This is a genomic window from Thiomicrorhabdus sp. 6S3-12 (assembly GCF_017571475.1).
GTDB lineage: Bacteria > Pseudomonadota > Gammaproteobacteria > Thiomicrospirales > Thiomicrospiraceae > Thiomicrorhabdus.
In genome coordinates this window covers 1-57671 of sequence record NZ_JAGETW010000006.1, presented here as the reverse complement: position 1 = coordinate 57671, position 57671 = coordinate 1, and the positions used below count along the sequence as shown (strand labels likewise).

Annotated in this window: 47 protein-coding genes, 2 tRNA genes and 1 pseudogene (1 of these 50 running past the window's edge); 23 read left to right on the top strand and 27 right to left on the bottom strand. The window is 47.9% G+C overall.

Annotation, left to right across the window (positions count from 1 at the left end):
- The 4 genes from J3999_RS08120 to panD form a co-directional block, all read left to right on the top strand.
- Window positions 1-511 carry the 3' portion of a class 1 fructose-bisphosphatase gene (locus J3999_RS08120; protein ID WP_208127409.1) on the top strand. 461 nt of this gene lie to the left of the window's left edge, so 511 of the gene's 972 nt are visible here — the last part of the coding sequence; its start codon lies beyond the left edge, outside the window; it ends in the stop codon at window positions 509-511.
- A gap of 81 nt (window positions 512-592) precedes the next feature.
- Window positions 593-1126, top strand: a complete 534-nt coding sequence (gene ppa, locus J3999_RS08115) for an inorganic diphosphatase (protein ID WP_208127408.1) — start codon at window positions 593-595, stop codon at window positions 1124-1126.
- Window positions 1127-1357: 231 nt separating this feature from the next.
- Entirely contained in the window at window positions 1358-4144 is a 2787-nt protein-coding gene (ppc, locus tag J3999_RS08110; RefSeq protein ID WP_208127407.1) for a phosphoenolpyruvate carboxylase, read from the top strand.
- 218 nt (window positions 4145-4362) lie between these two features.
- Complete coding sequence (gene panD, locus J3999_RS08105; RefSeq protein ID WP_173285589.1) at window positions 4363-4755, top strand: aspartate 1-decarboxylase; 393 nt, start codon at window positions 4363-4365, stop codon at window positions 4753-4755.
- 31 nt (window positions 4756-4786) lie between these two features.
- On the opposite strand, the gene J3999_RS08100 is transcribed toward panD, so the two are convergent.
- The 6 genes from J3999_RS08100 to pcnB all read right to left on the bottom strand — a co-directional run bounded on the left by J3999_RS08100 (window position 4787) and on the right by pcnB (window position 10121).
- Entirely contained in the window at window positions 4787-5551 is a 765-nt protein-coding gene (locus J3999_RS08100) for a flagellar motor protein MotB (RefSeq protein ID WP_208127406.1), read from the bottom strand.
- Window positions 5544-6326: a motility protein A gene (locus J3999_RS08095; RefSeq protein ID WP_208127405.1), complete on the bottom strand. Its 783-nt coding sequence runs from the start codon at window positions 6324-6326 to the stop codon at window positions 5544-5546. Before J3999_RS08095 ends, J3999_RS08100 begins: the two co-directional genes overlap by 8 nt.
- Window positions 6327-6408: 82 nt before the next feature.
- Window positions 6409-7266 carry a pantoate--beta-alanine ligase gene (gene panC / locus J3999_RS08090; RefSeq protein ID WP_208127404.1) on the bottom strand — a complete coding sequence of 286 codons (858 nt, stop codon included), beginning with the start codon at window positions 7264-7266 and terminating at the stop codon, window positions 6409-6411.
- Window positions 7267-7283: 17 nt separating this feature from the next.
- Entirely contained in the window at window positions 7284-8078 is a 795-nt protein-coding gene (panB, locus tag J3999_RS08085) for a 3-methyl-2-oxobutanoate hydroxymethyltransferase (protein WP_208127403.1), read from the bottom strand.
- A 107-nt stretch (window positions 8079-8185) separates the two neighbouring features.
- A complete protein-coding gene (gene folK / locus J3999_RS08080; protein ID WP_208127402.1) occupies window positions 8186-8665 on the bottom strand; it encodes a 2-amino-4-hydroxy-6-hydroxymethyldihydropteridine diphosphokinase in 480 nt (159 codons plus the stop codon).
- Window positions 8666-8675: 10 nt separating this feature from the next.
- Window positions 8676-10121: a polynucleotide adenylyltransferase PcnB gene (gene pcnB / locus J3999_RS08075; RefSeq protein ID WP_208127401.1), complete on the bottom strand. Its 1446-nt coding sequence runs from the start codon at window positions 10119-10121 to the stop codon at window positions 8676-8678.
- A 241-nt stretch (window positions 10122-10362) separates the two neighbouring features.
- Between pcnB and J3999_RS08070 the strand changes: the two genes are divergently transcribed.
- The 4 genes from J3999_RS08070 to J3999_RS08055 all read left to right on the top strand — a co-directional run bounded on the left by J3999_RS08070 (window position 10363) and on the right by J3999_RS08055 (window position 15265).
- The gene (locus tag J3999_RS08070; protein WP_208127400.1) at window positions 10363-10830 is read left to right on the top strand and encodes an isoprenylcysteine carboxylmethyltransferase family protein; all 468 of its coding nucleotides are present in this window, start codon (window positions 10363-10365) and stop codon (window positions 10828-10830) included.
- Between the two features lie 111 nt (window positions 10831-10941).
- Window positions 10942-11949, top strand: coding sequence for a tryptophan--tRNA ligase (gene trpS, locus J3999_RS08065; protein WP_173285608.1), 1008 nt, complete (start codon window positions 10942-10944; stop codon window positions 11947-11949).
- 322 nt (window positions 11950-12271) lie between these two features.
- The gene (locus tag J3999_RS08060; protein WP_208127399.1) at window positions 12272-14713 is read left to right on the top strand and encodes a methyl-accepting chemotaxis protein; all 2442 of its coding nucleotides are present in this window, start codon (window positions 12272-12274) and stop codon (window positions 14711-14713) included.
- 183 nt (window positions 14714-14896) lie between these two features.
- Window positions 14897-15265, top strand: coding sequence for a hypothetical protein (locus tag J3999_RS08055; protein ID WP_208127398.1), 369 nt, complete (start codon window positions 14897-14899; stop codon window positions 15263-15265).
- Window positions 15266-15415: 150 nt separating this feature from the next.
- On the opposite strand, the gene J3999_RS08050 is transcribed toward J3999_RS08055, so the two are convergent.
- A tRNA-Arg gene (locus tag J3999_RS08050) sits at window positions 15416-15492 on the bottom strand.
- A 521-nt stretch (window positions 15493-16013) separates the two neighbouring features.
- On the opposite strand from J3999_RS08050, the gene J3999_RS08045 reads away from it, so the two are divergent.
- From J3999_RS08045 to J3999_RS08030, 4 genes are all read left to right on the top strand, one after another.
- Window positions 16014-16433, top strand: coding sequence for a hypothetical protein (locus J3999_RS08045; RefSeq protein WP_208127397.1), 420 nt, complete (start codon window positions 16014-16016; stop codon window positions 16431-16433).
- The gene (locus J3999_RS08040; protein ID WP_208127396.1) at window positions 16433-17641 is read left to right on the top strand and encodes a hypothetical protein; all 1209 of its coding nucleotides are present in this window, start codon (window positions 16433-16435) and stop codon (window positions 17639-17641) included. Before J3999_RS08045 ends, J3999_RS08040 begins: the two co-directional genes overlap by 1 nt.
- Window positions 17642-17664: 23 nt before the next feature.
- Window positions 17665-21873 carry a response regulator gene (locus J3999_RS08035; RefSeq protein WP_208127395.1) on the top strand — a complete coding sequence of 1403 codons (4209 nt, stop codon included), beginning with the start codon at window positions 17665-17667 and terminating at the stop codon, window positions 21871-21873.
- Between the two features lie 226 nt (window positions 21874-22099).
- Window positions 22100-24460, top strand: coding sequence for an EAL domain-containing protein (locus J3999_RS08030; RefSeq protein ID WP_208127394.1), 2361 nt, complete (start codon window positions 22100-22102; stop codon window positions 24458-24460).
- A gap of 160 nt (window positions 24461-24620) precedes the next feature.
- Here J3999_RS08030 and J3999_RS08025 read toward each other — a convergent pair whose 3' ends face one another.
- From J3999_RS08025 to J3999_RS07995, 7 genes are all read right to left on the bottom strand, one after another.
- A complete protein-coding gene (locus J3999_RS08025; RefSeq protein WP_208127393.1) occupies window positions 24621-25850 on the bottom strand; it encodes a hypothetical protein in 1230 nt (409 codons plus the stop codon).
- A gap of 508 nt (window positions 25851-26358) precedes the next feature.
- Window positions 26359-26451 (bottom strand) — tRNA-Ser (locus tag J3999_RS08020).
- A 132-nt stretch (window positions 26452-26583) separates the two neighbouring features.
- Window positions 26584-26850 (bottom strand): carbon storage regulator CsrA, encoded by a 267-nt coding sequence (gene csrA, locus J3999_RS08015; protein ID WP_208127392.1) that lies wholly within the window; start codon window positions 26848-26850, stop codon window positions 26584-26586.
- A gap of 284 nt (window positions 26851-27134) precedes the next feature.
- On the bottom strand, window positions 27135-29726 hold the full coding sequence (gene alaS / locus J3999_RS08010; protein ID WP_208127391.1) for an alanine--tRNA ligase: 2592 nt from the start codon (window positions 29724-29726) through the stop codon (window positions 27135-27137).
- 112 nt (window positions 29727-29838) lie between these two features.
- Window positions 29839-30477 (bottom strand): regulatory protein RecX, encoded by a 639-nt coding sequence (locus tag J3999_RS08005; RefSeq protein ID WP_208127390.1) that lies wholly within the window; start codon window positions 30475-30477, stop codon window positions 29839-29841.
- A gap of 22 nt (window positions 30478-30499) precedes the next feature.
- The gene (gene recA, locus J3999_RS08000) at window positions 30500-31558 is read right to left on the bottom strand and encodes a recombinase RecA (RefSeq protein ID WP_208127389.1); all 1059 of its coding nucleotides are present in this window, start codon (window positions 31556-31558) and stop codon (window positions 30500-30502) included.
- A 371-nt stretch (window positions 31559-31929) separates the two neighbouring features.
- Entirely contained in the window at window positions 31930-32409 is a 480-nt protein-coding gene (locus J3999_RS07995; RefSeq protein ID WP_173285660.1) for a CinA family protein, read from the bottom strand.
- A gap of 191 nt (window positions 32410-32600) precedes the next feature.
- Between J3999_RS07995 and mutS the strand changes: the two genes are divergently transcribed.
- Genes mutS through J3999_RS07975 form a run of 4 tightly spaced genes read left to right on the top strand, consistent with a single transcriptional unit; the run spans window position 32601 to window position 37578 of the window.
- A complete protein-coding gene (mutS, locus tag J3999_RS07990; protein WP_208127388.1) occupies window positions 32601-35198 on the top strand; it encodes a DNA mismatch repair protein MutS in 2598 nt (865 codons plus the stop codon).
- A 31-nt stretch (window positions 35199-35229) separates the two neighbouring features.
- A complete protein-coding gene (locus tag J3999_RS07985; RefSeq protein ID WP_208127387.1) occupies window positions 35230-36099 on the top strand; it encodes a tetratricopeptide repeat protein in 870 nt (289 codons plus the stop codon).
- A gap of 57 nt (window positions 36100-36156) precedes the next feature.
- On the top strand, window positions 36157-36999 hold the full coding sequence (locus tag J3999_RS07980; RefSeq protein WP_208127386.1) for a DUF5718 family protein: 843 nt from the start codon (window positions 36157-36159) through the stop codon (window positions 36997-36999).
- Window positions 37000-37017: 18 nt separating this feature from the next.
- Window positions 37018-37578, top strand: coding sequence for a DUF1415 domain-containing protein (locus tag J3999_RS07975; RefSeq protein WP_208127385.1), 561 nt, complete (start codon window positions 37018-37020; stop codon window positions 37576-37578).
- A 34-nt stretch (window positions 37579-37612) separates the two neighbouring features.
- Here J3999_RS07975 and J3999_RS07970 read toward each other — a convergent pair whose 3' ends face one another.
- From J3999_RS07970 to J3999_RS07960, 3 genes are all read right to left on the bottom strand, one after another.
- Window positions 37613-38440 (bottom strand): nitrilase-related carbon-nitrogen hydrolase, encoded by an 828-nt coding sequence (locus J3999_RS07970; RefSeq protein WP_208127384.1) that lies wholly within the window; start codon window positions 38438-38440, stop codon window positions 37613-37615.
- Window positions 38441-38559: 119 nt separating this feature from the next.
- Complete coding sequence (locus tag J3999_RS07965; protein WP_173285672.1) at window positions 38560-40161, bottom strand: ABC-F family ATPase; 1602 nt, start codon at window positions 40159-40161, stop codon at window positions 38560-38562.
- 108 nt (window positions 40162-40269) lie between these two features.
- Window positions 40270-40734, bottom strand: coding sequence for a hypothetical protein (locus J3999_RS07960; RefSeq protein ID WP_208127383.1), 465 nt, complete (start codon window positions 40732-40734; stop codon window positions 40270-40272).
- Between the two features lie 203 nt (window positions 40735-40937).
- Here J3999_RS07960 and J3999_RS07955 point away from each other — a divergent pair, with 203 nt between their 5' ends.
- Window positions 40938-41483 (top strand): heme NO-binding domain-containing protein, encoded by a 546-nt coding sequence (locus tag J3999_RS07955; protein WP_208127382.1) that lies wholly within the window; start codon window positions 40938-40940, stop codon window positions 41481-41483.
- 120 nt (window positions 41484-41603) lie between these two features.
- Here the strand turns inward: J3999_RS07955 and htpG are convergent, their stop codons facing one another.
- The 8 genes from htpG to guaB form a co-directional block, all read right to left on the bottom strand.
- Window positions 41604-43496, bottom strand: a complete 1893-nt coding sequence (gene htpG / locus J3999_RS07950) for a molecular chaperone HtpG (RefSeq protein WP_208127381.1) — start codon at window positions 43494-43496, stop codon at window positions 41604-41606.
- Window positions 43497-43737: 241 nt separating this feature from the next.
- Window positions 43738-44676 carry a hypothetical protein gene (locus tag J3999_RS07945; RefSeq protein ID WP_243755390.1) on the bottom strand — a complete coding sequence of 313 codons (939 nt, stop codon included), beginning with the start codon at window positions 44674-44676 and terminating at the stop codon, window positions 43738-43740.
- Between the two features lie 271 nt (window positions 44677-44947).
- Complete coding sequence (locus J3999_RS07940; protein WP_208127380.1) at window positions 44948-45526, bottom strand: hypothetical protein; 579 nt, start codon at window positions 45524-45526, stop codon at window positions 44948-44950.
- 53 nt (window positions 45527-45579) lie between these two features.
- Complete coding sequence (locus J3999_RS07935) at window positions 45580-47664, bottom strand: chemotaxis protein CheA (RefSeq protein ID WP_208127379.1); 2085 nt, start codon at window positions 47662-47664, stop codon at window positions 45580-45582.
- Between the two features lie 10 nt (window positions 47665-47674).
- Complete coding sequence (cheD, locus tag J3999_RS07930; protein WP_208127378.1) at window positions 47675-48250, bottom strand: chemoreceptor glutamine deamidase CheD; 576 nt, start codon at window positions 48248-48250, stop codon at window positions 47675-47677.
- Between the two features lie 143 nt (window positions 48251-48393).
- Window positions 48394-48948: a tRNA adenosine(34) deaminase TadA gene (gene tadA / locus J3999_RS07925; protein WP_208127377.1), complete on the bottom strand. Its 555-nt coding sequence runs from the start codon at window positions 48946-48948 to the stop codon at window positions 48394-48396.
- A 278-nt stretch (window positions 48949-49226) separates the two neighbouring features.
- Window positions 49227-50807: a glutamine-hydrolyzing GMP synthase gene (gene guaA / locus J3999_RS07920; RefSeq protein ID WP_208127376.1), complete on the bottom strand. Its 1581-nt coding sequence runs from the start codon at window positions 50805-50807 to the stop codon at window positions 49227-49229.
- 94 nt (window positions 50808-50901) lie between these two features.
- Window positions 50902-52362: an IMP dehydrogenase gene (gene guaB / locus J3999_RS07915; RefSeq protein ID WP_208127375.1), complete on the bottom strand. Its 1461-nt coding sequence runs from the start codon at window positions 52360-52362 to the stop codon at window positions 50902-50904.
- Between the two features lie 382 nt (window positions 52363-52744).
- Between guaB and J3999_RS07910 the strand changes: the two genes are divergently transcribed.
- Window positions 52745-53062, top strand: coding sequence for a hypothetical protein (locus J3999_RS07910; RefSeq protein ID WP_243755389.1), 318 nt, complete (start codon window positions 52745-52747; stop codon window positions 53060-53062).
- A gap of 100 nt (window positions 53063-53162) precedes the next feature.
- On the opposite strand, the gene J3999_RS07905 is transcribed toward J3999_RS07910, so the two are convergent.
- The gene (locus J3999_RS07905) at window positions 53163-53831 is read right to left on the bottom strand and encodes an energy-coupling factor ABC transporter permease (RefSeq protein ID WP_208127374.1); all 669 of its coding nucleotides are present in this window, start codon (window positions 53829-53831) and stop codon (window positions 53163-53165) included.
- Window positions 53832-53954: 123 nt separating this feature from the next.
- Here J3999_RS07905 and J3999_RS07900 point away from each other — a divergent pair, with 123 nt between their 5' ends.
- The gene (locus J3999_RS07900) at window positions 53955-54359 is read left to right on the top strand and encodes an RDD family protein (protein ID WP_208127373.1); all 405 of its coding nucleotides are present in this window, start codon (window positions 53955-53957) and stop codon (window positions 54357-54359) included.
- A 17-nt stretch (window positions 54360-54376) separates the two neighbouring features.
- On the top strand, window positions 54377-55201 hold the full coding sequence (serB, locus tag J3999_RS07895) for a phosphoserine phosphatase SerB (protein WP_208127372.1): 825 nt from the start codon (window positions 54377-54379) through the stop codon (window positions 55199-55201).
- A 109-nt stretch (window positions 55202-55310) separates the two neighbouring features.
- On the opposite strand, the gene J3999_RS07890 is transcribed toward serB, so the two are convergent.
- Entirely contained in the window at window positions 55311-56312 is a 1002-nt protein-coding gene (locus tag J3999_RS07890) for an MBL fold metallo-hydrolase (protein WP_208127371.1), read from the bottom strand.
- Window positions 56313-56570: 258 nt separating this feature from the next.
- Between J3999_RS07890 and exbB the strand changes: the two genes are divergently transcribed.
- From exbB to J3999_RS07875, 3 genes and pseudogenes are all read left to right on the top strand, one after another.
- Entirely contained in the window at window positions 56571-57005 is a 435-nt protein-coding gene (gene exbB / locus J3999_RS07885) for a TonB-system energizer ExbB (RefSeq protein ID WP_208127370.1), read from the top strand.
- Window positions 57006-57023: 18 nt separating this feature from the next.
- Entirely contained in the window at window positions 57024-57407 is a 384-nt protein-coding gene (locus J3999_RS07880; protein ID WP_173285703.1) for a biopolymer transporter ExbD, read from the top strand.
- A gap of 9 nt (window positions 57408-57416) precedes the next feature.
- Window positions 57417-57671, top strand: a pseudogene (locus J3999_RS07875) (energy transducer TonB); the annotation flags it as partial.

Here is a 57671-nt window from a genome sequence, read left to right as displayed (position 1 = left end):
ACCTTCTGCACTACTTGTTATGACAACCGGTAACGGCGTTAACATCTTCACTCTAGACACGACTGTTGGTGAGTTCGTTCTTACCAAGTCAGGCATCCAGATCCCTGAAGATACTGCGGAATTCGCAATCAACATGTCTAACCAGCGTTTCTGGGAACCAGAAATGAAGCAGTACATCGATGACTGCCTTAAAGGTGAAGAAGGTCCTCTAGGCAAGCGCTACAACATGCGTTGGGTTGCATCTATGGTTGCCGAAGTACACCGTATCCTTATGCGTGGCGGTATCTTCATGTACCCTTGGGATAACCGTGATCCGTCTAAAGCAGGTAAACTTCGTCTAATGTACGAAGGAAACCCTATGTCTATGATCGTTGAACAGGCCGGTGGTGCATCTTCAACAGGTCGTATGGACATCATGGATGTTCAGCCTGAAGGTATTCACGACCGCGTTCCTGTTGTTCTTGGTTCTAAGAACGAAGTAGCTAAGGTTGTTGGTTACCACAAGAAATAATCGAATTTTCGTATGATTCGACTAACACCCGCTCAATGCGGGTGTTTTACGTTAAAACACTTAATTTAAGGAAGTTACACTATGGGTTATGCAGCAGTTCCTGCCGGTAAAGACGTCCCTAACGACGTTAACGTAATCATTGAAATCCCTGCTTTCGCTCCACCGATCAAATACGAAGTGGACAAAGATACCGATCTAGTCTGGGTTGACCGTCTTCAAGGCTCCACCCTTTCTTACCCGGCAAACTACGGTTACATCAACGACACCCTTTCCGATGACGGTGATCCGGTTGACGTTCTGGTTGTCACTCCGCACCCGCTTATGATCGGTTCGGTTATCCGCTGTCGTCCAATCGGCATTTTCAAAATGACCGATGACGGCGGTGAAGATGCCAAAGTTGTCGCCGTACCGGTCGACAAACTTTCTCCGATCTACTCTAATATCGAAAAAGTTGAAGACATTCCGCTACTGAAGGAACAGATCGAACACTTCTTCAGCCACTATAAAGCCCTGGAACCAGGAAAATGGGTCAAGGTTGAAGGCTGGGGCGACGTTGATGCTGCCCGCCAGGAAATCCTGAACGGAGTAGAAACTTACAACGCGAAAAAAGCGTAAGTTTCCCGTTTTAGGCTGCAAGAAATGCCGGAAATATTCCGGCATTTTTGATTGAAAACCAACCTCTCCCTCCCACAGACTTCGTCTATTTTTACCCCCGCCCGACAACGACTGCATCCCTTCTCAGTTAATAAACTGATTTTCAAGGCAATTAATTGTGCATCAAGGCAATCATAAAAAAATTCTGCTATAATATTCGCTAATTTTGTTTTGAATAAATTGAGAAGACATATGGCAGAAAATCGTGACAAACAGCTACGAGCGCGAGTGAAGCTTCTTGGGAATATTCTTGGTAAAGTCATTGAGAATCAAGTAGGCAAGGAAACTTACAACGCGGTAGAAAAATTACGCAAAGGCTACATCCAGCTTCAAAAAGAAGACGACCCAAATCTTCGTCAAGAACTCACGACATTCATCCAATCTCAAACCTCAGAACAGCTCAATCTTATTATTCGTGCATTCAATGTGTACTTCAGTTTGGTTAATCTGGCTGAAGAAGAGCATCAATACCATGAACGCCAAAGCCAGCTTAGATCTGACGGCCCTCTTTGGCCTGGTTCGGTACTGAACACCATTGAAGAATTCAAGGAACAGGGATTAAGCGGCAGCCAAGTACAAACACTGCTTAGCAAACTGAACTACATCCCGGTTTTCACTGCGCACCCAACAGAATCCAAGCGTCGCTCCGTTATGGATAATCTGCGCCGCATTTTCCTTGATATCAGCGCGCTTAACGAAGCTGAAAACTACAACAACGGCTACGTAATTGACACGCTACATCAACAGCTTGAATCGCAAATCCAGGTACTTTGGCAGACCGACGAAGTTCGTCGCCAGAAGCCGACTGTAGAAGACGAAATCCGTAACGGTATCTACTATTTCCGTCAATCGCTGTTTGATGCGGTTCCAAATGTTTATCGTTATATGGACCGCGCTCTGGCCAAGCATTACCCTGACGACAAAATCGAAACACCTAATTTCCTGACCTTCGGTTCTTGGATCGGTGGTGACCGCGACGGTAACCCGTTCGTTACGCACGATACGACAATTCACGCCCTGCTGCTACAGAGCCGCGCGGTGATGTACGAATACCAAAAACGCGTTTTTGACCTGAGCTCAAAACTGACGCATTCAAAACACCTGTGCCATATCTCGCAGGAGGTTGTTAACCGCGCCGCGATCGTCGACACCGACCTGATCAAATCGGTTTTCAACAGCCGTCCGGAACGTTTCAGAGACGAACCTTATCGTCGTTTCCTATACCTGATTCACGGAAAACTGAAACACAACCTGGAACACATCGAAGCGCAGCTTAACGGCGAACCTTTCGATAAGAGTCCGTTTGCCTATGACTCCGAAGACGACTTCCTGAACGACCTGCAAATCATCTTCGATTCATTGTGCGGTCACGGCGATAAAAACGTTGCCGAAGCCGAACTGCTTGACCTTATTCGCCTGGTTAAAACCTTCGGTTTCTACCTGATGCGTCTGGATATCCGTCAGGAATCCACGGTACATACCGAAGCGGTTTCTGATCTGCTGCAGCATCTGAACATCGACTACAACGCTCTTAACGAAGAAGAACGAATTGAAGTTCTGGCAAACCATGTCGCTTCGGCAACCGTTATCGATACTCAGCATCTTGACCTGCAAGAAATGACCAGAGAAGTACTTGAAGTCTTCAACGTCATGCGCCAAATGCGTCAGGAAATCAGTCCGAAAGCGTTCAACAACTATGTTATCTCCATGACACATGAAGCAAGTCACGTCATGGAAGTCTTGTTCCTGGCGCACCAGGCTGGCCTGGCAGGTTATAACGCAGGCCAAGCTTATTGCGACATCCGTATCAGCCCGCTATTTGAAACCATTGTCGACCTTGAGCACATTGTTCCGGTCACTAAAGCGCTGTTCGACAACAACACCTACAAAGAACTGCTGGCAGCATCCGGCAATCAGCAGGAAATCATGCTTGGTTACTCAGATTCGGCGAAAGACGGCGGAAACCTGTCTTCGGCCTGGAGCCTGTACCAGGCGCAGCAGCAGATTATGAAGCTGGCCGACGCCAATGGTATCGATTGCCGTCTATTCCACGGACGAGGCGGAACTCTGGCTCGTGGAGGCGGCCCGACGCACCACGCAATCCTGTCACAGCCGACAGGAACCGTACGCGGTTCGATTAAATTCACCGAACAAGGTGAAGTTCTATCGTACAAATACAGCAATGCTGAAACCGCTATGTACGAACTATCGCTGGGCGTAACGGGATTGATGAAAGCCAGTCAGAACCTGGTTAAACCGGTCACTGCGGACAACAGCAAGTATCTGGATATCATGCAGCAGCTAGCTAAAGATGGGGAAGCCTGCTACCGTGAACTGACCGATCATACCGACGGTTTCTTCACGTTCTTCTACGAGGCTACTCCGGTTACCGAAATCGGTCTTCTGAATATCGGTTCCCGCCCGTCACACCGTAAAAAAGGCAATCTGTCGAAATCTTCGATTCGCGCCATTCCTTGGATTTTCGGATGGGCTCAGGCCCGTCTGACCTTCCCGGCCTGGCAGGGAACCGGGTTTGCTATCGACCAATGGATCAACCAGCACGGCGAAGAAGAGCTCAAAGCCATGTATAAAGAGTGGCCTTTCTTCCGCGCTCAAATGAGCAATATCCAGATGGCTCTGTCAAAAACCAACCTGGTGATCGGTAAGGAATACAGCAAACTCGGCAGCGATCAGGAAATTGCGCAAAATATCTACAACCAGATCGCCACAGAGCATACACGTGCCTGTAAACGTATTCTGGAGATCAGCGAAAACGAATACCTGATGGCGGACAATCCGACCATCGCACTTTCGTTGAAACGCCGCAATCCATATCTGGTGCCTCTGAACAATATCCAGATCGAGATTTTGCGTCGCTATAAAGACGAATCGTTAAGCGATGAAGATCGCAATATCTGGCTGACACCGCTACTAAATAGCATCAATGCTATTGCGGCCGGTATGCGCAACACCGGTTAAAACCGAGCGCTATCGCAAATAAAAACGCCGGGATTAAAACATTAATCCCGGCGTTTTTTGCTTTTTGGGACAGGCTGACTGACAATCAGTCGAAGATTATGTCAGGATTGTCATCCCATACTTCGAAAAAACCCAGTATAATAATCGCCTTATATTTGCCATTTAACTCGGCCAAAAGCCATTAACATCTATTCAGTTCAAGTAACAACGAGAGAACTATGCAAATTACCTTACTTAAATCCAAACTGCATCGAGTTACCACAACACACTCCGAGTTGGACTACGAGGGATCATGCGCGATTGACGGCCATTTAATGAAGATGGCAAACATTCGTGAATACGAACAGATTCAGATATACAACGTCAACAATGGCGAGCGCTTTACTACCTACGCCATTCTTGCCGAAGAACACAGCGGTATCATTTCGGTCAACGGTGCAGCCGCACACAAAGCTTCACCGGGCGATCTACTGATTATCGCAACCTATGCGACCATGAGCGAAAAAGACGCCGATAAATTCAAACCGCAGATGGTTTATTTTGACGAGAACAATCAAGTCACACGGACATCGAACGCCATTCCGGTTCAATTGGCTGAAAAAGCAAGCTGATTTCTTCTGTAAACAGGTGAATCCTCCGGACTCACCTGTCCTCACCCAAAACCGGTAAAGTCGGGCGATTTCTTTTCGCAACCAAGACCTCTACGCGTCGGTTTTTAGCAAACGCCTCTTCCGTATTACGCACATCAATAGGCTGAGTATCCGCCACCCCGACCGCCATACCTTGAGACGGTTCAATACTGCCGTCACGGATCAATTGCGTAATGACCGATGATGCACGTGCGCTGGAAAGCTCCCAGTTAGAACAAAAACGACCGCCGACAACCGGACGACTGTCGGTATGCCCGACAACTTTCACGATCAGATCGGATTTATGCAGAGATTGCAGCTTGCGCAACAGAACCATAAAGCGCGGCTTAAGCTCGGCCTTCCCGGGGTCAAAAGCAATCTGCTCCGGAAAGACCAGCTTTACTTCCTTACTGACTTCATCATACTCAACGGAAATCGCTCCTTCGCCAGAACCGGCAAAACGGTTACTGAGCTCTTTATAGAGCTGCATCATTTCCCGATTGACCATCTCGTTTAAAGCCAGTTTATGCTTAAGTTCCTCTATGACCAGAGGATCGGCCTCAATCTCTTTCTGCACCGACTGGAAAAAAGTCTCCTGCTCCGGTGTCAACTCACTCCCCTGCCCGAGGGTCTCATTAAAGGATTTAACGATCGCTTCGTATTTCGAAATATCCACCGAAGACATGGCAAAGAGAAGGACAAACAACGCCATCAACAGTGACATCAGGTCGGCAAAAGTCGCCATCCATTGCGGACTGCCGCCTTTTTTATTACTCACCCGACTCATCCTTCGCTTTAGGATTAACCGTTCCCTGAAGGTACGGCTCCAGAAGATCGCGCATGACCGCAGGATTATGGCCGCGGGCGATACTACCGACCGCCTCGATAATCATGGCCTGACGGTAGGTTTCGTTTTTCGCCCAGGACTCGATCTTATCGGCAATCGGCAACGCCAGAAGATTGGCAATCATCGCACCATACAAGGTGGTCAGCATCGCCACCGCCATAGCCGGCCCAATCGAAGAAGGATCATCCAGATTAGAGAGCATCTGCACCAGTCCGACCAGTGTACCGATCATGCCGAAAGCCGGCGCCGCCTCACCGATTGATCGAAAAACACCGGCACTGGTTTCCGCTTTATCGGTCAATAACTTGGTCTGTTCGTGCAGACTCTGACCAACCAGCTCGGCTGAATAACCGTCAACCAGCATACGCACACCGTTTTGATAAAAACGATTACCTACCTCGTAATCTTCCATCGCCAAAGTCCCTTTGGCGCGAACCAAGCGTATCAACTCTTCGGTAATATCAACCAGCTCGTTGAGATCGGTTTTCTCTTTATTCACCTTAAGAACGTCAAAAGACATTCCGATCGCGCTGAAAGAATTGGCCAAAGAATAACGAATCATGGTCGCAGCGGCCGTACCTCCGACAACAATCATCATACCGGGAACATTAAAAAAGACGCCGAGCGAAACGCCTTCCCCCATGGACATGGCAACAAGAACAATGGTAATTCCGGCCAGTAGACCAATCAGAGTGGAGTAGCTCATAATAAGAAAGACTCTCGATAATGGTTGGAACCCGAGTCTCGACCCGGGCCCTTAAATTTAGGATGGAAAATTATTTTGGATACTAGCCACGAGAAAGCAATATATTATCCAATAAACGAGTGCTCCCCAATCTTGCAACGGCAAGAATAACAAACGCCTGATCCTGTTCGTTCGATTCAAGAAGCGTCTCAGGATGACGGATTTCAATATAGTCGACTGCATCAAAGCCGGCCGCCAGAATACTCTCCTCTGCTGCACTGCGCAGATCGGCAAAGTTACGATTACCGGATTCCAGCGCCAGAGCGACGTCCAGCAAAGCCACTTGAAGCTTCGGAGCGACCTTCAGCTGATGATCGGTCAGATATTGGTTACGCGAACTTAACGCCAGTCCGTCGTCATTACGCGCAATCGGCGCCGCAACAATTTTAATCGGCAAAGCCAAATCCTCGACCATCGCCTGAATCACTTTTAACTGCTGATAGTCTTTTTGACCGAAAACAGCCAGGTCCGGCTGAACCATATTAAACAACTTCAGCACCACTGTGGAAACGCCGTCAAAATGCCCGGGACGACTGGCTCCTTCCAATAAACCGGTTAAGGCTTGCGAAACAAGCACCTTCGTCTGGCGCTCCTGACCATGCGGATAAACCTCTTGCACACTCGGGAAAAACATCAGATCCGCCTGTGCTTCGGCCAGTTTCTGACGATCATCCTCAAAAGTTCGCGGATAGCATTCAAAGTCTTCATCCGGCCCGAACTGCAGAGGATTGACAAAAACGCTGCATACGACTTTATCCGCTTTCTGTTTAGCCAATTCGATCAAACTCAAATGACCGGCGTGCAGATTCCCCATTGTCGGTACAAATCCGACCGTCAAACCCTGGCGCTTCCACTCTTTAATCTGGGCACGCAGTTTACTTAAAGTTTCAACAACTCTCACGATGTTTCTCTCTTGAATCAAGGGGCTATTAAATGTTCTTGCGCAGGGAACGTCTGCGACTTAACCTCGGAAACATAACTCTCGATCGCTTCTTGAATCGAAGCGTTTTGCTGCAGATAATTCTTACTGAATTTCGGCGCCTTCCCCAGCGTCACTCCGAGAATGTCATGCCACACCAGCACTTGACCCGATGTATGCACACCGGAACCGATACCGATCACCGGAATCTTAAGCTGTAAGGTAATCTCTTGCGCCAAAGTCGCCGGCACGCATTCCAGCACCAGCAAATCCGCCCCGGCGTTCTGCAGATCAGCGGCGTCCTGCATCAGTTTCTGCGCTGATTTCGCATCCTTGCCGCTGACTTTGTAACCGTACTTTTCAACCGACTGAGGCAACAGGCCTAAATGACCGCAAACCGGAACCCCAATATCGGAAAGCGCTCTGACGGCAGGAAGCGCCCGCGCTCCACCTTCAAGCTTAACCATATTTGCACCACCCTCCTTCATCAGCTGAGCGGCCGAGGACAAGGCACTCTCTACCGTGGCATCACTCATAAACGGAAGATCGGCAATACAGTAAGCGGAATGATTGGCTCTTTGCACCATTTGCGTGTGGTAGACCATCTGCTCGATAGTGACCGGCAAAGTTGTTTTATGCCCTTGAACGACCATTCCAAGCGAATCGCCAACCAGAATGACATCAACCCCGGACTGCGCAGCCCAATGAGCCTGAGAAGCGTCGTATGCCGTCAGGCATGCAATCTTTTCTCCCTGAGAATACATTTTTTGCAGATCTGATAAGCTTTTGCACATGGTGTTAACCTACGGTGATTTGAAGCGAAAATAAAAGGGGATGGAGAGGGCATAATTTACCGCAAAAGCGACTTTAAGAAAACTGACCGAGGCAATAAAACAGGAATCTAAAGCGTTCTTAGAAAACTGTCCTGAAGGTCCGAAATCAACTCTTCTACCTTGCCGAGCCCAGGAATAACAACGCCCGGCGCAATTTCCGCCAACGGAACGAGAACGAAATCGCGCAGATGCATTTGCGAATGCGGAATCTGCAAATGCTCGCTTTGTAACTGCAAATCGTCATACAGCAGAATATCCAAATCGATCGTTCGCTCACCCCAGTGGCGTTTTTTGACCCGTCCCTGCTCGATCTCCAATCTTTGCAACTGATGCAGCAATTCGTCCGGCGCCAGCTGAGTTTCCAGCAAGCACACCGCATTGACATAATCCGGCTGGTCTTGCGGCCCCAAAGGACTCGAGGTATAAAGCGCCGAGCTTTTTACCAGCCGGCTTTGAGGCAGACCATCCAGCGAGCGTAGCGCCGCTCGAATCTGTTCGGCAGGTTGGTCCAGATTCGCCCCCAGACCGAGATAAACACGATGATCCATCAATCACGCCTTAGGAGCTTGTATCTTCATTTCCGCCTTGTACCTTGTCGGCATTCTGGCTGCGTTTGCGGTAAAAATTCCGGTTACGCCGACGCGGGCGACGCTTGCGCTGCGGCTTTAAATTGGAAACAAAGGCAACTCTCTCAACTGGTGTTTTTTCCTGATATTCCGTCCACCATTCGAATAGATGCTCCTGATCGGTTTCTCCGGCAGCGACGCGAATCCCCAGAAAATCGTATGCTGCCCGGAAACGCGGATGCTCAAGAAGCGCCTGAGCGCGCTCCCCGCTACGTTTCGGCAAACGGTACTGCAATCCCCAGATCTCACGGATCTGCGCAGTAAAACGCTTCGGAATAGCCGTATTGGTAATCTGCTTCTCAATAACTTCGTTCGCGGCGGCAAACAGTGCATTCTGATGCACCATTCCTTCGTCAAGCAACTCCTGCTTTCTCTGAATCATCGGCTCCCACAGCATCGCGGCAAACAGAAAGGACGGGTTGACCGATTTGCCACTACGGATTCGCGCATCCGTACTCTTTAAAGCCTCGATAACCAGCATACGCGGAAAACCTTCCACTTCCTGTTTCAAAATCGCATCCGTCTGTGGAAAGAGGTGCTCGAACAGGTGATAGTGGCGCAGTTTTTCGAATACCTGCAAAGCCACGCCGCTATGGAACAGCTTCAGCACTTCTTCGAACATACGGGCATTGGAAACATCCAAAAGAAGATGCGCCAGAGCGGGAATCGGCTTCTCGGTTTTCGGCTCAATCTGAAAACCGAGCTTGGCGGCAAAACGCACGGCGCGAATCAAACGAACCGGATCTTCACGGTAACGGGTTTCCGGATCTCCGATCAGACGTAAAACACCGTCGTCGATATCCTGCACCCCTTGACGGGTATAATCCAGAATAGAAAAATCATTAATGCTGTAGTACAGCGCATTAACGGTAAAATCGCGGCGCCATGCGTCTTCATCGATCGTGCCGTAGATATTGTCCTGCAACAATCTGCCGCTTTCATCGACTTCACGCTTCTGGGCAAACTTTTTACGCCCGAAAAATTTATTATCGCGTGGTTGACTGGCAGTCTGGCCACGGAAAGTTGCGACTTCAATCACAACCCGGCCGAAGCGAACATGCGCCAGACGGAAACGACGCCCGATCAAACGGCAGCGCTTATGAAAAACTTTTTTAATCTGTTCCGGTTCGGCGCTGGTAACCACATCGAAATCTTTCGGCTCCAGACCAAGTAGAAGGTCACGCACACAGCCACCGACCAAATAGGCATCGTAACCGGCGCGCTTAAGAGAATAGAGTACATCCAATGCGGCTTTGTCGATCTCTCTACGGGAAATATCATGTTCGTCTCTGGTTATTACGAGAGGAGAATGATCGTCTGAACTTGAGGCGTTAGAGCCGGTAAAAAAGGCACTGATTTTTCGAATAAGACTCTGCATAGATTGTGATTTAATATCTCTGAAACGCTGCCTGCTGACCGCTAAACTAATTGCACTGTAAACTAGGTTCAGTTTATAAGTGGTGAAACTTTAAGAAAGTCATAAAAAATTTTTCCCATTTTAACGCCTTTTGCCCAGACTGCAACGCAAGTACTCGATTTTCCGCCTGCTTTCCGGTCTTTGCAAGCACACTTTAAACAAAAACGGCAACGATCACCTCAACAGACCTGGAAAACCACAAATGACCCCAAACGGAAAAACTGCAAAAATCCCGCATCCAATCTGGTCTTACGGACTGGTTTTTTTCCAGTTCGCGCTGATCGCCCTGCTGACCTTTTCAAGCTTTCCATGGTCACTCGACTACTGGGTACTCATTATCCAAAGCGCGGCCATTCTGCTAGGTCTCTGGGCACTTAAGACCATGCATCTGGGACACTTCAATATTATCCCCGATCCCATGCCGGAGATTGATCTTGTGACGACGGGGCCGTACCGTTTTATCCGCCATCCCATGTACGCCAGTATTCTTTATTTCTTCGCGCCGGTTGCGATAAGCGAAAACCGTGCGGCGATCTGGCTACTGTTTCTGTTACTGGCTTTAACCTTGATTCTCAAACTCTCCTACGAAGAAGCCCTGCTGAAACGCAAACTACAAGATTATGCGCTTTATCAAGATAAAACCCGCAGACTGCTCCCCTATCTTTTTTGAGCCGTCCGGCCCTCTGGAGATTCTGCTCTAAACGTGCGAAAATACTTCGCTATTTAATTATTTTCTGCCGTCTGCGGCATCTATCAACCCAAACAAAAGTTTAGACGAATCATGACAGCAAAACCGACTCTTTTTAGCGGAATCCAGCCTTCCGGCGACCTGATGATTGGCAACTATATCGGCTCAATTAAAAACTGGGTCAAAATGCAGGACGACTATAACTGCCTGTTTTCCCTGGTCAATATGCACGCCATTACGGTAGAGCAAAGCCCTATCGACCTTAAAAACCGTAGCCTGGACTTTGTTGCATGGTATCTGGCCTCCGGGATTGATCCGGACAAGAGCACGGTATTTATTCAATCGCACGTCCCGGAACACGCTGAATTGTCCTGGATCCTGAACTGCTATACCTATATGGGTGAATTGAACCGCATGACGCAGTTCAAAGATAAATCCGCGAAACATTCTCAGAACATCAATGTCGGGCTTTTCGACTACCCTGTTCTGATGGCTGCTGATATCCTGCTCTATCAAACCGAAATGGTTCCAGTCGGAGCAGATCAGAAACAGCATCTGGAATTAACCCGAGATCTGGCCATTCGTCTGAACAATAAATTCGAGCGCGAAATATTTAAAGTACCGGAACCTTTCATTCCACCAGCTACTTCCGGAGGTCGAATTATGAGCCTGCAGGATCCGACCTCGAAAATGTCGAAATCGGACGAAAATAAGGACAACTTCATCGCCCTGGCCGATGACCCGAAAAAAATCCTTAAAAAATTCAAAAAAGCGGTTACCGATTCCGGCTCCGAAATTTACTACGATGTGGAAAACAAACCAGGCGTTTCCAACCTGCTGACCATCTACTCGGTGATCAGCGGCAAATCGATCGACGAAGTGGTCAAACACTTCGAAGGCAAAATGTACGGCCACCTGAAAGTCGAACTGGGTGAACTGGTAGCCGACTATCTGTCGCCGATACAGGAACGCTTCAAGCAGATTCGCGGAGACGAAGCAGAGCTTAAAGCAATTCTTGCCGACGGTGCTAAAAGCGCTCGCTCGCAAGCACAAAAAACGTTGCAAGACTTCCAGGAAACAATCGGTTTCGTTCTTCCATAAAACAATCCCGATATCAAAAGAGGGCAATTCGCCCTCTTTTTATCTATTCATAAAGCATTCAAATAATACTTTTTCTCAAACTTTCCAAGCATCAATAACCGCACTGAACTCAGATCCTCCGCTTTTGGGCGTATAATCATCGCCATTATTCCTGTTAATACACCATTTACCTACAGATAACAGTTCAGACCTGCAAAAAAGCACATCAACGAATTGATTCACCGCTTACAATAAGTACTTATTCGTATTTCTATTACACTTCAGGCTCCCCTATCATTTATGGGGTATATCACAAAACAAGCCTGCTGAGAGGATGTCAAGCATGGAAAAAGGCAACACCGGAAAGTCCATTAAACTTCTCCTGACGATCTACACGATCCTGTTTCTAGCGATCAATATCATCGGAGTCTCTATCTATATTGCAGTTGATAAGCAATACAACACCGAACTGGAAACTTTACACGCCAACATTCAGGAAAAGCGCAAAACTTTCCATGAAATCGATGCCCAACTCGGTTACGGACAATTTATTCACAACTTCAAGAATTTCATCCTGCGTGGCGATAGCGATTACCGCACCTCCAGCTATCTCGAAGCCTTTAACGACAACGTCAAAAACCTCAACCAGGCGCTGCAAAAATACCAAAATTTAGGCGACCTTTCGCCAATAGAAAGCGAATCAATCGAGACCATTCGCAACACCGTCAACGAATTCGCGCAAAAAGCGCAGATCGTCTTGGAACTCAAACAACAGGGCGCGCCGGCTGACTATATTGACAGCCAGGTCGTCGTTGATGACCGGCCAGCCATTAAAGCCAAAGAAGCCTGGTTTAAATACATCGAAACCACCAGCGATGCCAAAATCACACAGCTAAACCAGGAAAGCGCCACTTTTCGCGTAACCGAACTGCTCACCTTCGTCATCATCCTTATCCTGATTAACTTCTTGGCGATAGAACTGCTGGTTCGACAACGTCTGGTCAAGCCGATCGTGGCCTTGCGCGACAGCATTCTTACCGCCTTCCCGAACGAAGAAGGCATGAATCTGGATGCGGTCATGCCGGAAACCGGATCAGCGGAAACCCATAAACTCGGACAATATATCAACTGCATGATCCGCGCGATTCGCTGCAATATGAACAAAGCGGAAATCATCACTCACGTTGTCGACCAAAGCACGTCGAACATTATGATCGCGGACGAAGATCTCAATATCACCTATATGAACGAGTCGATCTTAAAAACCCTGAAAAACGTTGAAGCGGACATCCAGAAAATGCTCCCACATTTCAAGGCGGATGACTTGATCGGCAAAAACATCGACATCTTCCACGTAAATCCGGCCCATCAGCGCAAACTATTGAAAGAGCTGAAAGAGACCTATATCGCCGATCTCTCGCTCGGAGAACTCCACCTTAAAATTATTGTTAACCCAATTTGGAATATCGACGGTTCCCGCGAGGGCTTTGTCACCGAGTGGAAAGACGTTACTCAAGAAGCGAAGATGGCAGAAATGCAATCCAAAGTCGAAACCAATCTGAAAACCATGGTAGAGAAAGCCGCTAAAGGTCATATCGGCGAGCAGATCGATGTCAGCGTTCTCGACGGCTTTATCTATGACTTGGGCGAACAGATTAACCATATGTCCAGCGCCATCGCTACAGCCAACCACAATATTGCCGATGCAATCCATGCACTGGCTGAAAGTGATTTAACCCATCGCGTACAAGGCGAATACGAAGGCGGCTTGGGCGAGATCAAAGATGCCATTAACAGCTCACTGGACAACCTGTCGCATACACTGGCGGAGGTAAACCATGTTGTACACGGTATTGCCGAAGACATGAGAGCAACATCCATCCGCAATGAAAACCTCTCCGGACGAATCCAGCAACAAGCGGCGTCAATTGAACAGACCGCTGCAACAATGGAAGAGATGACCTCGACGATCCGCAACAACGCCTCAAACGCACAACAGGCGGATCAGTTAACCGAAAAAGCCTCGCAAAAAACCCAGCAAGGGGCTGCAATCATGGCGCAAACCATTGACGCCATGCAACAGATTAAAACTTCTTCGGAACAGATCGAGCAGATCATCGGCCTTATCGACTCCATCGCCTTCCAGACCAACCTACTGGCTCTCAACGCGGCTGTAGAAGCAGCACGTGCCGGTGAACACGGTCGAGGATTTGCCGTTGTAGCCGGTGAAGTACGCGCTTTGGCAGGAAAATCCGCCGATGCCGCCAAAGAGATTAAAGGCCTGATCGATCGCTCGGTTGAAAAAATTCAGCAAGGTACCCAACTGGCGCAAAACTCGGGCGATTCACTCAACGAAATCAATGATGCAATCCAACAGGTCACCAGTATTGTCGCTGAAATTGCCGCCTCATCGAACGAACAGGCTCAAGGCGTCGAGCAATTAAACCAGGCGATTGCTTCGCTGGACAGCAACACCCAGGAGAACGCCGTTCTCGTCGAAGATTCTGCCCGAAGTGTCGCCTCAATCGAACAGCAAACATCGGGACTTGTCGAACGCATGCAGCAATTCAAAATCGCTGTCGAATTCACCGAACAAGCCAGAAGAAATTCTCAAAAAGCGCACGGAACCCAACCTGCTGCAATCGCAACAAATCCAAGCAGCGCGACAAAGATCGAAAGATCCAAACCGCAAAACCAAGGGGCCAAAGAGCAGCCGGCGTCCAAACCGGAAATTATTAGCCCGCTCAAAAAGAATACAACCGACGAAAGTTGGGAAGAGTTCTAACCCAAAATCCGTTAAAACAAACTAAAAGCCCGCATTATGCGGGCTTTTTTATACATTAGCATTGCGTAATATAGAAGCAGACAATAGAGGAGAAATTATTTTTATTTTAATTTCGCGACAAAGATAAGTACTCTTAATACATGGTTATAAGCCATTTTCCGCAATAGAACCAGAGGTACCATTATGAAAACTACCACTTTAATTGCATCCGGCGCTTTAATCGCGTCCATCTTCTCCGCCCCAATTGCCAGCGCTCAAACAACGCCTTCAACCAAACAAATCAGCTGTGAACTCATGAAAGTCGTAGCACAGGACGTAATCAGCTCCCGACAAGAAGGTCAAGTCATGACGGCTGTCGGCAACCGCTTACTTGAGCAAGGCTGGGAATACAAACAAGCCAACAGCATCGCCTATCAATATTTACAAAAAGCCTATAAAGTGCCTGTTCAACTTGATGATGAAGCCAAACAGCACGTTATCCAGCAGTTCAGCAATCAGGCATATGAAGACTGCCTATGTAACTGGAGCGCTAAACCACAGCAGGGAATTTAAACCGCACAACAAACCCGTTATGGCATTACATAAAAAAACCCAGTAGCCAAAAACTACTGGGTTATTTTTTTGCCGAATTTTATCAAAAGCTTCTCAACAGCCTAAAAGCAAAAAACCCCGTCAGTTTACACTAACGAGGTTTAAGAATAATGGCGCGCCCGAAGGGAGTCGAACCCCTAACCGCTCGGTTCGTAGCCGAGTACTCTATCCAGTTGAGCTACGGGCGCTTTGTTTGTGGCGCGTATTATAGTTATCAACTTTATCTATGTCAAATAAAATTTAAACTTTTTTGCGCTAGGCTTGCTTGTTCCAAGAGGTTCATCGCTTGCCTGTTGAGCGCGTATTATAGGGACTAAAAATCGCCTGTCAACTCTTTTGCAGCGATTTTTAAAAACTTTCACCAACAGCAAATCAATGCGCGAAAATGCACGAATTCCCACCTCTGCCAAAATGCCGTAACCTGCTTGAATAAAAACTTAAAAGCGTCTCTTCTGCTCAGGCTTTTAAGAAAATTTGTTTTAGATTTCACCTAAATAGTTGATTTTAAGCAGGCAATACGAAATTGACAGTATCCAAGGCTTATGAAATCATAGTCGTAAGCAGCATTTACTCGGCATTACTCCTAAGCTGTCTTCATCATTTTAAGGATCATGCAGTGGCGATATTTTCTTCTTACCACCTAAAGACGGACCTTAATCGGCGGAAATTATTCTCTACTTTCGTTGGCATTCTTTCGTTGAGTCTACTCTTGAATGTCCAAATCCTAGCCGCGGCGGATGCCACCGTCTCCGTTATCGTCCACTACCCTAATGGCCATGTCGTCGAATATCAGAAGCAAAACGCCTACAGCCCGGAAATGATCGATAAAATATTCACCTCTAAGTTACGAAGCTGGCCAAACGGTCTGCCGATACAGGCCTTTATCCTTCCGGTAAACAACCCCGTTCACAGAGAGTTCGTTCATAAATACCTGAATACCAACGTTTACCAGATTCAACGAATCTGGAACAGACTGATTTTCAGCGGTCGCGGTATCGCTCCGATAGAACTCCTGAATGAAGAAGAGATGATCCAAAACGTTTATAAAACACCCGGTGCAGTTGGCTACATTTCAACACGAAACCTTTATAGACTCTCACAAACATCTATTCTAAAGGAGAGCAAATAATGTTCCCGGCCATGCATCTCCGAAACCGTTTCGGCAAATCCGCCTGCAGACTTTCCTGCGCCATGATTCTAGCCTCAGCAATGGCGGCATCTCCAGCAAGTGCAGAAGTCCAAGCCAACGCTTTTATCTCACAGGGATTCATTAAGTCGTATGACAGTCCGTTTTTAACCAAGGACTCGGAAGAAGGATCTTTCAAACTGAATGAAATTGGTTTGAACCTGAACTGGATTTACAACTCCGACTGGCGTTTCAGCGGCCAGCTTCTCTCACAGACTTTCGGTGACATCTATGAAGGTGAGCCCAAGATCGATTACCTTCTGGCGGATTATCTGCTTTTCGACAATGGACTCAACAGAGCGGGCATTCGTGCCGGGCGCGTCAAAACCCCTTACGGTCTATACAATGATTCGCGTGACTACCCTTCTTCGCGGCCTGGAATCTTTTTACCAAGCGCTATCTATTTCGAAGGGCTGCGCGACTTTATGGTTTCCACCGACGGCGTCAACCTCTATTCAACCCATTTCCTTTCCGGCGGAACCCTGGAAGTTGACGCCTATTACGGTGAAAAATCGAGTTCCGACGATTCGCTTGAACTCTATCTTCTGAAAGGGATCGATAACCGCGGTGACATCAACCGCATGAGAAAATACGGGCTCAACCTGTATTTTGAACCGAATGCACTCCCAAGTATGCGCTTCAATTACAGCTATATGAATGCCGAACCCTTGATCGATCTGGACCCTGCAATCACGGGCCTTATCAGCGATGCCCGATACGCTGTAGGCCTACATATGCTTTCAGCCCAGTATCAATACAAAAACCATATTTTCAGTTCGGAATATATGGATATCCAGACCCATACCGATATCGAATACACTTTCCAACCCTCTGACAATATCGACACCAAAGGCCATGCTTACTATTTCCAATGGCAATGGCTCCCTTTGCCGAGCCTGGAAACGTGGCTTCGTTATTCCTACTATCTGGGTAACAACGACAAAAGAGATGAAGACAATCTGCGTGGTTACAGCAAGGTCTCAACCCTGGCATTACGCTGGCACATTCTTCCGGAGCTGAACTTCACGGCGCAATACGATCATCGTCAGGGGCACGCGAATATACCGATATTCCCGGAATATGACGACAACGAAATGGATAAACACTGGTCAGTGCTGTCGGGTCAGTTAAACTATCATAAAAAGTTCTAACCCCATCAAGGACCTGACCCCCTATGAAGGCACAAAAGATCCATACCGCAACTCTGAGTTTACAAGCCGTTTCGGTATTGATTTTTGCCTTATTTGTCTGGATATTGGGAGAAAATCTCTCAACGCTGTCCGAAGAGATCAAATGGATCGAAAGCTCTAAAGACGCCATCAAGATCATAGAAACGACCAATCAGTTAAGCGAAGAGGACAACCTCGGTTACCGACTGATTAACGGCGAAAGCCATTACTTTACTTTCTGGCAGGCCTCGCAACAGAAAACCGATGCCTTAATGGCAAACTTTCTTGGAAGCACGCCGCTCTTCGAGATTCCCGGACTCGAAATAGCCTGGACAAACTTTAAAGATAAACGACAGGTAATCGAGAACTGCGCCAGCGGAAAAAGCTGCTATTACTCCCCCTACGAAGGCGAAGAGATCCCGCCTCTTGAGCTCCAGAACATTCTAATCAACGCCAAGAAAAAGCTTTTCAACAGCCATTACTTCAATAACAACATCAGTGCCTTAAGTGAGTTTGCCTGGCAGTTTAAGATCTGGAACAGCCGCTACCGCAGACTGTTGAGCATGCTGGAAATTTATGCTGAAAAGCCAAGCCCGCAGCTACGCAAGCACATACTGGATATCAGCCTGATTATGGAAAAAAACGGGCTGCAACTGGACGCTGATCAAAACCTCTTCCAAACCTATCCGCTGATTTTCGAAAAGCTTGGAACTATCGCTAAAGACTACCAGCAAATCACAATCGATTATCTTCGCCCCCTGCACCAGTCGGGGAATGAACTCGTCAAACTCGAACACCTTCCGGAAGGCAATCACAATACGATTGTCGAACACTCCAATGCCATGCAGAGTTTGGTATATGAAACCATTATGCAAGAGGTGAACAAGCTTTATCACACCCGCTTCAACAATATTCTGTTCAAGTCCCTGCTAATGCTGTTCGGCTTTATCGCACTGATCGTGCTGATTCGTCTGGTGAAAATTTCAGCGCTCGAACCGCTACGTCAGAATGAGGCCATTCTTGAAAATGCCGCCGCCGGGATTATCCAGATCAATGCCCAAGGCGTTGTTACCCGTGTCAACCGCTCAGCCGAGGAGATGTTTGGCTATTCCGGTCAAGAGATGATCGGCAATAATATCGAAATCATCATGCCCCCTTCGTATGCCAATCACCATCAGGAATACATTAACCGTTACCTTCAAAACGGTCACGGCCATATTATCAATCAGGGCGAGCGCGAGGTTGAAGGGCTGCGCAAAAACGGCACTACTTTTCCGCTTGCGCTGGCCGTATCGGAGATTAAACTGCAAAACGATTCGGAATTTATCGGCATTTTGACCGACCTCACCGAACGCAACGAAGCCCGAGACGCGGCCCAATTAAGAAACAAACTACTGGACGCCTTAAAAACCGCTACGGAAGCCTCTGTGGCGACACAAGACGGAGAGAATAAAGTCTGGGACAAGCTGCTTAAGGTCATTCTCGGCATTACCGGAAGCGAATCCGGATTTATTGCCGAAGTCGTCTACAAAGACGACAGCCACCAACGCTGCCTTAAAATGCATGCCATGAGCAATCTTGCCTGGGATAAAGAGTCCCAGTATATGTACGATCAGTTCAAACAATCTCAGGAATCGTTCTGCTCACCGGACACGCTGATCGGTCAAGTACTCTACAAAGAGCACATGATCATCAACAATCATATGGAAAGTGATCCGCGTTCGCAGAAGACCCCTAACGGCCACCCCAAACTCAAACGCTTTATCTGCATCCCGATCAAAAAAGGTAACCAGCTCATTGGCATTTACGCTTTGGCTAACTCCAGAACCCCGTACAACGAGAAAGTAGTCGAGCTGCTTGAACCATTCCACAGCACCTGCCTGGTCATGTTCACCGGCATGCACGAAGCTGAAATCCGCAAACAGCTGATGGAAGAGTTGCATACCGCAACACAGGAAGCCATTAGTGCCAAGGAAGAAGCCGAGGCCGCAGCCGAAACCAAAGCAATGTTTTTGGCCAATATGAGCCACGAAATCCGTACGCCAATGAATGCAATTATCGGTATGGCTTATCTTGCCTTGAGAACCAAGCTTGATCCGCGGCAAAAATATTATGTCGAACGAATCCATTCGGCCGGCGAATCGCTTTTGAAAATCATTAACGACATTTTGGATTTTTCGAAAGTCGAAGCCGGCAAGATGGAAATCGAATCCATCCCGATGAAACTGGAAGAAGTGCTCGGCAACTCGGCCAGCCTGCTGGCGGAAACCATTCAGCAGCGACCTCTGGAACTTTTAGTGGAGATCAAATCCAAAGACGTTCTCGGCAACGCCGGCTGGGTGTTGTGTGATCCGCTGCGTCTTGAACAAGTCATTAACAACCTGCTGTCCAATGCATTGAAGTTTACCGAAGAAGGCTATGTCAAACTCAGTATCGACGGTAAGTTCACCGGAAAAACCATCCAGGTACATATCGAGGTTGAAGATACCGGTATCGGAATGACTCAAGACCAGGTCGCCAACCTGTTCCAGCAATTCAGCCAGGCGGATGGTTCGACAACCCGCAAATACGGCGGGACAGGATTGGGACTGGCGATTTCACAGAAAATCATCAACCTTCTTGACGGCACCATCCGTGTCAAAAGCGAAAAAGACAAAGGGTCGACATTTTATTTTGATCTGGATCTGCCGGTCGCGCCTCAGCGTCGTGATCCAACTCAAATCAAAGAGAACCTCAAAGCGCTGATTGTCGACGATGTAAAAATTGCTCAGGAGATTCTCGGTAATCTGCTTAAAATCTACGGCCTGCAGATCACCAGTTGTTCAAATGTCGATGAAGCCCAGAAAGTTGTCTGTACCGAAGAGTTCGACCTGATTTTCATCGATATGGTCATGCCTGAAAAAGACGGTGAAGAGTTTATCAAATTCATCAAGCAGCACTGCCCTGCTCAACTGCCTAAATGTATCCTTGTCTCCGCCTACGATCAGGAGTCGATGGCCGAACTGGGTAACCGGTACGAGATTCCGGACGTTCTGAGCAAACCGGTATTGCCGAAACATATCGAACAACTACTAGCGCAGCACTTCCCTCACCTGCGAAGCACTTTAAAACTGGAGACAACGAACGGCGAAATCGATCAAAATATGGATCTGAACGTCTCTGGAATGAAAATACTCCTGGCGGAAGATAATCTTTTAAACCAGCAGATTGCCGTTGAGTTGATGGAATCCAAAGGCGCTCAGGTAACCGTGGTCAATAACGGACTGGAAGCCGTCAAGGAGTTGCAGGCCAAAGGCCCCGACTTCTACGAGATGGTATTCATGGATGTGCAAATGCCCGAAATGGACGGCCATACCGCGACCAAAACCATACGCAAGGATCCCCAGTTCAGCAAATTACCGATTATCGCCATGACGGCGCATGCGCTTGAAGAAGAGCGTCAGCAATCTTTTGCCAGCGGCATGAACGACCATCTAAACAAACCGGTTGACCCGCAAGAACTTTACCGCATTCTGGGCAAGTATTACCACGGAGACGCTTCTGCTTTTTCCGACTCAAACATGAGCTCTAACGACAAAGAGAGCATTTATTCGAAAAAAGGTCAGGCCTTCAAATGGGTCAATCTTGAAGAAGGACTGCGTATGGCTGGAGGTTCAGAAAAGCTGTACCACTCGATCCTTGAACAGTATGTAGATAAGTACCAAAATCTACCGGAGCATTTTCTTCAGTTTCAGGAAGATAACAACTACCCGGAAATGTTACGCCTGATTCACTCCTTTAAAGGCATCAGCGCAACGGTTGGCGCACAGAAACTTTCCGCACATAGCGCTGAGTTGGAAAATTTTCTGAAAGAGCATGAACAAGACTGGACAACAAATCAGAACGAGCTTGAAGAACGCCTAACCAAGCTGGAAAACACTCGCCAAGCCGCTTTCGAGGAACTGTCCGTTTATTTACAAACATTGAACGATGAAGAGACGAAATCTCACCCCGATACGTCTTCACCAGTTGACGCCACGGAACATCAAGATAAACTGAATCAACTCAAGGCAATGCTGGAAAGTTTCGACGGCGAAGCCACCGTTTACTTTGAAAACAATCAAACGCTCTTTGAGAAGCTGCTGGATAAAAAACGTTTCAACACGCTTTTACATGCAATCAACAACTTTGATTTCGACAAGGCGCTGGAAACGATTAATTCAACCGATGAATAAAGCAAAGCAGCCAATAAGGAAATTCCGCGCCCGGCTTCGATTGAGAGCCTGTTGTACACAACACCTGCCAGAAGAGGCTAACAAGACGTAAAAGCGTTATTAAGAAATATAAAATTGCGTTATCTATAAATCCATCAAATGATTGAATCATCATAAATTCCACTCTTATATATGATAGGAGCGGTTTAATGTTTATAGTCGACGATAGCGAAATGGGAATTGCTTCATGAATAAACAGTTTGTCGCTGTTATTACCGTTATTTTGTTTATTTCTCTGGTGTTTATTTATGATGTTTACAGTAATGTCACCAATACGTATCGAAATATTTCCAGCCAGGTTGAATCACAACAAACAAAGCGCAACCTTCTGACGACTATGCACAATGCCGCTCGAGAACGCTCTTTAATTCTCTTGCAGATGATGGCTGAAACCGACGAGTTTATTCTTGATGAATATTCTCTGCGCTTGAGCTTGCTGGCCAACCGCTTTATCAACGCCCGCCAAGAGCTCTACACCCTGAAGCTGAGCGATAGAGAAAAATCATTACTCTCCGAACAAACGGCTCTGACTAAAATCAACGCCCCTCTTCAAGATAAGATTTCGCAATTATTTCTTGACGGCGCCAAAGAAGAAGCGACGACGATCCTGCTCAATAAAGCAATCCCCGTCCAAACCGAAATTCTAAATAAATTAGCGGGCGTGATTGAGCTAGGAAGTATCGAGTCGACACTTTTGGTGGATAACGTCAACCAGAAGCTTATCGGCTCCAAACTGCGATTTGGCCTGATTTTCCTGATTTTTGTTGCACTGGTTTTATTTTTATTTTTCTACGCCTTTAGAAGCTCCCGTAAGGAACAACGTTTACTGGCTTCCAACTTGAAAATGCAGAAAGAGATTTCCGAACAACTGCAAACCTCGAAAAACAAATTAAGTCAGTATACCGATGCACTCTCGACCTTTACCGTGATGTTAACCACAGACGGGATGATTGAACTGGTTAACAACTCTGCCGCGACGTCCATGGGGAGCAATCAAGACAATTGGGTTGGGCGATATTTTTTCGAGTGTTCCTGGTGGGGAGATAATTCGCTGCGCTCGCAAATTAAGTCCGATATTCAAATGTGTGCTTCGGGGCATCAGATCAATAAAGAAGTAAGCATTCGAGCTGCGGATGGGCAAAAAATGATCATTCACTTTATTTTGACCCCGATCCGTAATTCCGAACAGGAAATTACCTACCTGGTTGCCGAAGGGCAAGATATTACCGAACGAAAAATGGTTGAAAAGAAAATTTCTTACCAGGCTTCGCACGATGCCTTGACCGATTTGATTAACCGATACGAGTTTGAGCACCGCTTGTCCCTGCTGCTGCAAAGAGCGGAAGATCACCAGTTACACTATGTTTTTTACCTGGATCTGGATCAGTTTAAAATTGTTAATGACACCTGCGGTCACAGTGCCGGGGACGCATTACTACGTCAAATCCCGCGTTTGATTCAGCCCTATATTCGTCAATCTGATGTCCTGGCCCGCCTCGGAGGCGACGAGTTCGGTATTATTCTCGAAAACTCGAATCAGGATAATGCCAAATCCATTGCCAACGAGATTATCAACGCGATTCGCGATTATCAATTCGCCTGGGAAGGAAAGGTATTCCGTATCGGTGTCAGTATTGGAATAGTTGAAATTGATGATTCCATGACAAAGCCGGATATGATTATGAAGTGGATCGATTCCGCCTGTTATGCCGCGAAAGACAAAGGCAGAAACACTTTCCATTTTTATGTATCCAACGATGAGAAGTTGCAGCTCAGAGCCGAAGAAATGGGCTGGATTTCGCGTATCGAGTCCGCCCTGCAGGAAGACTTGTTTGAGCTGTATGCCCAACCGATCATGACCATTAACAGTGACAAGGATTCCGATAAAGACAGAATGAACTATGAACTGCTGTTACGGATGAATTCCGAGAATGGTATTGCCCTTCCCGGCGCCTTCCTCCCCGCCGCAGAACGATATGACAAAGCGATCGATATCGATTACTGGGTATTTTCGAAAGCGTTTGCTTTATTCAGGGAACATCCCGGCTTTTTACCTTCAATCGGTTATTGCGCCATTAATATTTCCGCTCAATCCCTGACCTCACACGAATTTTTAGCATTTTTAACAGGCAAGTTTTCCGAAATGGGCAGCCTGGCGCAAAAATTCTGTATTGAAGTCACTGAAACTACGGCAATCGCAAACCTGGAGAATGCTCAGCACTTTATCTCTACTTTGAGAGAAAAAGGGGTGACCTTTGCACTGGATGATTTTGGCAGCGGATTATCCTCTTTCGGGTACTTAAAAACCTTGAAGGTAGACAAGTTAAAAATTGACGGAATGTTTGTGAAAGACATTGCTAAAGATCAGATTGATCATGCTATGGTTAAGTCGATTCATGAAGTCGGTACGGTAATGGGGCTCAAGACTGTCGCTGAATTCGTTGAAAATGACAGCGTACTTGAAAAGCTTAAGCAGATTGGCGTGAACTATGCACAAGGCTATGGAATTGGAAAAGCTCAGCCCTTAATTGAAATTTTACAGCGTTAGAATCTCTAACAATTTCTTGCATACAATCCCTGCTGCATGATCGGGTATAGATGCAATTAAATCTTAAGATTTGCCAAGCTTCGACAAGCTGTAGATTTCAGGCATAAAAAACCGCGCCAAGCGCGGTTATTTATCAATATGACACTAACTCTCGATAGCGCTAGAAACCACAACTCTGCAATCTAGGGCCCGTTTTAATTACAACTTGAGCGTTGTTATCTTCATAGTAAGAGATGCCATACACCCCCGAATTACGAGCCATAACTTCCGATTGGTTGTAACCCTCTCTTTGAGAATTAATATCAATTAACATATCTCCAGTTGGAAAGTGCATTTGCAAGAAACCCCTTGCCGAATAGTATGCGCCATCATAACGAGATGCCCCTCCCATATAGATATTGAAGCTGTCAGTTGCTCTGTATTGCCACTCCCCTATGTTATCAAGACGATAACTGTTCCTGACATACTTGGACTGATATAAAGGCCAATAATTAGAGTTAGAATAATGCAGAGCGTATTTAGCCGAATGAAGCATACCAAGGAAATCAACGGCATCTTCCAAACAGGCTCCTGAGACTAACTGCCCATTGTTGTATGCGCCAAGAAAAATATGATCGCCAGCATTTGCAGTTAATGATTCAATCTTTGTATAAAACTCTAAAGCCGTCACATCATCTATCGAGCGACCTGTTTCATTGAAGCTTATTTGATTAACCTTTGCCCCGACATTCTGAACAGCTTCGGCAATGCCCTCGGCAATCTTTTGATCAACTTTTGCTAGCAGGGCTTGATTAGATTCGACAGTAGCTCGCAGTGAATCAATTTGCGAAAAAAGATCGTTGATTGCAGTGTTGTTTACAGCCAACTCAGCAGTCGTGATGACTAATTCCGCCACCAACTCACCAATCGTTGCAGAACCATCACCTACCTCAATAGCGCTTTTCAACGAATCAATGGAGAGCTGAAATTCTTCATTGCTCGACTTTAAAGAAGCAGTAATGGTCGATAACTCACTCTCTAGAACTTGTATAGATCCGTTAATTGATTCAATCGCTTCTGAAAAATACAATTTGGTTGATTCCAGCTCCTGAATTGCAGACTCAGACATAGCCGTAGCTTGTTCAGCAGCGCTTAAAGCGCCTTCTACAAGAGCCATTTGATTCTGCAATTCTGCGTTGATAGCACTGATATTTGCATTTTGCGTTTTAATAAGCTCTCTTATTTCCAAAATACTTGTTGAATTCAATGACACTTGATCTTTCAAGGCACGGATTTCCGCATTGGCTGCATCAATCTGAGCTTGAAGCTCTTGAAAGGGTTTTCCATTTGCAGCAATAGACGTACTCGACACTGCTAAGCAAACTGCTCCAACTAGTAACTTTAATTTCATATCTAAATCTCCAACCATTTGATTTACAAGAAAAAATCAACATTAATGAAAAAAAGTTTACCAGAGTTAAACACAAAACCTTTTTAAAATTTTTCGGTCTACCCAAATAGATTTTATAAAATGCGTTAATAATTTTTAATTACGTATTTATTAGAAAAAATCAATATACATAGCACTATTAAAATTACGACCTTGATACGCGTAATAGTTTAGATAGCATCAATTCAAACGGATTTCTTCCTATTAATCACCTGAAATAGGTGTTCAAGTTATCAGCTAGCAACATCAAGGAGACTTTGTGGTTTTGCAGGGATTTTGAAACGATTTATTTTGCTTGGCGTGACGTGCGAACCCATTCCGGGATAGTTTATCTACTCAAATCCTTTATTCGATACAGCAGGATTTATCTGAACAGATTTAGAGTTATTCTTAATAACTCTTGCAAGCCAGTAAACACAGGGCCTGGAAACGAAAAAAGCCAGACATTTCTGTCTGGCTTTCGATGTAATGGCGGAGACGGAGGGATTCGAACCCTCGATAGAGCTACAAACCCTATACTCCCTTAGCAGGGGAGCGCCTTCAGCCTCTCGGCCACGTCTCCTAAAATTGTGGGCGTATGATACAAGTTATCAATGGTCTTGTAAACTATTTGAGAGAAATTTTTCAGAAACTTTCGAGGGAAAATAGAGAATCTTAAATTCACAACAGAGCAAGAGAAAATCGGCGGGAAATGTTATGAATTTGCGTCACCTTGCAGCGCTTTATCCGCAACGTCCGCGGACTGAACATCATCCTCATCAGCGTCCTGCTTCTTGTCTGCATGAGCGCTTTCAGCATTTACTTTCGCGTTGCTTTCCAACAGTTCTTCCCGATGAATGGGGATATTCTGTGGCGCTTCTATGCCGACTCTGACCTGGCTTCCTTTTACAGAAAGCACGGTGACTTTGATATTACCGTCAATAACCAGCGCCTCTCCTTCCCGTCTTGTTAAGACCAGCATATTGCCCCCTCCACTAGAACATAAACTCAAGTATAAGGTTTTGCCGTTGAGAAAAAAACGCGGCGGCTGGAAATGCCCGAAGAGAATTACCGATAATTGACTGAAGATAATTCTCGTATATTCAGTAAGTTAAATTACTTCAAACGAACTTTTGCCCAAGAAATGCCCTCCAAATCCGGGCTTATCAGGACGACTCGGCAGGTCGATAAGGAGTGGCCGAAAATAAAAAACCCGCTAAGGATTATCCTTAACGGGTTTATTTACTGACTGAATCGAGAACGCGGTTACTTGGCTTCGACCCATGCTTTAACAGAGGCCAGAGCATCTTCAAGCTTGCTTGGATCATTACCGCCGGCTTGCGCCATATCCGGACGACCGCCACCTTTTCCACCAACCTGCTGGGCAACATGGTTAACCAGTTCACCGGCTTTATAAGTACCGGTTACCGCCTTACTGACACCGGCAACCAGCGCGATATTATCACCGTCGACCGCAGCCAAAACCAGTACAGCAGGCTCAAGCTTGTCTTTCAGCTTATCAACGGTTTCACGCAGCATATTCCGATCGGCGCCTTCCATCTTGGCCGCCAGCACATTAACATCACCGACTTTAATCGCCGAATTCGCCAGATCGTCCCCTTGCGAAGAGGCAAGCTTGGCCTGTAGCGCCTTAAGCTCTTTCTCAAGAGACTTGTAGTCGGCCATCAGCTGATTAACTTTATTTTCTACCTGAGCCTTATCGCTCTTCACCACGTCAGCGATGTTTAGCAGAGCGTCTTCTTCTTCATAGATGACTTTCCAGGCAGCCTCACCGGTAATCGCTTCGATACGGCGGACACCGGAAGCGATACCGCTTTCGGAAAGGATACGGAAAGGACCGATATCCCCAACCGAATTAACATGTGTACCACCACACAGTTCGACTGAGAAATCGCCCATATCGACAACACGAACGACATCGCCGTATTTCTCACCGAACAGCGCCATAGCACCACGCGCCTTAGCATCTTCGATCGCCATTTCCGAAATGGTAACCGGTGTATTATTCATAATTTCCTGATTGACCAGACGCTCAACTTCGCGCAACTGTTCCGACGTAATCGGTTCAAAGTGGGCGAAGTCAAAACGCAGTCGATCATATCGAACCAGGGATCCCTTCTGATTAACATGCGAGCCCAACACTGTTCTCAATGCCGAATGCAACAGGTGCGTCGCAGAGTGGTTACGTTCGCAGTCGCGGCGTTTGGTAATATCAATCTTGGCATGAACTTTTTGTCCAACCGCAACCGTACCTGCAGTCGCCTTACCGTAATGCAGGAACAGAGAGCCCTGCTTTTGCGTATCATCGACATGGAAGCTGTGCATGCCTTCGGTCAAACTACCGCAGTCACCGGTCTGACCACCGGATTCAGCATAGAATGGCGTCTGATCCAAAAGAACGACCGCCTCTTGACCTTCATTGATCGACTGAACCGATTGACCATCGACAAAGATCGCAATAATGCTGGCATCCGCCTCATCCTGCTGATAACCGATGAATTGTGTGCTACCGTCAAATTCGATACGCGCATTACCTGCCGCACCAAAGTTCGATGCCGAACGCGCACGTTCACGCTGCGCTTCCATGGCTTCACCGAAACCGGCTTCGTCTACAGTCAGATTACGTTCACGCGCCACATCGGCAGTCAGGTCGATCGGGAAACCGTAAGTATCATAAAGTTTAAAGGCCATATCGCCGTCAATGACGGTACCGTTCATCTCTGCAATATAGTCTTCCAGCAATTTCATACCGTTTTCCAGAGTCTCGGCAAAACGCTCTTCTTCCATTTTCAGAACGCGTTCCACATTGCCCTGCTCTTTCGCCAGCTCAGGATAAGCTTCTCCCATCTGTTCGACCAGAGTCTGAACCAGTTTATGGAAAAACGGTTGGCTTTGGCCCAATTTGTAACCGTGACGAATCGCACGACGGATAATACGACGCAAGACATATCCGCGACCTTCATTCGACGGCAAAACTCCGTCGGTAATGGTAAAAGCGCAAGAACGGATATGGTCGGAAATAACGCGCAGAGAACTGTTGGACAGGTCTTTTTCACCGGTCAATTCAGAGGCTTTTTTCACCAATGCCTGGAACAGATCGATGTCGTAGTTGTTGTGTACGCCTTGCATGACCGCCGCCAGACGCTCAAGACCCATACCAGTATCGACCGATGGCTTCGGCAATGGCGTCAGGGTGCCGTCCGCGGAACGGTCGAACTGCATGAATACCAGGTTCCAGATTTCGATATAGCGATCGCCGTCTTCATCCGGTGACCCTGGAGGCCCGCCGGCAACGTCTGCACCGTGATCGTAGAAAATTTCCGAACACGGACCGCAAGGGCCTGTATCACCCATCGACCAGAAATTGTCTTTGGCACCGCAGCGAGAAAAACGTTCCGCTGAAACACCCATCTCTTTCAACCAGATATCTTCCGCTTCCTGATCTTCTTCAAAAACCGTCACCCACAGTTTCTCTTCCGGAAGCTTCAGTTCTTCGGTCAAGAATTTCCAGGCAAACTGAATCGCTTCACGCTTGAAATAGTCACCGAAGCTGAAGTTACCCAGCATCTCGAAGAAAGTATGGTGACGAGCGGTATAACCGACGTTTTCCAGGTCGTTATGCTTACCGCCGGCACGAATACAACGCTGAACCGAAGTCGCTCGCGTATAGTCACGCTGCTCTTGACCAAGGAAAGTGTCTTTAAACTGCACCATCCCGGCATTGGTGAAAAGCAGTGTCGGATCGTTCATCGGCACCACAGGGCTTGAGTGCACTGAGGTATGCTGGTTTTTCACAAAAAAGTCGATAAAAGCTTTTCTGAGTTCTGCACTGGTCATAAGTCGTTAAACCTTAAAAAATAGTAAAAATTTGTTTTCCTGACGGACACGCCATCAAGAAGAATGAAATTCCATTAAATGCACCCTGCATTGCATACAAGAGGCGTCAAAATTAGCGAAACACCCGCCAAATCAAATCCGGGCTAAAGCCGCGACTCTGCAGGAAACGCATCCGTTTCGCCTGCTCTTTAGGCGCCAGACGTCCATCACTGTCGCCGTATTTCTTTACCAGAATCTCTTTAATCAATGCCAGCCAGTCACTGGAATCCAGATCGAGAAACGCGTCCAGAAGATCGCTGCGCGAACTGTTCATACGGGCTTTCTGGCGAATTTTCATCGGCCCGTTGCCCTTGGCCAACAGGCTGTTCACCAACTGTTCCAGATAGCGTTCGTCACTTTGCCAGTTATTCTCCTGACAAAAAATCAGGCACGCCTGCAACTGCTCGCGAAACTCTTCATCACTGACCGCATACTTCTGCAACTGCTCTTCACTGGCAGCCATTTTCTTGCGCAATTTGGCGAGTAGTTCAAGATCACCGTGTTCGCGCTGACTTAACAGTCGTAAAGCGCGGTTCTGAAGATCCTGTTGCAACTGAGCGAGCTGCGCCTGTTTTCCGTCAAACGGCTGCAAAAAATCCTCATCCCAACTGGCCTCGAGAATCGAGTCCTTTTGCGATGAGGATTTTTCAGTTGCATCCAGCCTTTCCGTATCAACGCCAAGTTGCGCCAGAAAGTCTTCTGCTTTTTTCAAAATCGGAATCCGCTATTTTTCTCTAGCTACCGTCAAAAAGCGACTCTGGAGCCTCTTCAATCTCGGCACTCTCTTCCACCGGCGCTTTTTTAGTCGGCATCAGATTGGTTTTGATCTGGGTCATCAGATCCCCTGCTACATCGGGATTATCAATCAGGAACTGGCGGGCATTATCTTTCCCCTGACCGATTTTGGCACCATTATAACTGTACCAGGAGCCGGATTTTTCAATCAGCTTCTCTTTGACACCAAAATCCAGAATCTCGCCTTCACGAGAAATTCCCTGACCATAAAGGATATCGAATTCAACTTGTTTGAACGGAGGCGAAACTTTGTTTTTCACTACCTTGACGCGCGTCTCGTTCCCCAGAACCTCGTCGCCCTTCTTGATCGCACCGATACGACGGATATCCAAACGAACCGACGAATAGAACTTCAAGGCATTACCACCCGTTGTCGTTTCCGGGCTTCCGAACATGACACCGATCTTCATACGAATCTGGTTGATAAAGATCACCAGAGTATTGGTGCGCTTGATATTCGCGGTTAGTTTACGCAGAGCCTGCGACATCAGACGAGCCTGAAGACCGACATGCGAATCTCCCATATCGCCTTCGATTTCCGCTTTCGGCGTCAAAGCCGCTACCGAGTCGATAACCACGATATCAACCGCGCCCGAACGTACCAGCGCATCGGCAATTTCCAACGCCTGTTCACCCGTATCTGGCTGAGAAACCAGAAGATTATCGATGTCCACACCCAATTTTTCGGCGTAGATCGGATCCAGAGCGTGCTCGGCATCAATAAAGGCCGCCGTACCGCCGGTTTTCTGCATTTCCGCAATCGCATGCAACGTCAAGGTCGTTTTACCGGAGGATTCCGGACCATAGATTTCAACAATTCGCCCGCGAGGCAGGCCGCCGATACCAAGTGCAATATCCAAGCCTAGAGAGCCGGTTGATACCGCCTCGATATCGCGCGGCGCAGAGTTATCGCCCATACGCATTATCGAGCCTTTACCAAATTGTTTTTCAATCTGGCCTAGGGCGGCACTCAGAGCTTTCTTTTTATTGTCATCCATGGGTTTTGAATCCTCATTTATTGTCATAAAGCCACTTTGATGCGGCTTTGAGTTTGCAAGCAATCGTGCAAGAGATTCGCCAATTCTTTACGAGAACACGACTCCCGAAAAATTGGCCTGAAATTATCCCATAATCACACCATAAATCCTAGAGATGGTGTCAATAAGAATTCATCATTTACTGAACTCTTGCCCGGAAATGACAATAGTAAACCACAAACTTGATTACTGATACAAAAATTAAACGCCATGCCCGGAGATTTTTCTATCCGCTGACCGGATACAAAGCACCTCTCTTTTCACCAGACAATAAAAAAGCGCCTGCCGAACAGTTCGACAAACGCTTACTGCAGCCACTAAACTCTGGCGATTTAAATCAGGTCGGAAATCCCCTGCAAAGCTGCACGGGTCGCCTGTTCACGTACCGCCTGACGATCTCCGTCAAAGACAAAACACTGGCTTTCGACTTTATCATGCCCCTGTTTGGCCCATGCCAGCCAAACGGTGCCAACCGGCTTCTGTGGAGAACCTCCGCCGGGACCTGCAATACCGCTACAGGCAACGGCAACGGTTGCGTGCGATTGCTGCAAAGCGCCAAGCACCATCTCCTCGACGCAAGCCTGGCTAACCGCCCCCTGCTTCTGTATGGTCAGCTCTTTAACACCAAGCATTTCACGTTTGGATTCGTAACTGTAAGTGATATAAGCGCGGTCGAACCAGGCGGTACTTCCGCCGATTGACGTGAGTGCTTCGGCAATCATCCCGCCGGTACAAGACTCGGCGGTGACCACAGTTTCATTTTTTTCCACCAGTTTCTGCCCCAAAGCAGACATTTGATCGGTAAAATCCATCCTTCACTCCAAATTTATTCACGACAGCCGACTGCATTCACTTTCTGCAATTCTATCCGGCCATCCGGAAATTGCTGCGCTTGCGTTGATCATTGTTGCCATTGGAAAAATTATCGCCTAGCATACCCCTTTTTCAATACCTTGCAAAACCTCCTGCGCAAAAAAAGAAAATAAGGACAATTCAAAAGCCTATGAGTAACCACACGCCGATGATGCAACAATACTTGGCAATTAAAGCGGAGCATCCCGAGCATCTGCTTTTTTATCGCATGGGTGACTTTTACGAATTGTTTTATGAGGATGCGCAAGAAGCCTCTAAACTGCTCGACATAACGCTGACCGCACGCGGTAAATCCGCCGGCGCGCCGATCCCGATGGCCGGGATTCCACACCATTCCGCCGAAGGTTATCTGGCCAAGCTGGTGAAACTCGGCAAGTCGGTGGCGATCTGCGAACAGGTCGGAGACCCGAACAATTCCAAAGGCCCGGTGGAACGCAAGGTCGTACGCATCATCACGCCGGGAACGCTGGTCGAAGACGCCCTGCTGGAAGAGAAAAGCGAGAATCTGCTGTGTGCCCTGTGCGAAAGCGGAAAACACCTTGGCCTGAGCTATCTGGATGTCGCCAGCGGACGCTTTGAAACCACACAGATCGAAAACGAAGAGCAACTGTTTGCCGAACTGGAGCGCTTAAAACCGGCGGAAATCATCTTGCCGCAAGGAACCGATTTCGCACAGAGCATGCAGGACAAACTTCCGGCAAACAGTCCATTACAATTCTATCCCGCCTGGCACTTCGACGAGCAAAGCGGACGGCAAAATCTGTGCCGCCACTTCGGCACTCAGGATCTGGTCGCTTTCGGTTGCGAAAGAGCGCCAGCCTCGATTGCCGCCAGCAGCGCGATACTGCATTACGCGCAAGCCATGCTGCAAAACGACATCAGCCACATTCACAGTCTGCAGACCTATCAGATCAGCGACTCACTGGTATTGGATGCCATCAGTCGCCGCAATCTGGAAATCGATACCAATCTCAACGGAGGCCATGCCAATACGTTAGCTTCACTGCTGGACAATACGGTAACGGCAATGGGCAGTCGTTTGCTTAAACGCTGGCTTAACCAGCCCCTGAGCGATCACAAGGTTCTGATTGCCCGCCAGGATGCGATTGAAGAACTGGTTAACCAAGCGCAGATCGATACCTTCCATCAGGAACTCAAACAGATCGGCGATCTGGAACGTATTCTCGGACGCATTGCTTTAGGTTCGGCGCGCCCGCGCGACCTGCTGCAACTCGGCCGCAGCGTCAACGCCCTGCCTGCGCTGCAAGATTATCTGGCGCAATACAATGCCAAGCGCCTGCGACAGCTGGCGGAAAAAATTCAAACATTCCCGGAAATTGCCGACCGACTGGATCGGGCAATTATCGACAACCCTCCGGTACTGATCCGTGACGGCGGAGTGATCGCCGACGGCTTCGATGAAGAGCTGGACGAACTGCGCAACCTCAAAGAGAATGCCGGACAATATCTGCTGCAGTTGGAAGAGCGCGAAAAAGAGCGTACCGGTATCAGCACCCTCAAAGTAGGCTACAACCGTATTCATGGCTATTACATTGAAGTAAGCAAACTGCAAAGCGAACAGGTTCCGCCGGAATATGTACGACGCCAGACGCTCAAAGCTCAAGAGCGCTACATCACACCGGAACTGAAAACCTTTGAGGACAAAATCCTCAGTGCCAACGAAAAGGCACTGGCACGTGAAAAATGGCTCTATCAGCAGCTGATCGACGGCTTGAATGAAGATTTGCACCCCCTTCAGCACTGTGCTCAAGGACTGGCGGAACTGGATCTTTTAATCAACCTTGCCCATCAGGCGGTTCAGCTTGATTTATCGCGTCCGCACTTGAGTACAAAACCCGGCATCGAAATCGAACAGGGACGCCACCTCACCGTTGAAGCCCTGTGCGGCGATCCGTTTATCGCTAATGACTGCACATTCAACGGAAAACGTCGTTTACAGATTATTACCGGACCCAATATGGGTGGTAAATCGACTTTTATGCGGCAAACGGCGCTGATCGTGTTAATGGCCTATATCGGCAGTTTCGTCCCGGCTCGTTCAGCGACAATCGGACCGGTTGACCGCATTTTCACGCGCATCGGTGCATCCGACGACCTGACCTCAGGCCGTTCGACCTTTATGGTCGAAATGACCGAAACCGCCAATATTCTGCATCACGCCAGCGAAAATTCATTGATACTGATGGATGAGGTCGGCCGAGGGACATCGACTTTTGACGGTCTGGCTCTGGCCTGGGCGATCGCCGAGCAGATGGCTAAACAGATTAAGGGCATGTGCCTGTTTGCGACCCACTATTTTGAATTGACCGCTCTGGCGAATGAATACGGCAACACCGTCAACATCCATCTGGACGCGATCGAACATCAGGATAAAATCGTCTTTCTGCATCAGGTTCAGGAAGGCCCGGCATCTCAGAGCTACGGTCTTCAGGTTGCCGCTCTGGCCGGAGTGCCAAACGACGTCATCCAAAGAGCCAAAGAACATCTGCACGACCTGGAGAACCAGAGCGTAGCTAATTCGGCGCATAAAACCTCCGCCGATGACAGCATTCAACAGTTTGATATGTTCAGCGCCATGCCGGATCCGAAGTGTGAGGCGATGGAAAAGCTTGATCAGGAACTGCAACAGCTCGAATTGGATAACATGACCCCCAGAGAAGCGCTGGACTACCTATATCAGTTGAAGGCCCAACTCAAGGGCTTGTAACCCCCGAAAACAGAGACAAGAGAAATTTACCATGACACAAGCGATGATCGCGGACATCAACCAGGAAAACTTCTCGGAGCTGGTCGCTTTTGCCTCAAAACGCCGTCCGGTTGCCTTGGTTTTCTGGAACGAAAAAAACACTGACAGCCTAGAGATGAAAGCAGCGTGGGAATCCTTGGCGCAGCAGTTTGCCGGAAAGATAATCCTTGCCAAACTCAATATCGACCGAGAAAACGAGTTGGCAAAAAAACTGGGGTTTGAACAGCTCCCACTGTGTAAAATGGTCAAGGACGAAGCATTTGTTGGCGAGCAGAATCAGTGGACTGACAAAGCGGCCTGCGAAGCACTGTTACATGAGGTTCTGCCGCAGGATCCAAGCGAAGCCAAACGGGAACAGGCGATCAACGCCATCCGCCACGGCGATTTTGCCCAAGCCGAGCGCCTGATGCTTGAAGCAATCGAGTTAAACAACAATCACCCGGAACTGCATCTTGACCTGCTGGATATTTTTCTTAAACAAGGGAAAAACCACGCAGCGGAAACACTTTTCCAACAGCTTCCGGAATCGATACAGAACTCGCCGCGCGGAAAATATTTCGGCGGGATTTTCTATTTTGCCGACAAAGCCAATCAGGGACCGGACATTAACGAGGTACAAAACACCCTGGCGCAAAACCCGGATGACCCACAAGCCCTTTACGCCCTGGCCTGTATTCTGATGCTCAACGGCCGTATCGAACAAGGATTACAGGCACTTTTAAAACGTTTACAGATTGCAAGCGGAGCCGAAATCGACAAACAGGCTCAGGAAGCGCTACTGCAAGCGTTTAATATGCTCGCGCCTTTTAAGCCGGAATTGGTTAAAAGCTACCGCCGTCAAATGCAAAACATACTCAGTTAACCGAGTGAACTTCCCGGTTACGCCAATGCGACCAGGACACTAGCAATAAGGATTGATATGCCAACTCTAGACGACTTGAAAAACACTCTTTGTTTAGGCATCGCCGGTAACTTTGCCGGCCACCTCGAACAAGCCGGAGAAACCCCCGATTTCGTAAATGTCAAAACCAAAGAGGCCAAGGCGCCAAAAGGCATCTTCCCGTATTTTGTCCCGGGCTCGGAAAAACAAGTCGGCGAATTCCCGCTGTCCGACAATACCATCAGATACCCGCAAGACCTGGCTGAAAACGCCCATCTGCAAGCCGAACCCGAAGTTTGTGTTCTGTTCCAAAGCAAATACGAATACGGCAAAATCGTCGCACTTCAGCCAGTCGCATTCGCCGCCTTCAACGATTGCTCGATACGCAAACCCGGAGCCAAAAAAATCAGTGAAAAGAAAAACTGGGGACCGGAAACCAAAGGGATTTCCGCTGATTTTCTCCCGGTGAGCACTTTACAGGAAGGCGGAGAACTGGAATCCTTCCGCATCGCTTCTTTTCTGATTCGCGACGGGGAAATTCATACCTACGGTAACGACAGTGCCGTCAACAGCTACTCTTATTTTTACGGAAAGCTACAGGAGTGGATGATTGAAACCCTGAACCATCAGGCGGACTTCGGGCCACTGGAAAACCTGAACCAGATCGTCCATCAGGCCGGTTTTCCGAAACAGTTGATGATCAGCCTCGGTGCGACCACCTACAGCGAATTCGGTGAAAATGTCTTCCTGCAACCGGGCGATAAAATAAAAATCTACGTCTATGATGGCAAGCAGAATTCACCGGAAGAGATCGCTGCGCACGCTTCGGGCCAGACTGTAGAAATCCGCAAAGCCTCCGTTCTGCAGCAGCAGATCCGTTAAAGCGAGTCCTCTCTTCTCATGCCACAAAAAACAGATGAACAATTTCTCAAGCCGGTGCAAACCTGGCTTGAGGAAGTCGTAATCGGATTAAACCTGTGCCCTTTTGCCAAACGCCCCTGGACAAACCGTCAGGTACATCTGCAAGTCACCCGGGCCGACAGTAACGAATCTCTGCTTGAGGATCTGGCGCTGGAAATCGAAGCATTGCTGGCGCAACCGATTGAAAAACGCGAAACGACCGTTTTGATCGTGGCCCAGCATCTGCAGCAATTCGACGATTACAATCAATTTCTCGACTGGGCCGACGCGCTGATTGAACAGCAGAACTGGCAAGGGGTCATTCAACTTGCCAGCTTTCATCCGGATTACCAGTTTGCCGGAACATTGCCGGATGATACCGAGAACCTGACCAATCGAGCCCCTTTTCCGCTGCTGCATATCTTGCGAGAAGAGAGTCTGGAAAAGGCCCTAGCACGCTATCCGCACGACCCGGAAAGCATTTTTGAGAACAATATCCGCTGCATGCACGAGCTGAGCGAAGAGCGCAAGCGCGAACTCTTTCCGTACCTGTTCAGCTAAACCGGTTTCTTACCAGACCGGACTGGAGAATCGGCTACAAATCCTCCAGAAACGGAAATTCCTGACGCTGTTGCGCAACCTGCCGTTGCAGTTCTGCCACGGATATCGAAAACTCGCTCCACGGCTCCTGCTGACAATCCAGAAGACAGTCGCCATTAGCGTTAAAGACGACTGAACCGCCAGCATAGTGCAGACCGTTCTTATCTTCGCCGACCCGATTCACGCCAACGACAAAACACTGATTTTCAATCGCACGCGCCTTTAGAAGGGTCCTCCAGTGCGTCTGACGGGAACTCGGCCAGTTTGCGAGCACAAAAACGATCTCAACCTCTCGTGCAAGCTGACGGAAAAGTTCGGGAAAGCGCAGGTCGTAACAGATAAATACCGCAGCCCTCAGACTCTGTCCGGCACACTCTATCTGAAAAGAACGGTTTTGCTCTCCCGCATTATAGATCCGGTTTTCGCCGGCATAAGCAAACAAGCGTTGCTTGGAGTAACTGTGTTTCAGCGTCCCGGTTTGCGCCCAATACAAAGCTCGATTGTAAAATTCGCGCCGGCCTTCGGTCTGCTCAACACTTTGTGCGACCCCGGCCAGTATATTCAGACGATGCTCCAAGGCAAGTACCGACACTGCCTGTGAAATCTCTCCCTGCGGACTTTCCGCAAACTTTTCCGGATGCATGGAAAAACCGCTGGCGAACATTTCCGGGAGAAGTAGCAGCTGACAGACGTTTTCGTCCCCGACAGATTCATCAGCGATTCGCTCATTCAGGAGCACCTGCAAATCGCACAAACTGGCGTGAATATCGTGCCATTGCGGGGCAAACTGGGCAATACAGAAGCGTAACTCGGTATTGGGCACAAACACCTCCTTCAACAAACATCATCAACGCAAAACCAAAAACAAAAAACCGCTTACAGAATAACATTCTGCAAGCGGCTCACGTTAGCCGTTGTGTGGCCGAGTTCTACCTGTGCAACTTACTGTTCAAGCGTCTGTAGATAAGACTCGTAGTCGCCACGGTAGTCTTCGATACCGTTTTCGCTCATCACCATTAATCGCGTCGCAATCGAAGAGACGAATTCACGGTCGTGCGAAACAAAGATAACCGTTCCCGGATAGTTTTCCAGTGCGATATTCAAAGATTCGATCGATTCCATATCCAAGTGGTTGGTCGGCTCATCCATAATCAGTACATTCGGTTTCTGCAGCATCAACTTACCGAACAGCATTCGCCCCTGCTCACCACCGGAAAGCACCTTAACCGACTTGCCGATCTCTTTTTGCGAGAACAACAGGCGTCCAAGAATACCGCGAATCGCCTGTTCGTCGTCGCCCTCCTGCTTCCACTGGCTCATCCAATCCAACAGACTCAAATCTTCTTCAAAGTCGGCAGCATGATCCTGAGCGTAGTAACCGATAGTGACATTTTCCGACCATTTCACCTCACCGGCAGTCAACTCGGTATCGCCGACCAGACACTTAAGAAAAGTGGTTTTACCGATCCCGTTGCCCCCGATGACCGCCAGACGTTCTTCAACTTCCAGCATCATGCTGAAGTCTTTAATGACTTCGTTATCGCCGTCTTCGTCGTGATAGGTTTTACTCAAGTTCTCGATTTCCAGCGCCAGACGGAACAGTTTCTTATCCTGTTCGAAGCGGATAAACGGGTTAACGCGGCTCGACGGCTTCACCTCTTCCAGTTGAATCTTGTCGATCAGTTTGGCACGAGAAGTCGCCTGCTTCGCTTTAGAGGCATTCGCCGAGAAGCGGCTGACGAAAGTCTTCAACTCGTTGATCTGCGCCTGTTTCTTGGCGTTATCGGACAATAGACGCTCGCGCGCCTGTGTCGAAGCGACCATATACTCGTCATAGTTACCCGGATAAACACGCAATTCGCCATAATCAAGATCCGCCATATGGGTACAGACCGAGTTAAGGAAGTGACGGTCGTGGGAAATAATGATCATAGTGCTCTTACGATCATTCAAAACCCCTTCCAGCCAGCGTATGGTATCGATATCCAAGTTGTTAGTCGGTTCGTCGAGAAGCAGAATATCCGGATCGGCAAACAGTGCCTGTGCCAGAAGAACACGCAGTTTCCAGCCCGGAGCCACTTCGCTCATAGGCCCGAAATGCTGTTCGACCGGGATACCGACGCCTAAAAGCAATTCACCGGCACGCGACTCGGCGGTGTAGCCGTCCATTTCGGCAAATTTCACTTCCAGCTCGGCAACCAGCATCCCCTCTTCTTCGGACATTTCAGCAAGCGAGTAAATGCGGTCACGCTCTTTTTTCACTTCCCACAGCTCGGCGTCGCCCATAATAACGGTATCGACAACACTAAACGCTTCATAGGCGAACTGATCCTGCTTCAATTTACCAAGACGCTCGTCCGGATCCAGACTGACGGTACCGCCGGTCGGCTCCAGATCGCCCCCGAGAATTTTCATCAGGGTGGATTTACCGCAACCGTTGGCACCGATCAAACCGTAACGGTTACCCTCACCAAACTTAACGGAAATATCTTCAAAAAGAGGTTTTTCACCAAATTGCATGGTGATATTAGCGGTTGATAACACGACGGCATCCCAAATAACTGATAATCAAAGCGCGTTATTTTGCCATAAGCGGCGTCGAAAATGGCACCTTAAATCATAAATAGATAACTTATCCCCCAAGCCGGGAAATTATTCGAAGCGGATCGGATTGCCGAGTGCCTGCATCGACTCGTTCAACTTGCGTTTCAGATAGAAGCCATAGAATTCGTACGCTCCCGAAAACAGCGGCGAAGTCAGCTGGTCCCCCTCGGAATCAACAAACACCATTGCCGGCAGACTGGTGATATTGAACAGCGTTTGAAACTCTTTGCGCTGCATCGGTTCGCCGTAAAAATCGATCACCGTTCCGTCCACATTCACCTCGATTTCACGGAACATTACCTTGTCGTCGAAGACTCCGCTAAGAAGATTCGGCAGCAGCGCCTCCTCTTTCAACATAATCCCGGAACGTACGCCTTTATGTACCAGCAGGATGGCAATCGGCTGATTCAATTGCGCCGCTTTTTTTCCGTCTTCAAGAAAATTGCTCGCCGGAACCAGTTCGGCCGCCGCAACCTGAAAACTGAGTAACAGTGTCGTTAAAATTAAATACATTCGCTTCATTTCTTTCACTCCTACCGGTTCAGTAAAGCCCTCTTACCTTAGCGTTTAAAGTGCATCCTGCCAAGAGCGAACGACTCAATAAAAGTTGTTTCGCCACAATTCTTGATGAATTTTCAAGGCGCGGGATCCTGATCGTCTGCACCGACAAATCTCCGCTATGCTAAGCTTTTGAAAAAATCCTTAAGGAGGGTGCGGTGAAAGGCATAGTGTTTTCTGAGTTTATTGAACTGGTCGAAGAAAAGTTCGGTCTTGAGATTCTGGATACCATTATCGAAGAATCCGATCTGCCATCGCAAGGCGCTTACACGCAAATTGGTACCTATGACCACAAAGAACTCCTCGTCTTGCTTGATAAACTCAGTGCCCATAGCGGAATAGACACTGCCGAGTTAAGCAGAACATTCGGCGAACATCTTCTCAAACGCTTCGCAGAACTTTATCCGCAATTTTTTGCCGATGTCGGCAACTGTTTCGATTTGCTGAAAACCATTGATACCAAGGTGCACCAGGAGGTTCAACAACTCTATCCGGAAGCGGAACTGCCCTCTTTCGACAACATGATGGTAGATGACGACACTATGCAGCTGATCTATCAATCCAGCCGCCCGTTTTCAGCACTGGCCTACGGACTGATCAGCGGAAGTGCCAGCTATTTCGGGGAAACCATCAACATTCAAATGAACGATCAGTCTGACGACGGCAACAGCTTTGTGGTCTTTACCCTGAAAAAACGCGGATAAGTCCTTTTAACCTGCGACAAATTCAAGACTCACCGCGCCCAAAAAAGCAAAAAGCCGCCGGGCTCATTCCAACCCGGCGGCTTTTTAACGGAAAAGAACTAAGCGTTCTTTACATCTCGATCACATCACTTCGGACAACAGACGGTTCATTCGCTTAATGAATTCGCCCGGTTCCGCCAGCTGATCGCCTTCGGCCAATTGCGCCTGTTCCAGAAGGAATAGTGACCACTCTTTGACCTTTTCATCATCTTCAAGCTTATCCAGCTTCTGCACCAGCGTATGCTCCGGGTTCAGTTCCAATACCGGCTTCTGTGTCGGTACAGCCTGCCCCATCTGCTCCATCATTCGCGCCATATGCGATGAAATTCCGCCTTCAGCAGTCACCACACAAGCTGGAGAATCGGTTAGACGGTGCGTAATGCGTACATCCGATACCGACTCTTCAATCGCTTTCTTAACCTTTTCGGTCAAAGCTTCACGCGCCTTTTTATCCTCTTCGGACAAGTCTTTTTCAGCATCGTCTTCGAACTCTTTCAGATCTGCTGAAGTGATTGATTTCAACTGTTTACCGTCAAATTCGTTCAGATGCGAAACCAGCCACTCGTCGATGCGATCCGACATCAGCAGGACTTCGATTCCTTTCTTGCGGAACATTTCCAGATGCGGGCTGCCTTTGGCCGCTGCATGCGTATCGGCAATAATGTAATAGATCGCTTCCTGACCTTCCTGCATACGGTCGACATACTGCTCAAGAGAAACATTCTGTTCCTGGCTACCCTCGTGAGTCGAAGCGAAACGCAACAGCTTGGCAATCTTGTCTTTATTGGCGAAATCTTCGACCACACCTTCTTTCAGGACATTACCGAACTGCGACCAGAAACCTTGATAAGGCGCCTTATCATCGTCTTTCGCCAGTTTTGCCAGCTGATCCAAAACACGTTTAACCGACGCGGAACGAATCTTATCGACAACCTTATTACTCTGTAGAATTTCACGCGAGACATTCAACGGCAGGTCGGCGGAATCAATCACACCGCGGACAAAACGCAGATAAGCCGGCATCAGATGTTCGGCGTCATCCATGATAAAGACACGTTTAACATACAGTTTCAGGCCGTAACGACGCTCGCGGTCGTAAAGGTCAAACGGTGCCTGCTTCGGAATATACAGCAACGAAGTGTATTCCAAGGTCCCTTCCACCTTATTGTGGATGTGTGCCAATGGCTCGTTGAAATCATGCGAAATCGTCTGATAGAAGTTGGTGTAATCTTCTTCGCTCAATTCGGACTTCGGCTGCGTCCAAAGCGCGGTTGCCTTGTTAACCTGCTCCAGTTCGTCCGTCGACTTTTCTTCCTTGGCTTCTTCGTCCCATTCGGTCTTGACCATTTTGATCGGGAAGTTAATGTGATCGGAATAGGTCGAGATAATATTTTTCAGGCGGAACTGATCCAGAAATTCATCCATATCCTCTTTCAGATGCAGCGTAATCGTGGTTCCTTTAGACGCTTTTTCAATGTTCTCCAAAGTGAATTCGCCTTCACCTTTCGAGGTCCAGCGGGTTCCCTGTGCCAGGTCATCCCCCGCTTTACGGGTTTCCAGGACCACTTCGTCGGCAACAATAAACGAGGAATAGAATCCAACCCCGAACTGTCCGATCAGGTTGGAATCTTTCGCCTGATCGCCGCTCAGGCTCTCAAGAAATTTTTTGGTTCCCGAGTTGGCGATCGTTCCGATATTGGCAATAACTTCATCACGGGTCATACCGATACCGTTATCAGAAATCGTGACCGTACGCGCTTCTTTATCAAAGCGTACTTCGATCGCCAGTTCATCCTGCCCCTCATGCAACGCATCATTCGATACGGCCTCAAAACGCAATTTGTCCAAAGCGTCGGATGCGTTGGATACCAGTTCGCGTAAAAAGATCTCCTTATTGGAATAAAGCGCGTGAATCATCAGCTTCAGCAGTTGATTCACTTCCGTCTGAAACGCATGAGTTTCGGTATTGCTCATTATTTTTGTCTCCACTTATTTTTGAGTAAGTAAAACGGGGCCTGACGCCCCTTTTAATGATTTAACAAACTGATGCTAGATATGGAGGTGATGGACGTTTTTTTCAAGGGCGTAAAATAAAAAAAGCACAGAATTTCTTCTGTGCCAAAGGCGTGCCTGTACCAACTATCACACGCTGTTTGTTGTAGAACTTGGAAATATTTGCCTTCAGAACGCGCTCATATTAGAGCGCGCAGAGAGTTTAGAAATCGTTGTTGCTGGCAACATCTGAATTTTTTGCAACTGCAGTCAGAGAGGCCGTAATGTGATCCGGTGCCGACATAATGCTCATAAAGCTACCTTCGCCGGCCATTGATAGACTCGGCCAGTTGATTGCAATACGGAATTTACCGTTCAGCGCCAGTACTTCGTCACCACTTACCAGAATCTCATATGGGAAGTGTGCCGCATGCGAGTGCTTGGTTGCACTGTTGATCTGGCTGTTGATATTACCGTCAGCACCGGATTTGTAGTTAAGGGCCACACCGAACACGCTCATTTTCTTACCAGGAATATCGATACGATACACTTTTTCAGCTCCACCGCGCTTCGCTTTTAAGCCATCTTCAACCGCTTTTACCGCTTCTTCATAAGAACCGTATTCCGCCAGCTCATCTTCATCATCGAAGTAAGGCATCGCGAACATATAGTGATAACCGCGCAACTCTTCCGCAGTCAGCCCTTTTTCAGCACCGAACTCCTGCTGTTTACCCAGTGCTTTTTCGATCGCAGCCTGAACGCCGCTGATATCTCCGTCCATACGGTAAGCGTTAAAGTGATAACTCGGGTTGGTGTAGCTGACTTCGACTTTTCCACCCTTATTGGTTACTGCAACACGCTCCATTGCACCGAAGCCGCCATTTTCCGAATTCCCTGCCATCGATTTCAAAGCGTCATTCGTAACCACGATAATATTGGCACCTTGATCCGGAGAATATTTACCGACAACTTCGAAACCGGCCTGTTTCAACGCCTGTTCAGTGGATGCTGTAGCCGTGTTCAGATCGCCGCTTGGAGCGTTCCCCAGGATAAATGGCATCATCGCTGCCGCCATAGCGCTGATAGGCGCGCCCATTAAAGCCGCACCGACAAAAAGTTTACCAATCAGTCCGTTTCCGGAACTTTGCTTGTTCATTCTCATTCTTCACTCCTCATTATTTTTGTAATCAAGTTAAGTTTGCCGGATCATTCTTATAAAAAATATTTACCCTTAAAAGATAAAAAAATTTATTGGTTTATAAAGGAGCTGAAAAAAATGTTTTCCATCGCGCAAAAAATGCAATTTAAAGCGAACAATATAAAAAAAGCCCGCATTTAACTCATAAAATGCGGGCTTTTCATTTGTCCTGATATATAAGGATATTAATTAATTTTAAATTAGCATTCCCTTATTCGGAGTCGTAACGACGAAACTAGAAGAACTCTACCTCGTCCTCAGCCTGTTCTTCTTCATGCATACGCGAACGCATACGATCTTTCATTACTTCAATCGCCTCTTCGGCCGGCACATGCTGATCGAAAATCAATTCAAATAACTCCTCTTCTTCACGCATAGTCGTTCCTTTACGCACACTGGCCTTAAAGTCTTCCCACTCCTGCGGACTCTTAACGCGCATTTCATGCGAAACGATTTCCGCCAAACCGGAAAGACCGTGAGAAACATGCGACAAACGCTGACTCAATTTATCGTAAAACTGGAAGGCGATAATCGCCTGCTGCATTTTTGCGGAAAGCTCACCGGCTTCGCTCAACAGAAGACTGCTGTGCGACTGCATCGAGCTGCCCGCCTCTTCGGCCTGCTCAAGCAGATTCCGACTTGCTGCCTGAATCTGTTCGATATGCTGAGACATATAGGTGAAAGAATCGATCAGTGCATTGACCGAGTTATCCCCTTCGGTAATCGACAAGTCAATTTGAGCAATCGATAAATTCAAAATCAGTATCGTCTGCTGTACCTCTTTTGCGCCCAAAGAGTAATCAAAATTATTCATATTGTTTCCTAAACTGCACGCCCGAAAGCGTGTGGCATTTATAGCTCTTATTTTCAGGCGGCACTCAGTTGCGCACCGCTTCCCTTATTATGATTCGACAGGGTTTCTGTAACGTCGAGAATAAGCGAAACCGTTCCGTCTCCAAGAATGGTCGCACCGGCAATACCATCGATCTTCATAAAGTTGCTTTCCAGACTCTTAATGACGACCTGCTGCTGTCCGAGCAGATCATCGACAAAAATCCCGGCCCGTTGTCCGCCGTCTTCAACCACGACCAACAAACCTTTTTCCAAATCTTCCTGAGCATCATGGACGCCAAGCTTTTTATGCAGTCGAATGACCGGAATATAGGCGTCTCGCAACTTATACAGTTCGGTCTCGCCGGCAATCCCTTTGACCAGGGATTTGTCTACCTGAATCGACTCGATAATCGATACCAGAGGGAAGACATACGTCTGTGACCCGACTGTACATAGCTGTCCGTCCAAAATCGCCAGCGTCAGCGGCAAACGAATGGTAAAGACACTGCCGACGCCTTTTTCAGTTTTAACGTCAACCGAGCCGCCAAGCCCTTTGATATTTCGGCGAACCACATCCATACCGACACCGCGTCCGGAAATATCGCTGATCTGTTCTGCGGTCGAAAAGCCCGGATGGAAAATCAAATCGATAATTTCGTCACGCGTCAGGTGATGTTCCGCATCGATAACGCCTTTTTCGATCGCTTTCTGTTCAATGCGTTCATGATCGATCCCTGCACCGTCGTCGGTAATCTGAATCAGAATATTCCCGCCCTGATGGAAAGCGGCCATCTTGACCGTACCGGTTTCAGGCTTGCCTTTTTCCGCACGTATTGCAGGCATTTCCACACCGTGATCAATTGAGTTACGCACAATGTGCACCAACGGGTCGGTCAACTGTTCAAGCATGGTTTTATCCAGCTCCGTTCCTTCCCCTTCCATGACCAGATCTATTTTCTTGCCCAGTTTCTGGCTGACATCATGCACGATACGCGGCATACGGTTAAAGGCGAAACTGACCGGCAGCATACGGATATTCATCACGCTTTCCTGCAGCTCGCGGGTGTGGCGTTCCAAGTGCGTCAAACCTTCCTTGAGCTTATCAACCCAATCCGTATTGGTATTGCTTTCGCCATCCTCCGCCTGCTCGCCGAACTGACTCAGCATTGACTGAGTAATAACCAATTCACCAACCAGATTAACCAGCTGATCGATTTTGCTCAAATCGACACGAATAGAACCTTCAGCCTTATGCCCTTTATCGGCAACCGCCTTGGCTTTGGCCGACGTTTTCTGAGCCGGCGCAGCCGCAGTCTCCTGCTTCGGCTGTTCCGCAACCGCCGGCGCAGTTTCGCTCACATCGGCAGACGGTTGTGCAGGCGCTGCTTCAGCTACAGGCGTTTCGGACTTCTGCGGCGGATGGATATGAATCTCGGCACCATCGCCATCGATCCATTCGAAAACTTCGCGAATCGCTTCTTCGTTAACCTCCTCGCCTTCCAGTTCCAGGGTCCAGGAAAGGTAAACATGTTCCGGATTGAAAGCATGAATTTCCGGGAGTTTTTCGGTATTGGCGGTTACTTTCAGATCACCTAGCGTTTCCAGTTCGCGGAAAATTCGAATCGGCTCATTACCCGTCTGCAGCAGTTCCGCCTCGGGAATCATGTCTATTTTCCAAGTTCCGCCAACCGCTTCGGGTTCGGCAGATGCGTCCTGCCCGGCCGCCTCGGAAGAAGCGCCGAGAATATTCTCCATCCAGGCCTGAACCTCGCCCGCTCGCTGCTCGTCTATGGGTTGATGCTCCTGCAGACGTTCCAGCATATCGCGCAACACGTCCACTGCAGCCAGCATGGCATCGATCGAGTCCTGAGTGACCTCGCGGCGGCCGTCACGCATTTCATCCAACAAGGTTTCCAGAACATGAGTAAAACCGGCAATTTCGGTAAAGCCGAAAGTTCCGCTCCCCCCTTTGATAGAGTGCGCCGCGCGGAAGATCTCGTTAATCTTCTCGTTATCCGGGATACCCGGCGGAAGATTGAGCAATCCGTTCTCCATCACATCGAGTCCTTCAAAACTCTCTTCCAGATAGGTTTGGCGGAAGGTTTCCATCATGTCCATAGTTATTTCCTCAGAATAGTTCTACATCGCCTTCAACAGGTTTCGATTCGATGTTGTGAATATATTGATTTTCCTGTGCGGCAAGACTTTGATTATGCATAGGGTTCAGTCGGCGGACCCGTGCGCGTCCGCTGTTCGGGTAATAGATCACTTTGCGCGGGAAAATATCTCCGATGTCCTGGGCCACCAGCTGAAAGCCTTCGGTATAGACATAGTCAAAGGCAAAGCCGATGTTGTACCAACCGATATTAGTCATCGAACTCATAATCCGTCCACCACCGAACAGCTTGAATTCCAAACGCTCACGTCGACCGCCCTTGGTCAGAATCGAGTTAACCAGATTCTCCATCGCATAGTTTCCGTAACGGTTGGCATCGGAAAGTTCGGATACGGAAGCGGTATTTTTTTCCACCGGGAGCATAAAATGATTCATGCCCCCGACACCGGCGATAGGATCACGGACGCAGGCGGCAATGCAGGATCCAAGAACCGTTTCAATCCTTTCATTATCTTGGGTGACGTAGAACTCACCCGGTAAAATTTTTACGGACGTAATCCCTTCGGCCGGATCAATACTAATCTGCATAATTCTTCAAATCGACACCTGCAGCGAACTCCCTTCGCTTAAACCAATCTGCCGAACCGAAACCGACAACAAGCAGCCAAACGCCGATTTCGCCTCAAATAACATAAAAAATATGGGGTTTATATTCGCATTAAAGCCGACAACTAGCAAGGCTTAGCGTCACCGGATACAGCGGAATTTTGGGTTGATTGTGATGAATCAACTTTTGCCTGTTTCTGCTCACGTCGACGACGTTTAAAAAAGTGCCGGATTTTCTCGGCGCACGGCTCCTGCAAAACACCGGCAGAGATCTGACACTGGTGATTAAGTTGCGGCGCCTGCAACAATTGAAAAACCGACCCTGCCGCCCCGGTTCGCGGATCCACAGCAGCAAAAACGACTCGCCCTACGCGTGCATGCACCAAAGCACCGGCGCACATAGGACAAGGCTCCAGCGTCACATACAGTGTCGTATCCACCAAACGATAATTGTGCATGGCACTGCCGGCATTACGCATCGCAACCACTTCGGCGTGTGCCGTCGGATCGGAATCGGTAATCACCCGGTTCCAACCTTCCGCTATCAGCACGCCTTCGGCAACAATAACCGCCCCGACCGGCACCTCACCGAGCTGCTCCGCTTTATCCGCCAACTCAAGCGCATACTGCATCCAGAATTCATCTTGCTGCTCTTGAGATAAATCTTCATGTACTTGCATAAACTAAACTTTATTTAGATACAAAAAAGGCCTTCTACAAAAATTTATAGAAAGCCTATTATTCTGCCGATAATTTCTAACTAAAACGGATTTAGTTCGAGGCGTAGCGCGCAAAGTTTATCGTGAATAAACAAGCAAGCTACAACAAAGAAATTAGCCTTTTAACTGAATACGAATTACAAACTGAAATCATTCAAAATCAAGGCGTGCTTAGCGACGTTTATTAAAAATAAACGAGCGAAGCACAACAAAGAGGTTGAAAATTTCAGGCCGTAATTTTATTCCCACTCGATGGTTGCCGGCGGTTTCGACGAGATATCATAGGTTACGCGCGTAATACGCGGAATTTCGTTAATGATACGTCCAGAAACATGCTCCAGGAACTCATACGGCAGGTGCGCCCAACGAGCGGTCATAAAGTCGATCGTTTCCACCGCGCGCAGCGCCACAACATAATCGTAACGACGTGCATCACCGACCACACCGACCGATTTAACCGGCAGGAAGACGGCAAATGCCTGCGAAGTTTTATCGTAAAGATCCCACTTGTGCAGCTCTTCGATAAAGATATGATCCGCCAGACGCAAAATGTCCGCATACTCTTTTTTCACTTCACCAAGAATACGTACACCCAGCCCAGGTCCCGGGAACGGATGACGATACACCATATTATATGGCAGACCTAAAGCGACACCCAGTTTACGGACTTCGTCCTTAAACAGCTCGCGAAGCGGTTCAATCAAAGACATCTTCATATCTTCAGGCAGACCACCAACATTGTGATGTGACTTAATCACTTTTGCCTTACCGGTTTTTGAGCCGGCCGATTCGATTACATCCGGGTAGATGGTTCCCTGCGCCAGCCAGTTGATTCCTTCCAGCTTGGCAGACTCTTCATCAAAGACTTCAATGAACTCACGTCCGATAATCTTACGCTTCTCTTCCGGATCGGTTTTACCGGCAAGCGCACTCATAAAACGTTCTTCAACATCGGCACGAATCACACGGATCCCCATATTCTCCGCAAACATCGCCATAACCTGATCGCCTTCATGATGACGAAGCAGTCCGTGATCAACAAAAACACACGTCAGCTGATCGCCGATCGCTTTATGCAACAGCGCGGCAACCACAGAAGAGTCGACACCGCCGGAAAGACCCAACATAACCTGATCGGTACCGACCTGTTCACGAATACGCTTAATACTGTCATCGATAATGTTTTCAGTCGTCCAAAGCTTTTCGCAACCGCACAGTTCGACAACGAAACGCTCGATCATGCGTTTCCCTTGCTTGGTATGCGTCACTTCCGGATGGAACTGAATACCGTAGAAGTTTTTCTCTTCGTTCGCCATACCGGCAATCGGGCAGTTCGGCGTAGACGCCATCAGTTTGAAACCTTCCGGCATCGAATCAACGCGGTCACCGTGTGACATCCAGACATCCAACATGCCGAAACCTTCCGACGTCACTTCGTCTTCAATATCAACCAGGAACTTGGTGTGACCGTGGGCGCGAACCTGAGCATAACCATACTCATGTTCCAGCGCATTGATCACCTGTCCGCCCAGCTGCTGAGCCATCGTCTGCATACCGTAACAGATCCCCAGAACCGGAACACCCAGCTCGAACACCACTTGCGGCGCAACCGGCGCATCATCACCGGTAACGGTTTCCGGACCTCCGGAGAGGATAATCCCACGCGCTCCGAATTTTTCCACGTCGGCCGCATCGATATCCCAAGGTTCAACTTCACAATAAACACCGATTTCACGGATTCGGCGGGCTATCAGTTGCGTATATTGAGAACCGAAATCGAGAATCAGGATGCGGTGCTCATGAATATTTTGTTGTGACATATTTTTATTCCAAAATCGCTTTGTTATAAAACAGACAAGGCTTTTGCAGTGATCCTGCAAAAGCCTTGCATAAGCTTAAGAGTTCACCAATCGACTAGATGCGATAGTTCGGTGCCTCTTTAACAATCGTAACATCGTGTACATGGCTTTCCGACATACCGGCAGAAGTAACACGAACAAAAGATGGTTTCTTATTCATGGTCTGGATATCTTTACAACCGGTATATCCCATTGCCGAGCGCAGACCACCTGCCAGCTGGTGAATAATCGGAGAAAGCGGGCCCTTATAGGCAACGCGACCTTCAATCCCTTCAGGAACCAATTTATCTTCCGCATTCGACGACTGGAAGTAACGATCCGAAGAACCGGTAGGCTGAGCCATAGCGCCCATAGATCCCATACCGCGGTATGACTTATAGGCACGGCCTTTCAGATATTCGATTTCACCAGGAGATTCTTCGGTACCGGCAAACATTGAACCGAACATACAAGCCGAAGCACCGGCGACGATCGCCTTGGCAACATCACCGGAGAAGCGCATACCGCCATCCGCAATCAAAGGGACACCGGTGCCTTCCAGTGCTTTAGCGACATTCGAGATCGCCGAAACCTGTGGTACACCAACACCGGCAACAATACGAGTAGTACAGATCGAACCTGGACCGATACCGACCTTAACACCGTCCGCACCTGCTTTGACCAGATCAAGAGCCGCTTCTCCGGTTGCGATATTCCCGCCGATAACATCGATTTGCGGATAATTCTGTTTAACCCAGGCAACACGATCCAATACGCCTTGCGAATGTCCGTGGGCAGTATCGACGATAATGACATCAACACCGGCTTCGACCAGCGCTTTAACACGATCTTCGGTTTCTTTACCGGTACCGACCGCAGCACCGACGCGAAGACGACCTTCGGCATCTTTGCTCGCATGCGGGTGATCCGAAGATTTCATCATATCGGAAACGGTAATCATCCCGCGCAATTTGAAATTATCGTTGACGATCAGAACACGCTCAATACGGTGCTGGTGCAACAACTCCAGAACGTCCTCGCGACTGGTGCCTTCTTTAACCGTTACCAGCTTCTCTTTCGGTGTCATGATTTCAGAAACCGGCAGAGACATGTCGGTAACAAAGCGGATATCACGACTGGTAACAATACCTACCAGATCATCGCCGTCCATAACCGGAGCAGAAGAAACGCGGTTGTCTTTGGTTTTGATAATCACTTCTTCAACAGTCATGTTTTTCTGAACCGTAACCGGATCGGAAATTACACCGTGCTCGAATTTTTTCACTTTGCTGACGGTACGCGCCTGCTGTTCGATGGTCATATTTTTATGGATGATACCGATACCGCCTTCCTGCGCCATTGAAATGGCCAGACGAGCTTCGGTAACCGTATCCATAGCGGCAGAAACGAATGGAATATTTAACGTAATGTTTCGAGTCAGTTGAGTTTTCAATGACACATCTTTAGGCAACACAGTCGAGTGCGCAGGAACCAAAAGAACGTCATCAAAAGTGAGGGCTTCTTGCAATATTCTCATTTCTTTCTACCTTATACAAAAGCTTATAGGCTAATTAGTTATTTTTCTAAAACCGGCTAAAATCCGCAGCAAAAACAAACAGACCTATAAAAATCAATCACTTAGATTAATTTTTCTTGGTTTACTATAAGAAAAACAACCCCAATATTTTAAGTTAACGGCTATTATAAAGATTGACACGGACGGGGTAAACTTAATAACGTATGCATCTATGTAAAAAACAGTGAAAAATTGCTTTGAAACAGCCATTCTTCACCGCTTAATACATACAGACATAACGAGTAGCTAAAAAAATCAAACAGCTCAAGTTAACTGAGTTTGGCGGTTTCAAAAACAACAGAAGCAAGAACTAAACTCAAAATAACATTTTGGAGGACGACGAATGAAAAAATTACTAACTGGTGTAGCTCTAACGCTTGCAGTATCTGCTTTCAACTCAGCTGCTTATGCGAGCACTGATACCGATGCAATGATGGATAAAGCGGCACAGCTACACAGCCAAGCGAAAGACGGCGGTTTTGTCTGGAAACAGAAAAAAATGAAACAGCCTTACTTCGATACTTATGCCGCTCAGTACGAAGAAGCTAAGAAAAAAGGCGATATGAAAAAAGCGCAAACTGCTGCTGAATTCGCACTTAAAACTGCAGAAGGCGAAGTTCGTCAGATGACTGCAGATGTTAAAGCGGGTTGGGAAAAATAATCCCATCCTGACAGACATCACTGATGTCGACTGTAAAAAACCCGGCCTGTTCCGGGTTTTTTATTGCCTGCATATAACTGCTACTCCGCCGATTCGCAGCCTATTTGCCCTTTAAATGGGTATCGTCGCTAAAGCTGCATAACCACTCCGGCTTTAACGCCACTATGGCCGCAATCAACATTCCATTCACAAACCCTTCCGGCGTAGCCATCATCGGAATAAACGGAAAATACTGTTGTGCCAGATAGTCAAAGCTGTGCACCTCGTTCAACCCCATGATCAGACCACCCAAGAGCAGCGCGACTACGACACCGATACCGGCAGCTAAAAAGGCGTTAAAAAAGACATACACAAAGAAATTCTGCTCCAGATAACGTTGACTCAAACGCAACATCCCCTGGGTAATTGCAATCGGCAGCATGCCCATCAGAATGGCATTCACCCCCAGACTCCACCAGCCCAAATCGGAATAAAAAGTGACGCCGAGCAATGCCAGCAGCATTCCCATAAAGGCGAACTGAACGCCGAACATCAGCGTCATCAGGGTCATCAACAGAAAATGAAAAGTAATCCCCTCGCCTAAACTGGCTCCGAGCTGCCAGATTAAAAAAACCGCCAGCGAAACGAACAACCAGATATTCTGGGCACCGCGATCATCCTTAACTTTAAACCACGGAGCCGTCTTTAAGGACCAGATCAACATCGCCAACAGACTCAGCCAGCCGAAAACCAGCAGACTGAGACTTAACTGATCGGAATATAGATTCATTTGCAGACTCCTAAATCAAGCTTTGTCACATGACAGCGTTGCGATTACGGTTTTTAAACAAAGAGCACGCGCTTAGGTACAATAAGCTCTCAATGAAAACACGAAATTGAGTACAACCGAGCCATGCCATTCAAAATTATTTTTGCGATGCTATACGATTTTATCTTACTTTGCGCCATCTGGTTTGCAGCCAGCATTCCTTTTGTACTTTGGCAGGGAAGCGGAGAATTTGCCACCGACGATAAAATCAATCTGGCCTTCCAACTTTACCTGATCGCCATCACCTATCTGTACCTGACCTATTTCTGGACACAGTCCGGTCAAACACCCGGTTTACGAACCTGGAAGCTGCAACTGCAGCGCGAAGACGGCTACCTTCTGACACGGCATAATGCCAATCTGCGTTTTTTGCTTGCGGTTCCACTGACACTCTTTTTCGGCCTTACCCTGATCGGTTTTATCACCCCGAAAAAACAACTTTTGCACGACCAACTGGCAAAGACTAAAATAGTGCCCATTTCAGATTAAGCAATTCAGGATAAGCAATGCCAACCCTAATTATTCATAGCCCGACGCTCAACGATGCGCAACATACCCTACTGAAATCCGTCGGTGATTTGCAAGCCTGCAACAATCACTATCGCATTACATGCAACGACATCGATGCCGAAAAACTGTTTGAGTTGCGTCAAGAGTCGGAACTCGACATCAATCTTTTACCGGAAAGTTTTGATGGCTCGCAGGTAAAACTGCTAATCAGCGATATGGATTCCACTCTGATCTCAATCGAATGCGTAGATGAAATCGCCGATTTTATGAACATCAAAGACAAGGTGTCTGCCATTACCGAAGCCGCCATGCGCGGAGAATTGGACTTTGAAGGTTCTCTGACTCAACGCGTCGGGCTGCTTAAAGGCCTTGACTACAGCGCTCTGGAACATGTCTATCAGGAACGCCTGACTCTGAACCCGGGCGCAGGAGAGTTAATCAGCGGATTGAAAGACAAAACGATTAAATTTGCTCTGGTCTCCGGAGGCTTTACCTACTTTACCGACCGCCTGAAAACTAAACTGGGGCTGGATTACGCTCGCGCCAACGTTCTGGCGGAAAGCGACGGTAAACTCGACGGGACGGTCGTCGGCGGTATTATCGGTGCTCAGGCGAAAGCGGATTTCCTGAATGAGCTGTGTGCAGAGTTGAATATTTCTCCAAACCAGGTGATTGCAGTTGGCGACGGCGCCAATGATTTGCTGATGATGCAAGAAGCGGGACTCAGTGTTGCCTACCACGCTAAACCGGCGGTACAGAAACAAGCTACGACTTCTTTGAACCAGCGCGGTCTTGATGCTATTCTCGACTTCCTGAGCTAATGTAAACGATAGCTTGTTCAGACCAAATAAAAAACCGCGCTCTGGAATCCCAAAGCGCGGTTTTTTTTAACGAAAGCCTCTTCCCTGAGGCCCGATTGTTAGCGATAAATCAGGAGAACATTGCCTTCTCAACTTCCTTAATCGCAACAACGATGAACTTACCTAACGCAGAGTCATAACCAGGCCACTTGCTGGCAACATCCTTCATAAAAGGCTTATCCATAATGATCGGCTTCATTTCAAAGTCCGATAGACCTTCATCGTAAAGCTCTTCTACCGAGGTATAGATGGTCTCCATAAACTCGATACCTTCATTGATAAGCGTTACATTATCCGCTTTGCCGTGCATCGGAACGAAATGCTTGATATCCATCTCGGCCATTTTGCTCAGACCGTCGATTGTGCCGCGGTAAGAACCGTCTTCCATATTGGCAACACGACGCATTACCATATCGCCGGTATAGACAAGTTTGTCGGTAACCACTTCAACCGCAAGGTCGGAAACGGTATGCATCTGACCGAAGTGATGAATGCGGAATTTCACGCCGCCAACTTCAAACTCTTCCCCGCCTGCAAAGGTTTTATTCGGCAGAGTAATCACAGTACCGGTGATCTTGTTATTGGTATTGGACTGCATAAAGTCAAACCAGAACTTATCCTGACCGGATTTCAAGTTATCGATACATAGCTGATGTGCATAGATTTCAACATCAGGGTTTGCCGCGACGAAAGCGTGATTCCCTAGCCAGTGGTCGCCGTGAAAGTGCGTGTTAATCACCTTAACAACCGGTTTATCCGTCACTTTCTTGATTTGACGAAGCACCATTTCCCCGATCTGCACCGAACTACCGGTATCAACCACAACCACTCCGGCGTCCGTTACGACAAACCCAGGGTTAGAGAACATCCCGAAGTTATCCGGAGTCGGGTGTGGCCCCATAGCCGGAATCATATAACAGTGCTCGGTGACTTTGACCGCATCAATATCAGGAACCTTTGGCCCACGGAACTCTTCGAGATCCTGAGAAGCATACAGTGGACGCAATGCCGATGCACCAACCAGACCGGCACCCATTGCAAAAGCGGACTTAAAAAAATCACGACGTTTCATTAAACTCTCCTAATCGAAAATTCGTAACTGGCCACGGTAATCACTTGATTAAAAGCGCCGTTGACCGAGATAACCCGACGATTTTATCACCATTCTCTATAAGCTGCAGAAAAGCGAATTAAGCGGAATAAAAGCGAAAAAAGAATCTTAATAAAAGGTGGAGGAAGAATGACACCTCATCCATATTTTTTTCAACACAGCGTGCAAAGTTTAATTTATAATCATTCTCATTTCTAAATAACAGTATAAAAAACAACAATGGAACTATTAAAAGCCTATCTGGATTACGCCGTTTTCGGAATTTTAGGTCTCATGGGATTTATTGCCCTATGGGTCACTTTGCAGAGAATCTTCTACTACCGCTCCGTTAAATGGCAAGATTTCCAACACGCCGAACACCTTAATATTGCATTGACCAAACATCTGACGACCCTGTCGATCGTTGGCGCCAATGCGCCTTATGTCGGTCTTCTGGGAACCGTACTGGGGATTTTGATCACTTTTTACGATCTAGGAAAAGGCCAGAACCTTGATACCGGCGCCATTATGCTTGGCCTGGCTCTCGCGCTGAAAGCGACTGCGGCCGGGATTGCCATCGCCATCCCGAGCATCATGGCCTATAACGGCCTGGTTCGAAAAGTGGACGTCATCAATGCACAGTTCCGTGCAACGAAAACCGACGCCAACCAGTAAGACGCCGAGGGAATCCCAATGAAACGCTTTGACAATATCAATGTCATTCCGCTGATTGATGTCATGCTGGTTTTGCTGGCCATTGTACTGACGACCGCCAGCTTCATTGTGCAGGATAAACTCAATATCGAGTTGCCAAAGACGGAAAACACCGAGTCTTATCAACCAAATACGGAATTAGACCCGCTGTCATTGGCAATCGATCAGAACAACCAGATCCTGGTTAAAGAAGAAATCCATAGCACGGAGCAACTGGCTTCTGTTTTTGCCGCTCTGCCAAAAGAACAGGCGATTACGCTACGCGTCGACCAGCAAGCAAATTTCGGCACTTTCGTTGAAGTCGTCGACCTGCTTAAAGGCCAGAACCTAAACAACCTGACAATTCTGACAGAAAAAAAATAATTTCATCCCATGCGCCGTTGTTCTCTTTTAGCCACCCTATTAAGCAGTTTCATCTATCTGCTGATTATCGCCGTCGGTATCTGGTTATGGATGAAACCGGTGGAAAAACAACAGCAGACCCTTAAACAAGTCGATATTAACCTGGCTATGTTTGCGGCCCCGGCTCCGCAGCCGGAACCTAAGCCGGAACCTAAGCCGGAACCTAAGCCGGAACCTAAGCCGGAACCTAAGCCGGAGCCGGAGCCTAAGCCGGAGCCTAAGCCG

What these genes read in the sequence shown, in the direction of transcription:
- J3999_RS07940 (WP_208127380.1), bottom strand. Translation starts at nt 45,526, where the DNA reads ATGAATAATTTTGATTACTCTTTGGGCGCAAAAGAGGTACAGCAGACG.
- J3999_RS08030 (WP_208127394.1), top strand. Translation starts at nt 22,100, where the DNA reads ATGAATAAACAGTTTGTCGCTGTTATTACCGTTATTTTGTTTATTTCT.
- J3999_RS08055 (WP_208127398.1), top strand. Translation starts at nt 14,897, where the DNA reads ATGAAAACTACCACTTTAATTGCATCCGGCGCTTTAATCGCGTCCATC.
- guaB (WP_208127375.1), bottom strand. Translation starts at nt 52,362, where the DNA reads ATGAGAATATTGCAAGAAGCCCTCACTTTTGATGACGTTCTTTTGGTT.
- folK (WP_208127402.1), bottom strand. Translation starts at nt 8,665, where the DNA reads ATGGATCATCGTGTTTATCTCGGTCTGGGGGCGAATCTGGACCAACCT.
- cheD (WP_208127378.1), bottom strand. Translation starts at nt 48,250, where the DNA reads ATGCAGATTAGTATTGATCCGGCCGAAGGGATTACGTCCGTAAAAATT.
- csrA (WP_208127392.1), bottom strand. Translation starts at nt 26,850, where the DNA reads ATGCTGGTCTTAACAAGACGGGAAGGAGAGGCGCTGGTTATTGACGGT.
- serB (WP_208127372.1), top strand. Translation starts at nt 54,377, where the DNA reads ATGCCAACCCTAATTATTCATAGCCCGACGCTCAACGATGCGCAACAT.
- J3999_RS08095 (WP_208127405.1), bottom strand. Translation starts at nt 6,326, where the DNA reads ATGAGCTACTCCACTCTGATTGGTCTACTGGCCGGAATTACCATTGTT.
- tadA (WP_208127377.1), bottom strand. Translation starts at nt 48,948, where the DNA reads ATGCAAGTACATGAAGATTTATCTCAAGAGCAGCAAGATGAATTCTGG.
- guaA (WP_208127376.1), bottom strand. Translation starts at nt 50,807, where the DNA reads ATGTCACAACAAAATATTCATGAGCACCGCATCCTGATTCTCGATTTC.
- J3999_RS08040 (WP_208127396.1), top strand. Translation starts at nt 16,433, where the DNA reads ATGTTCCCGGCCATGCATCTCCGAAACCGTTTCGGCAAATCCGCCTGC.
- J3999_RS07945 (WP_243755390.1), bottom strand. Translation starts at nt 44,676, where the DNA reads ATGAGAATGAACAAGCAAAGTTCCGGAAACGGACTGATTGGTAAACTT.
- J3999_RS07975 (WP_208127385.1), top strand. Translation starts at nt 37,018, where the DNA reads ATGCCACAAAAAACAGATGAACAATTTCTCAAGCCGGTGCAAACCTGG.
- pcnB (WP_208127401.1), bottom strand. Translation starts at nt 10,121, where the DNA reads ATGCAGAGTCTTATTCGAAAAATCAGTGCCTTTTTTACCGGCTCTAAC.
- J3999_RS07880 (WP_173285703.1), top strand. Translation starts at nt 57,024, where the DNA reads ATGAAACGCTTTGACAATATCAATGTCATTCCGCTGATTGATGTCATG.
- trpS (WP_173285608.1), top strand. Translation starts at nt 10,942, where the DNA reads ATGACAGCAAAACCGACTCTTTTTAGCGGAATCCAGCCTTCCGGCGAC.
- J3999_RS08035 (WP_208127395.1), top strand. Translation starts at nt 17,665, where the DNA reads ATGAAGGCACAAAAGATCCATACCGCAACTCTGAGTTTACAAGCCGTT.
- alaS (WP_208127391.1), bottom strand. Translation starts at nt 29,726, where the DNA reads ATGACCAGTGCAGAACTCAGAAAAGCTTTTATCGACTTTTTTGTGAAA.
- J3999_RS07910 (WP_243755389.1), top strand. Translation starts at nt 52,745, where the DNA reads ATGAAAAAATTACTAACTGGTGTAGCTCTAACGCTTGCAGTATCTGCT.
- J3999_RS07960 (WP_208127383.1), bottom strand. Translation starts at nt 40,734, where the DNA reads ATGTATTTAATTTTAACGACACTGTTACTCAGTTTTCAGGTTGCGGCG.
- htpG (WP_208127381.1), bottom strand. Translation starts at nt 43,496, where the DNA reads ATGAGCAATACCGAAACTCATGCGTTTCAGACGGAAGTGAATCAACTG.
- J3999_RS07980 (WP_208127386.1), top strand. Translation starts at nt 36,157, where the DNA reads ATGCCAACTCTAGACGACTTGAAAAACACTCTTTGTTTAGGCATCGCC.
- ppa (WP_208127408.1), top strand. Translation starts at nt 593, where the DNA reads ATGGGTTATGCAGCAGTTCCTGCCGGTAAAGACGTCCCTAACGACGTT.
- J3999_RS07935 (WP_208127379.1), bottom strand. Translation starts at nt 47,664, where the DNA reads ATGGACATGATGGAAACCTTCCGCCAAACCTATCTGGAAGAGAGTTTT.
- J3999_RS07900 (WP_208127373.1), top strand. Translation starts at nt 53,955, where the DNA reads ATGCCATTCAAAATTATTTTTGCGATGCTATACGATTTTATCTTACTT.
- J3999_RS07890 (WP_208127371.1), bottom strand. Translation starts at nt 56,312, where the DNA reads ATGAAACGTCGTGATTTTTTTAAGTCCGCTTTTGCAATGGGTGCCGGT.
- J3999_RS08060 (WP_208127399.1), top strand. Translation starts at nt 12,272, where the DNA reads ATGGAAAAAGGCAACACCGGAAAGTCCATTAAACTTCTCCTGACGATC.
- mutS (WP_208127388.1), top strand. Translation starts at nt 32,601, where the DNA reads ATGAGTAACCACACGCCGATGATGCAACAATACTTGGCAATTAAAGCG.
- J3999_RS08070 (WP_208127400.1), top strand. Translation starts at nt 10,363, where the DNA reads ATGACCCCAAACGGAAAAACTGCAAAAATCCCGCATCCAATCTGGTCT.
- panD (WP_173285589.1), top strand. Translation starts at nt 4,363, where the DNA reads ATGCAAATTACCTTACTTAAATCCAAACTGCATCGAGTTACCACAACA.
- panB (WP_208127403.1), bottom strand. Translation starts at nt 8,078, where the DNA reads ATGTGCAAAAGCTTATCAGATCTGCAAAAAATGTATTCTCAGGGAGAA.
- recA (WP_208127389.1), bottom strand. Translation starts at nt 31,558, where the DNA reads ATGGATGACAATAAAAAGAAAGCTCTGAGTGCCGCCCTAGGCCAGATT.
- J3999_RS07985 (WP_208127387.1), top strand. Translation starts at nt 35,230, where the DNA reads ATGACACAAGCGATGATCGCGGACATCAACCAGGAAAACTTCTCGGAG.
- ppc (WP_208127407.1), top strand. Translation starts at nt 1,358, where the DNA reads ATGGCAGAAAATCGTGACAAACAGCTACGAGCGCGAGTGAAGCTTCTT.
- J3999_RS07995 (WP_173285660.1), bottom strand. Translation starts at nt 32,409, where the DNA reads ATGGATTTTACCGATCAAATGTCTGCTTTGGGGCAGAAACTGGTGGAA.
- J3999_RS08025 (WP_208127393.1), bottom strand. Translation starts at nt 25,850, where the DNA reads ATGAAATTAAAGTTACTAGTTGGAGCAGTTTGCTTAGCAGTGTCGAGT.
- J3999_RS07905 (WP_208127374.1), bottom strand. Translation starts at nt 53,831, where the DNA reads ATGAATCTATATTCCGATCAGTTAAGTCTCAGTCTGCTGGTTTTCGGC.
- exbB (WP_208127370.1), top strand. Translation starts at nt 56,571, where the DNA reads ATGGAACTATTAAAAGCCTATCTGGATTACGCCGTTTTCGGAATTTTA.